This window comes from Streptomyces sp. NPDC007905 (genome assembly GCF_042959345.1).
Taxonomy (GTDB): domain Bacteria; phylum Actinomycetota; class Actinomycetes; order Streptomycetales; family Streptomycetaceae; genus Streptomyces.
On sequence record NZ_JBIBKS010000004.1, the window covers coordinates 86,429 to 143,374 of the forward strand.

Genomic DNA, 56,946 nt, shown 5'->3' on the forward strand with positions numbered 1-56,946 from the left:
CGACCGACGGGGCGTCGCTGAGACGTCTGGGCCGCAGGGCTTGGCCGACCGACGGGGCGTCGCTGAGACGTCTGGGCCGCAGGGCTTGGCCGACCGACGGGGCGTCGCTGAGACGTCTGGGCCGCAGGGCTTGGCCGACCGGCGGGGCGCCACCCGGGGCACCGGGAACCGTGGCCGTGGGCAGGCGCGTGCTCCGAGGGTGGCTCGGTGGGGTTTCGCCTCCGTCGAGCGGGCGAACCGAGGCAGTGCGAAACGGCGTTGGGCTTCTGACCAAGCTCCTATCAGGTCATGATCCGCCCGGCCGAAGCCTTGGGAACCAGCTCCGGCGGTCGGGCAGAACAACGCGAGGACAGCCCAGCAGGGCGTCGGTCAGTGGCTGGGCCACGACCGCCGGAAGCCGCCCTACGAGTATCAATGTCAGTGGTGGACGGCAAGCTGGATGTGTGCGCCGTACGACGTGGTGCACGGCGCCGCAGGGCGCGTGACCGTGACGCCGAACCGGGGAGAGCGACCAATGCCCACCGCCGTACTGACCGACCGTGAGCGCACCGCCGTACAGGCTTATCTGCGGCTGCTGCACACCGTGCGCGCCGCCTTCGACGGCCCGCCGGACGGCGGCCGGCCCGTGATGGTGCCGCCCGCCGTGCTCGCCGAGGCGGAGCGGGCGCTGGCGCGGGCGGGACTCGCGGGCAATGAGCAGGAGTTCTTCCGGCTGCTGCGCCACTGGTGTCCACAGGAGTGAGCCCGGCGGTCCGTGACCGTCCCGCTCAGTGGTGAGGGACGGTCACCGCCGTCAGGACCAGGCCGTCCGCGATCAGCCAGCGGCCCTCGAACGCGCTCAGGCGTACGCCGTCCAACAGCGGCCCGGGGACGAGGAGCCGGGCATGGAAACTGCCGCGCGTGCCGGACCCCGCCGCGGCGGCCAGTTCGATGTCGGCCTCGGAGAAGTCCAGCCAGGCGTGGGTGAGGGGAAACCACGCCTTGTACACGGACTCCTTGGCGCTGAACAACAGCCGGTCCCAGTGCACACCGGGCCGGGTGGCGCGCAGTGTGCGGTGCCGGTCCTGCTCGGCGGGCAGCGCGATGCTGTCGAACACTCCGCTCGGCAGTGGTCCGTGGGGTTCGGCGTCGATCCCGAGGGAGGCGAGGTCCCCGGCACGGACCAGTGCCGCGGCGCGGTAACCGTCGCAGTGGGTCATGCTGCCGGTCAGGCCCTGCGGCCAGGTCGGGGCGCCGCGCTCGCCGGTCGGCACGGCCTGTGGCGGCACACCGAGCTTCTCCATGGCGAGCCGGGCGCAGACCCGTACGGCCGTGAACTCCCGGCGGCGCTTGTCCACCGCCCGTGCCACGAGCCGCTCCTCCTCCGGGTACAGCGAGACGCCCTGGGACTGCTGGTCACCGAACGCTTCCACGGCCACCACCGACTCCGGGAGCAGCTCCTCGATCACCGGGCCCGACCTCCATCGGCAGAATGCGGCGCGGCTGTCCCGGGCCCCCGGGACGCTTGCGCCATTCGCGGGGGTATCCCACGGACACCTCTTCGAAGCGGACACCCTCGTGCCAGGTGGTCCGCGGGATGTGCAGATGACCGTAGACCATCGTCTCGACGCGGAACCGGCGGTGCCAGTCGGCAGTGAGGGCGGTGCCGCACCACATGGCGAACTCCGGGTGCCACAGCACGTCGGTCGGGTGCCGGTCGAGCGGGTAGTGGTTGGCGAGGACCACGGGCAGATCCGAAGGCAGCTCGGCGAGTCTGCGCTCGGTCTCGGCGACGCGGGCCCGGCACCAGTCCTCGCGGGCCGGGTACGGGTCGGAGTGGAGCAGGTACTCGTCGCTGCAGACGATGCCGGTGCTCTCCGCGTAGGCCAGGCCCTCCTCCTTGGTGGCACAGCCGGCCGGCAGGAAGGAGTAGTCGTAGAGCAGGAACAGCGGGGCGACGGCGACCGGTCCACCGGGGCCGTGCCACACCGGGTACGGGTCCTGCGGTGTGCTCACGCCCAGTTCCCGGCACAGGGCGACGAGGTGCTCGTACCGGGCGACGCCGCGCAGGGTGACCGTGTCCCTCGGGTGGGTCCACAGGTCGTGGTTGCCGGGCGCCCACAGGACCTTGCGGAAGCGGTCCGCGAGCGTGGCGAGCGTCCAGCGGATGTCCTCCACGGTCTCCGCGATGTCCCCGGCCACGATCAGCCAGTCGTCGTCCGTGTGGGGGCGCATCTCCTCGACGAGCGCGCGGTTCTCCGGATAGGAGACGTGCAGGTCGCTGATGGCCAGCAGCTGTCCGGCCCCGGCCGTCGACTCCACCCCGCACCCCTTTCCGATCATCCGTCAGCACCACGAGAACACATTCACCGGCCGGGGACAAGGGCGACCCGGCGGCGGCGGCCTGGAGAGCCGGGGTGAATCCGTAACATGCGCGTTGCACGCGCGGTCTCTTGAAAGCCGTATGATCGCCCCAACATCAACGCCCTCCATCTCCCTTCGCGCAGGGCCGTTTGGTGTCCCTTCCTCTCTCCTGCCCGGGCACGGGCCGCGGCGCCCTGCCCGAAAACCCTGAAAGGCGGCCTGCATGCTCTCTCGCGTACGCGTCTGGCTCAACCGCACGTACGCGGAGAACGTGTTCTTCATGGATCAGCTGAGGAGAAATCCCAGCGACCGGGCGGTCGAGATCCATGCGACGCACGGTGACGCCGACTCCCCCGTGCTGGCCGCCGCCGACACCGCCGACCTGGAGCCGGAGGGGCTGTCCCCGGCCGGGTACGTCGAGTACGCCCTGGACCAGTGCGCGCGGCGCGGCATCGACGTGTTCGTGCCCCGGCTGCACCAGGCGGCGATCGTGGCGCACCGAGCCGAGTTCGAGGCCGTGGGTACGGCGCTGCTGGCGCCGACGCCCCAGGCGGTGGCCGTGTTCGAGGACAAGGCGACCGCGTACGGCGCGGTCCGCTCGGTCGACGTGCCGGTGCCGCCGTGGTGGCGGGTGCGTACGGCCGACGAACTGGTTTCCGCTGTCGAGGAGTTGGAGACGGCCGGGCACAGGGCGTGCTTCAAGCCGGCCTCCGGCGCGGGCGGGGTCGGCTTCCGGATGATCACGCGCGCCCCCTTCTCGCTGACGCACCTCAGCGGTTTCCCCGGCCCGTACGTGCAGCTGGATCTGGTGGTCGAGGCGCTGGAGCGGGCCGAGGAGCCCGTGGACTGGCTGGTGATGCCGCGCCTGGAGCAGCCGGAGGTGTCCGTCGACTGCCTGACCGGCCCGGACAACCGCGTCCGGCTGGCCGTGGGCCGTACCAAGAACGGCCGCAGACGGGGCTTCACGCTGCACGAGCAGTGGCTGGAGCCGGCCCGGCTGATCGCGGAGGGCTTCGGGCTGCACTACCTGTCCAACATCCAGTTCCGGATGCTCGGCGACCGCCCGGTACTGCTCGACGTCAACACGAGGCCCGCCGGGGGCCTGCATCAGCTCTCGCTCTGCGGGGTGAACGCCCCCTGGGCCGCGGTGCAGTTGGCGCTCGGCGAGGACCCCGGCGTGGTCGAGCCGCCGTTCCTCGGGCAGGACTACACGGTGGTGTCGGGGCCGCGACCCCTGCGGCCGGTGTCGCTGCCGCAGCAGAGGGTGGAGGAGCCCGAGGTCCTGCTGCCGGCGGTGCCTGCGCAGGCGGCTTCAGCGGCGGAGGCGCTGCCGCTGTAGGCCGTGCTCCGCGGGTCGCCCATGGCTGCTCGCGCAGTTCCCGCGCCCCCGCCGGGGCGCTTCACCTCACCGGTATGGACCAATTCCGCCGTTCTCCTTGACAGTCACATTGGTCCATACCAACTTGGGTGGCGCACCTTCCGCACTCCCCTGCACTCCCGAACACCCTTATCCTCACTGGGAGATCGCGTGCGCCACATACTCGGGCGTCCCAGACGCCGGCTCCTCGCTCTGCTCGGCACCGCCGCTCTCGCGCTCGGCGGGGCCATCGCGCTGCCGGGCACCGCCCAGGCGGCCAACATCCTCACCAACCCCGGCTTCGAGTCGGGCGGCCTGTCCCCCTGGACCTGTACCGGAAACCTCGGCTCGGTCGTCTCCTCCCCCGTGCACGGCGGCTCCAAGGCCCTGCAGGGCGCGGTGTCCGACAGCGACAACGCGCAGTGCAGCCAGACGGTCGCCGTCCAGCCGAACACGACGTACACGCTGCAAGGCTGGGTCCGTGGCTCGTACGTCTACCTCGGCGTCAACGGCGGCGCCTCCACCTGGACGACGTCCCCGTCCGCGTACAGCCGGCTCAGCGTCTCCTTCACCACCGGCGCCTCGCAGACCAGCGCCACCATCTACGTGCACGGCTGGTACGCGCAGGGCACGTACTACGCCGACGACATCAGCCTGGACGGGCCGGGCGGCGGCGGGGACACCCAGGCCCCGACCGCGCCCAGCGGACTCGCCTCGACCGGGAAGACGTCGTCGAGCGTGTCGCTGCAGTGGAACGCCTCCTCGGACAACGCGGGCGTGACGGCGTACGACATCTACAGCGGATCCAGTCAGGTCCTCAGTGTCTCCGGTACGTCCGCCACGGTCAGCGGGCTGTCGCCCAGCACCTCGTACACCTTCAGCGTGAAGGCGCGGGACGCGGCCGGGAACACCTCGGCGGCCTCCAACTCCGTGAGCGTCACGACCAACGCGGGCAGCGGCGGCGGAACCTCCTTCAAGCAGGCGGCGCCCTACCTGTACGAGGGCTGGGGCGACCCGCCGAGCCCGTCCACGGTGATGAGCGCGACCGGCGTCAAGTGGTTCACGATGGCGTTCATGCTCGACTCGGGCGGCTGCACACCCGCCTGGGACGGCAGCCGGTCCCTGACCGGGGGTGTCGACCAGACCGCCATCAACCAGATCCGCTCCGCGGGCGGTGACGTCGTCCCGTCGTTCGGCGGCTGGCAGGGCAGCAAGCTGGGCGCCAACTGCTCCTCCGCGGGCGCCCTGTCCGGGGCGCTGCAGAAGGTGATCGACGCCTACTCGCTCAAGGCGATCGACATGGACATCGAGAACACGGACGAGTTCGAGAACGAGGCCGTGCAGGCGAAGATCCTGACCGCGCTGAAGACGGTCAAGGCCAACAACCCGGGCCTGAAGACGATCGTCACCTTCGGCACCTCTACCACCGGCCCGACCTACTACGGCAACCGGCTCATCGAGCAGGCGCAGTCGCTCGGCGCCAACCTCGACGTCTTCACGATCATGCCGTTCGACTTCGGCGGCGGCTCGGACATGTACGGGAACACGGTCAACGCGGCCGAGGGGCTGAAGGCCAAGCTGAAGTCGACGTTCGGCTGGGACGACGCGACCGCCTACTCCCACATCGGCATCTCCGGCATGAACGGCCTGTCCGACCAGCAGGAGAACACCACCCCGGGGGTCTGGACCCAGATCCGTGACTGGGCCAACTCGCACCACATCGCCCGGCTCGCCTTCTGGGCGGTCAACCGCGACCGGCCGTGCGCGGGTGGCGGCGTGGTGAGCAACTGCTCCGGCATCAGCCAGAACACCTGGCAGTTCACCTCGATCACGGCCGGCTTCACCGGCTGAGCACGGCACCGGCACGACCCGGATCCCCCCTGCTCCCGGGCCGGGGGGATTTTTTTTCCGCCCGGGGTGTATCAGGAGACGACCTGACCGCTCTCCATATCAGGAACGGGGGGACACGGGGGGAAGCCCCGAGGGGGGAACGGGGGAACGGGGGATCGGGTCGGCCGGCCGCGGTCACGGGGAGCGACCGGCCGACCCGAAGCACAACCCCCGTGCCCGGAGCGGGCGCAGGTGCCGTCAGAAGTGGCTCGCCCCGCGGTACAGCCGCAGCTCTCGGCCTGGTTGCCGGGCCAGTCGCCCACGAGGCCGAGGTCGATGACGGCCTCGACGCGTCTGCCCGCGAACTCGGCCGGCACCTGTCCACGCATCCGGAACCAGGTCGTACCCCAGGGCGGTCCCCAGGGGGTGCCCATCGCGAAGGGCTCGTACGGCGCGGCCGCGGCCTCCGCGAAGGGGACCGGCTCCCCCGGAGCCTGCCAGGCCGCCACCTCCAAGGGAACGGCGGCCGCGTACATCGCCGGCTTGACGCGCTGGTGGTGGAGGCGCTCCTCGCGCTCCTCGATCCGGCTGCGTTCGTCGTGCACGAGAGGTCTCCCGAGGGGGCGGGACGAGGTGCGGCAAGAGCGGCGAGAAAGCGCTTTTGGCCGGGAGCCTACTTCAGGTACCCGAGACCAGGATGGACGGCCGTGTATCCCTCGACCAGGCGGCGGGCCACATTGACGGAGTCCACCAGCGGGTGCAGGGCGAAGGCCTTCACCGCTGTCGCCCGCGAACCGGACTCGGCGGCGGCCAGCACCTCGCGTTCGACGGCCTTGACCGCGCACACCAGCCCGGTGGCGTGCCCGGGCAGCGGGGCCACCGCGACGGGGTGGGCTCCGTTGGCGTCGACCAGGCAGGGGACCTCGATGACGGCGTCCGCGTCGAGGACCGACAGGGTGCCCTGGTTGCGCACGTCGAGGATCAGGGTCGCGCGCTCGTCCCAGGCGATGGCCCGCATCAGGGCGAGGGCCACCTTCTCGTACCCGCCGGAGAGGTCGTCGGCGTCGCGTTCGCCGGCACCGGCCGTCTCCCGGTTCTCGGCCATGTAGGTCGCCTCGCGCTCGGCGCGGGTGCGGTCCCAGACGTCGAGGGCGGAGACGTCCGCGCGCCGCGCCTCCTCGTAGAACCGCGCCTGCTGGTCGCGCAGGAAGGCACCTCGGGTCTTCTCGGCCTCCTGATAGGCGCGTACGGCCTCACGGTTGAAGTAGTAGTAGTGCAGGTACTCGTTGGGAATCGCGCCCAGCGACCGCAGCCAGTCCACGCCGAAGAGCTTTCCCTCCTCGAAGGAGCCGAGCAGGCCGGGCTCCGCGAGCAGGCGTGGCAGCTCGTCCCGGCCCGCGACACGCAGCCCGCGCACCCAGCCGAGGTGGTTGAGACCGACGTAGTCGATCCACGCCTCCTTCGGGTTCGCGCCGAGCACCCGGGCGATACGGCGGCCGAGGCCGACCGGCGAGTCGCAGATGCCGATGACGCGGTCGCCGAGGTGGCGGGACATGGCCTCGGTGACCAGCCCGGCCGGGTTGGTGAAGTTGATGACCCAGGCTTCGGGGGCGAGCCGGGCCACCCGCCGCGCGATCTCGACGGCGACCGGAACCGTCCGCAGCCCGTAGGCGATACCGCCCGCACCGACCGTCTCCTGGCCGAGGACCCCCTCCGCGAGGGCCACCCGCTCGTCGTTCGCCCGGCCCTCCAGGCCGCCGACACGGATCGCGGAGAAGACGAAGTCGGCGCCGCGCAGGGCCTCGTCGAGGTCGGTCGTGGCGGTCACCCGGGGAGCGTCGACCGCGGTCGACGCCTGTTCGGCCAGTACCCGGGCGACCGCATGGAGTCGGCTGTCGTCCAGATCGTGCAGCACGACCTCCGTGACCCGCCCCTCGCCGCGGTCCGCCAGGAGCGCCCCGTACACGAGCGGCACCCGGAACCCGCCGCCGCCCAGCATCGTCAGCTTCACGCCTGCACCTTTCCCGCCAGGACCACCTCGGCGCCCGCCTCCTGCGGCGCGGAGCGGGTCGCCGGGTCGACCGGCGCGTTCGTCACCACCACGTCCAGGTCCTGGGGACCGCAGACCTTCGCCATCCCCGTACCCGGGAACTTCGCCGCGTCGGCGAGCAGCACGACCTTACGACCTCACCGTGCGTCCGCACCGCGCCAACGGCACGACGGCGGACACCTCCCACCGCCGCGTCGGCTTCCGGGACGTCGAGCTCACGGCCGGCGCCTCCTCGTCAACGCTGAACGCGTGTTCATCCGGGGCGTGAACCGGCACGACTTCCACCCGCTGACCGGGGGACGGTGTCGTACGAGGAGACGCGCGCGGACCTCGTGGTGCCGCGCCGGGCGTGTGCGCGATCGCCACGACCGTGTACGTCTGCCGGCTGCGGTACCGGTGTTGATACCGGCGGTGCGCGTGGCCGCCCGGGGAATCTCCCGGGCACTGGGCTGGCACCCGGAGCCGTGACGTCCCCCGCGCCGTGGGGCTCCGGCGCGGGGACGTGTGCGCTGCGGCGAGGGCGGGCGGGGGTCAGCAGTCAAGAGACGACGAACCGGCGGACGGAGTCCTGTGGGCCGGTGACCAGCGCGCCCCGGCAACCGGAAGGGGACCTCACACCGTCCTCCTCGTCACCATGCTCACTACAAGCCCGGCCGGCCCCCCGGCCTCCCCAGTCGGTCAGCTGCTCGACTTCACCTGGACACAGACCCGGGCCTGCGCCTTCGCCATCGCCCTGCTGTCCGGGGTGGCGGCATCGACCCTGCTGCCGCCGCTGCCGGTGGCCCGCTACGACCTGCTCGTCGGCTACGGCGTGCTGCTCACCGTGCTGTTCTGGCGGCGCGGCTGGGAGAGCGGACGGGACGTCGCCGTCATCAGCGCCTGCCATGTCATCGGACTCGCCTTCGAGCTGGTGAAGGTCGCGCAGGGCTCATGGAGCTACCCGGAGCCGGCCGTGCTGAAGTTCGCGGGGGTCCCCCTGTACGGGGGCTTCCTCTACGCGGCCGTCGGCAGCTACGTCTGCCGGGCCTGGCACTTGTTCGACCTGGAGCCGACCGGCTACCGGCCACGGGCGACCGCACTGGTGGCCGCCGCCGTCTACGTCAACTTCTTCAGTCACCACTGGCTCCCCGACGCCCGCTGGCCGCTCAGCGCCCTCCTCCTGGCCGTCACCACGGGCACCTCCGTGCGCTACACGGTCCGCGGGGTACGGCGGCGCATGCCGCTCGCCCTGTCGTTCGGCCTGATCGGGTTCTTCCTGTGGCTCGCGGAGAACCTCGCCACCTACGTGGGCGCGTGGCGCTACCCGTACCAGCTCCACGGCTGGCAGCCCGTCGACGTCGGCAAGTTCGGCGCATGGTCCCTGCTCATCAGCGTCACCTTCGTGCTCGCGGCACTCGGCAGGGGGAATCCCGGCACCCCGCGCAGACCGCCGGCCGCCTCCTGACCGGCGGTCCTTCCTCACCGGAACCTCGGCTCCCCCCGGATTCAAGGAACGACCCGGACCACCGGCGCGGGATGCCCACGCACCGACGGACCACTCAGGACCGAGCGGCCGGCCGGCAACGCGATCCGAGCCGGTACGGGAGGCTTCATGGGGTGAACTCGCTTGCCGTAGAAGGACTTTCCTTGCTTTAAGTCTTGACGACCGCAGGGACGGGGAGCACATTGGCGGCACCGTGAGAGCGCTCTCAGCGCGCAATGGGAGCGCTCTCACCCGGCTCCCGCACACCCCTCCGTACCCGAGAGGTCCTTCCCCCATGAGTGAATCCTCCGGCATACCCAGACCCCGTGCCGTCCGCCGCGCACTCGTCGCCGCCCTCGCCACGCTCGGGCTGGCCGCGGCGGTCGCGACCGCCGCCACCCTCCCCGCCAACGCCTCCGCCCCCACGCCCCCGTCCGGCTGGACGCAGGTCTTCCTGGACGACTTCAACGGCTCGGCCGGCTCCGGCGTCAACACCACCAACTGGCAGTACGACACCGGGACGTCGTACCCGAGCGGCGCCGCCAACTGGGGCACCGGCGAGGTCGAGACGATGACCTCGAGCACCAGCAACGTCTCGCTGGACGGCAACGGCAACCTGCTCATCACCCCGCGACGCGACGCGTCCGGCCACTGGACATCGGGCCGCATCGAGACCACCCGGACCGACTTCCAGCCGCCGGCCGGCGGCAAGCTACGGGTCGAGTCCCGTGTCCAGATGCCGAACGTCACGGGAGCCGCCGCCAAGGGCTACTGGCCGGCCTTCTGGATGCTGGGCGCCCCCTACCGCGGCAACTACCAGAACTGGCCGAGCGTCGGCGAGCTCGACATCATGGAGAACGTCCAGGGCCTGAACACCGACTGGGCCACGATGCACTGCGGCACCAACCCGGGCGGCCCCTGCAACGAGACGTCCGGCATCGGCAACTCCACCTCGTGCACCGGCACGACCTGCCAGGCCGGCTTCCACACCTACGCCATGGAATGGGACCGCTCGACCAGCCCCGAAGAGATCCGCTTCTACCTCGACGGCGTCAACTTCCACACGGTCAAGGCCAACCAGGTCGACGCCACGACGTGGGCGAACGCCACCAACCACGGTTTCTTCGTCATCCTGAACGTGGCCATGGGCGGCGGCTTCCCGTCGGCCTTCGGCGGCGGCCCGGACAGCGGCACCGAGCCGAACCACCCGATGGTCGTGGACTATGTGCAGGTGCTCCAGTCCTCGGGCGGCGGGGGCGGTACCACTCCCCCGCCCCCCGGCAACCGGGACGCCTACAGCGCCATCCAGGCCGAGTCCTACGACAGCCAGTCCGGCGTGAGCACCGAGACCACCACGGACACCGGCGGCGGGCAGGACATCGGCTACCTCGCGAACGGTGACTGGGCCCTCTACAAGGGCGTCAACTTCGGCTCCACGGCGGCCACCCAGTTCTACGCGCGGGTGGCGAGCGGGGCCGCGTCCGGGGTGAGCGGACTGGTCGAGGTACGCCTGGACAGTCGCAGCAACGCACCCGTCGGCAGCTTCGCGCTGGCCAACACCGGTGGCTGGCAGTCGTGGCGGACGGTCCCGGCGAACATCGGCTCGGTGACCGGCACGCACGACGTCTACCTGACCTTCACCAGCGGCCAGCCGGCCGACTTCGTGAACGTGAACTGGTTCGACTTCGGTCACTGACCAAGGAGTGAGGGGTGCCCCGTGAGCAGGACCCGCGGGGCACCCACGCACCCATGTGGTCATCCGCTGGACGGCACCCTCCAGCCGGCGGAGGCCGCGACGGTGGGGGTTCGCCCTTCCGTCCAATCGCTGCATATCGGTGGTGCACAACCCACCACGGCCGCGCGGACGTGGTTGTGGCCCGTGAATGAGCGCAGCCGGTGGCGGACCGGCAACCGGGCAACGCCTACCGCAGCTCCGCCCGGAACGCCGCCGGCGTCCGACCGGTGTGCAATTGGAAGAACTTGGAGAAGTTCGCCGCGTCGGGGAAGCCCACGGCCGCCCCGACGCGGCCGATCGGCGTGTCCGTGTGGGCGAGGAGGCGTTTGGCCTCCAGGGTCACCCGCCTGTCGATGAAGCCCTTCGGCGTCCCGCCGGTGGCCGCGCGCACCGCGCGCACGAGGGTGCGGCGGGAGTAACCCAGCGCGTCGGCATAGGCGCTGACGCTGTGGTTGGCGGCGAAGCCCTGCTCGACCGCGTCCCGGAAGAGGGTGAAGGTGGTGTCCGTCTGCTGCCGGGAGGCCTCCGCCGGACTGGCTGCGAGGTGGGCGAGGCGCAGCAGCAACGCGGTCAGCGTGTGCCGGAGCACGGCCGTGTGCAGGCTCAGCGGCAGCGTCGCGGTGTCCTGGTACTCGCGGCGCAGCTGTTCGAGGGCGGCCCGGAGCGCGGCCAGTTGCGCCGGAGCGGGGTGCAAGAGGGGCGGCAGGTCGTAGCGGTACAGGCCGGTGGACTCGACGGTGGCGCGGGGCAGGAAGCCGGGCTGCATGGTCAGGACGGTTCCGCGGTACTCGCTCGTGCGGGAGAACCGGTGGACCTGTCCGGGGCGGATCCACAGCAGGTCGTCGGCCGTGGCCTCGTACTCGGCGAAGTCGATCATGTGCCGTACCGGGCCCGCGGTGAAGAGCATGACCACGTGGAAGTCGATGCGATGGACACGGTGCACCGGGGCGCCGGCGTGCCAGGGGCGGTCCTCTCCCATGGGGCCGACCTGCATGCCGACCCCACCGACGGCCAGTTCGACAGGGAAGGGGAAGGTTCTGATCCCGCCGCCGTCCACACCGTCGTCACCGGCTTTGGGTCTTCTGTACGTCATGTCTTTTTCGTGCCACCCCTGTCCCATGATCACTGTCCCAGATTCACCACAGGCTGACACACCCCGCCCTTCCTTCGAAAAGGTCAGACTTTTACGTTTGAACGCGTCCAGCCAGCCATCACGCACTGAACGAGGACTTCTTGAAGATGAGCACGCAGACATCCGATGGCTGCGAGTGGACCGACCTCGACCGGCGTGCCGCGGACACCGCCCGGCTTCTCGCGGCGGATGCCGTGCAGAAGGTCGGCAATGGCCACCCGGGTACCGCGATGAGCCTGGCCCCCGCCGCGTACACGATCTTTCAGAAGGTGATGCGGCACGACCCGGCCGACCCGGAGTGGACCGGCCGTGACCGCTTCGTGCTGTCCCCCGGCCACTCCTCGCTGACGCTCTACACCCAGCTCTTCCTCTCCGGATACGAACTGGAGCTGGATGATCTGAAGGCGTTCCGCGCGCACGGCTCGAAGACGCCCGGTCACCCGGAGTTCGGGCACACCGCCGGCGTCGAGACCACCACCGGCCCGCTGGGCCAGGGTGTCGCCAACGCCGTCGGCATGGCGATGGCCGCCCGCTACGAGCGTGGCCTGTTCGACCCGGAGGCCCCCGAGGGCACCTCCCCCTTCGACCACACCATCTGGGCGATCGTCTCCGACGGCGACCTGGAGGAGGGCGTCTCCGCCGAGGCCTCCTCCCTCGCGGGCCACCAGAGGCTCGGCAACCTGGTCTTCCTCTACGACGACAACCACATCTCCATCGAGGGCGACACCGCCACCGCCTTCTCCGAGGACGTGCTGGGGCGGTACGAGGCCTACGGCTGGCACACCCAGCGCATCGCGCCCACCGCCGACGGCGACGTCGACGTGCCCGCGCTGTACGCGGCGCTGAAGGCCGCGCAGGCCGAGACCGGGCGGCCCTCGATCATCGCGATGCGCACGATCATCGCCTGGCCCGCCCCCAACGCGCGGAACACCGAGGCCTCCCACGGCTCGGCGCTCGGCGAGGACGAGATCGCGGCGACCAAGCGTGTCCTCGGGTTCGACCCCGAGCAGACCTTCGAGGTGAGCGACGAGGTCCTCGGGCACACGCGCCGGGCCCTTGACCGGGGCGCCGAGGCGCACGCGGCCTGGGACAAGCGGATCGCCGAGTGGCGTGCGGCCCAGCCCGAGCGTGCGGAGCTGTTCGACCGGATCAGCAGGGGCGAGCTGCCCGAGGGCTGGCAGGACGCCCTGCCGGTGTTCGAGGAGGGCAGGTCCGTCGCCACCCGTGCCGCCTCCGGCAAGGTGCTGCAGGCGCTCGGCCCGGTGATCCCGGAGCTGTGGGGCGGCTCCGCCGACCTGGCCGGCTCCAACAACACGACCATCGACAAGGGCAGCTCCTTCCTGCCGGAGGGCAACCCGCTGCCCGAGGCGAACCCGTACGGCCGTACCGTCCACTTCGGCATCCGCGAGTTCTCCATGGCCGCGGAGATGAACGGCATCGCCCTGCACGGCAACACCCGCATCTACGGCGGCACCTTCCTGGTCTTCTCCGACTACATGCGCAACGCCGTCCGTATGTCGGCGCTGATGCAGCTGCCGGTGACGTACGTGTGGACGCACGACTCCGTCGGTCTCGGCGAGGACGGCCCGACGCACCAGCCGGTCGAGCACCTGGCCTCGCTGCGCGCGATTCCGGGCCTGAACGTCGTCCGCCCGGCGGACGCCAACGAGACCGCGATCGCCTGGGCCGAGATCCTGAAGAGGCACGCCACCGACCCGGCCCCGCACGGACTCGCGCTGACCCGCCAGGGCGTGCCGACGTACGCGCCCCACGAGGACGCTGCCAAGGGCGGCTATGTGCTGCGCGAGTCGTCGACCGAGACCCCGGAGGTGATCATCGTCGCGACCGGTTCCGAGGTGCAGCCGGCCGTCGCCGCGCGGGAGCAGCTGGAGGCCGAGGGGATCGGCACGCGGGTGGTGTCGATGCCGTCCGTGGAGTGGTTCGAGGAGCAGTCGCGCGCCTACCGCGAGAGGGTGCTGCCGCCGGCCGTGAAGGCGCGCGTCGCCGTCGAGGCCGGGATCGGTCTGACGTGGCACCGGTTCGTGGGTGACGCAGGTCGGATTGTCTCCCTCGAACACTTCGGTGCCTCCGCCGATGCGACCACCCTGTTCGCCGAGTTCGGCCTCACCCCCGAGAACGTCGCCGCCGCTGCCCGCGAGTCGCTGGCCGCCGCGCGCGCCTGATACCGACGCGATAGGAAAGATGATCACTGTGACCGAAGCAATCGGGACCCCGGGAGCCCTCAAGCGCCTTGCCGACGAGGGGGTGTCGGTCTGGCTGGACGACCTGTCGCGCAAGCGGATCACCTCGGGCAGCCTGGCCGAGCTGGTGGCGAGCGGCGGCGTCGTCGGCGTGACCACCAACCCGTCGATCTTCCAGGCGGCCATCGGCTCCGGCGAGGGCTACGAGGAGCAGCTGACCGACCTCGCCGCACGGGGTGTCACGGTCGACGAGGCCGTACGGATGATGACGACCGCCGATGTGCGGGCCGCCGCCGATATCCTGGATGCGGTGTACACCACTTCGGACGGCCGGGACGGCCGGGTCTCCATCGAGGTCGACCCCCGCCTCGCCCACCGCACCGAGGCGACGGTCGCCGAGGCCAAGCAGCTGGCCTGGCTGGTCGACCGTCCCAACGTGATGATCAAGATCCCGGCCACCCGGGCGGGCCTGCCGGCGATCACCGAGGTCATCGGCCTCGGCATCAGTGTCAATGTGACGCTGATCTTCTCCCTGGAGCGCTACCGCGAGGTCATGGCCGCCTACCTGGCGGGTCTGGAGAAGGCCCGCGAGCGCGGCCTGGACCTGTCGCGGATCCACTCGGTGGCGTCCTTCTTCGTCTCGCGCGTGGACTCCGAGATCGACAAGCGGCTGACCGCCCTCGGCACGGACGAGGCCCGGGCGCTCAAGGGGCGGGCGGCCCTCGCCAACGCACGGCTCGCCTACGAGGCGTACGAGGAGGTCTTCTCGTCCGACCGGTGGCCGGCGCTCGCCGGTGAGCGGGCGAACAAGCAGCGCCCGCTGTGGGCCTCCACCGGTGTGAAGGATCCCGCGTACAAGGACACCCTGTACGTGGACGAGCTGGTCGCGCCCGGCACCGTGAACACGATGCCGGAGGCCACCCTGAAGGCCACCGCCGACCACGGTGGGATCACCGGTGACACGGTGACCGGCGGCTATGCGCGGGCCCGCGCGGACCTCGCCGCCGTGGAGCGGCTCGGCATCTCCTACGACGAGGTCGTCCAGCAGCTGGAGGACGAGGGCGTCGCCAAGTTCGAGACGGCCTGGCAGGAGCTGCTGGACGCCGTCACCAAGTCCCTCAACAGCAAGGGAGTTGACGCGTAATGACGACCAAGGCTCCTGAACCCGAGACACCCCCCGTCGAGGAGGTGCGCGTCCCGGTCGCCCCGGCCGGCGACTGGGTGAACCCGCTGCGCGACCCCCGCGACCGCCGGCTGCCCCGCATCGCGGGCCCCTCCGGCCTGGTCATCTTCGGCGTGACCGGCGACCTGTCCCGCAAGAAGCTGATGCCGGCCGTGTACGACCTGGCCAACCGCGGTCTGCTGCCGCCCGGCTTCTCCCTGGTGGGCTTCGCCCGCCGGGACTGGGAGGACCAGGACTTCGCGCAGGTCGTGCATGACGCGGTCCGCGAGCACGCGCGTACCGAGTTCCGCGAGGAGGTCTGGCAGCAGCTCGCCGAGGGCATGCGGTTCATCCCCGGCGACTTCGACGACGACACCGCGTTCAAGCAGCTGAAGGACGCCGTCGACGAGCTGGACGCCTCCCGCGGCACCGGTGGCAATTTCGCGTTCTACCTCTCGGTGCCGCCGAAGTTCTTCCCCAAGGTCGTGCAGCAGCTGAAGAAGCACGGGCTGGCGAACCCGCCACGGGGCTCCTGGCGGCGCGCGGTCATCGAGAAGCCGTTCGGCCGCGACCTGGCCAGCGCCCGCGAACTGAACGCGATCGTGCACGACGTGTTCGAGCCGGACCAGGTGTTCCGCATCGACCACTACCTCGGCAAGGAGACCGTCCAGAACATCCTGGCGCTGCGCTTCGCCAACCAGATGTACGAGCCGATCTGGAACCGGTCGTACGTCGACCATGTGCAGATCACCATGGCCGAGGACATCGGCATCGGCGGCCGGGCCGGCTACTACGACGGCATCGGCGCCGCCCGTGACGTCATCCAGAACCACCTGCTGCAGCTGATGGCGCTGACCGCCATGGAGGAGCCCATCGCGTTCGACGCGGAGGCGCTGCTCACCGAGAAGCTGAAGGTGCTGAAGTCGGTGCGGCTGCCCGAGGACCTGGGCCGGTACAGCGTGCGCGCCCAGTACGCGGCCGGCTGGCAGGGCGGCGAGAAGGTCGTCGGCTACCTCGACGAAGAGGGCATCGACCCCAAGTCGAAGACCGACACGTTCGCCGCGATCAAGCTGGGCATCGACAACCGCCGCTGGGCGGGCGTCCCCTTCTACCTGCGCGCCGGCAAGCGGCTCGGCCGCCGCGTGACCGAGATCGCGGTGATCTTCCAGCGGGCCCCGCACTCCCCGTTCGACTCCACCGCCACCGAGGAACTGGGCCAGAACGCCATCGTCATCCGCGTTCAGCCCGACGAGGGCATGACCGTCCGGTTCGGCTCCAAGGTGCCGGGCACCTCGATGGAGATCCGGGACGTGTCCATGGACTTCGCCTACGGCGAGTCGTTCACCGAGTCGAGCCCGGAGGCGTACGAGCGGCTCATCCTGGACGTGCTGCTCGGCGACGCCAATTTGTTCCCCCGTCACCAGGAAGTGGAAGAGTCCTGGAAGATCCTCGACCCGATCGAGGAGTACTGGGCGGCGCAGGGCAGGCCGGCGCAGTACCCGGCAGGCACCTGGGGACCGAAGGAAGCGGACGAGATGCTCGCACGAGACGGACGGAGCTGGCGCAGGCCATGAAGATCGACCTGACCGACACCACGGCAAGCAAGATCAACAAGGCGCTGGTGCAGGGCCGCCGCGCCATCGGCACCCCGGCCGTGGGCATGGTCCTGACGATGGTCATCGTCACGGACGAGGAGAACGCCTACGACTCGATCAAGGCGGCCGAGGAGGCCTCGCACGAGCACCCCTCGCGGACCCTGGTGGTCATCAAGCGGCACGCCCGCACCCTGCGCGACCGCACCACCTCGCGCCTGGACGCCGAGGTCCGGGTGGGCTCGGAGGCCGGCACCGGCGAGACCGTCGTGCTGCGGACCTACGGCGAGGTGTCCGACCACGCCGACTCCGTGGTCCTGCCGCTGCTGCTGCCGGACGCCCCGGTGGTCGTGTGGTGGCCGGTGGACGCGCTCGAGGCCCCGTCGAAGGACCCCCTGGGTGCGCTGGCCCAGCGGCGGATCACCGACCTGTACGCGGTCGAGCGGCCGCTGGAGGTCCTGGAGACCCGCGCCCGCAACTACGCTCCCGGCGACACCGACCTCGCCTGGACCCGGCTCACGCTGTGGCGGTCCATGCTGGCCGCCGCCCTGGACCAGGCCCGGACCAAGGTGACCTCGGCGGCCGTCGAGGCCGAGCAGGACAACCCCAGCGCCGAGCTCCTGTCGCGCTGGCTCGAGGCCCGCCTGCACGTCCCCGTGGACCGTGTGATCACTGCCGGGCCGGTCGTCACGGCGGTGCGCCTCGGCACCGACATCGGCGAGATCGTCATCGACCGGCCGGAAGGGCCCCTCGCCACGCTGACCCTGCCGGGCCAGCCGCCGCGCACCCTCGCCCTGAAGGTCCGCGCCACCTCCGAACTCATCGCCGAGGAGCTGCGCCGCCTCGACGCCGACGAGATGTACGCCATCGCCCTCAGGGGCGAGGCCGTCAAGGAGAACGCCTGACATGTCCGACGCATCGTCAGACGCCCCCGAGCTCACCCGCAGGCCCGAGTGGACGGCCCTCGCCGACCACCGCGCCGAGGGTCGGCCGCACCTGCGCGAGCTGTTCGCGACGGACCCCGGCCGCGCCGAGCGGTACGTCGTCCGGGTCGGCGATCTGCGCATCGACTACAGCAAGCACCTGATCACCGACGAGACCCTGGCCCTGCTCCAGGAACTCGCCACCGCCACCGGCGTGTTCGCGCTTCGGGACGCCACGTTCCGCGGTGAGCGGATCAACATCACCGAGCGGCGGGCCGTGCTGCACACGGCGCTGCGCGCCCCGCGGGACGCGGTGGTCGAGGTCGACGGCGAGAACGTCGTACCGCGCGTGCACGCCGTTCTGGACAAGATGGCCGGCTTCGCCGAGCGGGTCCGCTCAGGTGAGTGGACCGGCCACACCGGCAAGCGGATCCGGAACGTCGTCAACATCGGCATCGGCGGCTCCGACCTCGGCCCGGCGATGGCCTACGAGGCGCTGCGCGCCTACACGGCACGGGAGTTGACGTTCCGCTTCGTGTCCAACGTGGACGGCGCCGACCTGCACGAGGCCACCCGCGATCTGGACCCCGCGGAGACCCTGTTCATCGTCGCGTCCAAGACGTTCACCACGATCGAGACGATCACCAACGCCACGTCGGCCCGCTCCTGGCTCCTCCAGGCGTTCGACGGTGACGACAAGGCCGTGGCGAAGCACTTCGTGGCCCTGTCCACGAACGCGGAGAAGGTCGCCGGGTTCGGCATCGACCCGGACAACATGTTCGAGTTCTGGGACTGGGTCGGCGGCCGCTACTCGTACGACTCCGCGATCGGCCTGTCCCTCATGATCGCCATCGGCCCGGACCGCTTCCGCGAGATGCTGGACGGCTTCCGGATCGTCGACGACCACTTCCGCACCGCGCCCGCCGAGGCCAACGCGCCCCTGCTTCTGGGCCTGCTGGGGATCTGGTACGACAACTTCTTCGACGCCCAGTCGCACGCCGTACTGCCGTACTCGCACTATCTGTCCAAGTTCACCGCGTACCTGCAGCAGCTGGACATGGAGTCCAACGGCAAGTCTGTGCAGCGTGACGGCAGGCCGGTGGAGTGGCAGACCGGGCCGGTCGTGTGGGGCACGCCCGGCACCAACGGGCAGCACGCCTACTACCAGTTGATCCACCAGGGCACCAGGCTGATCCCGGCGGACTTCATCGGCTTCGCCCGCCCGATCCCGGAACTGAGCGACGAACTCCAGGGCCAGCACGACCTGTTGATGGCCAACTTCTTCGCCCAGACCCAAGCGCTCGCCTTCGGCAAGACCGCCGAGGAGGTCCGTGCGGAGGGCGTGCCCGAGGAGCAGGTGCCGCACCGCACCTTCCGCGGCGACCACCCCACGACGACGATCCTCGCCGCCGAGCTGACCCCGTCCGTGCTCGGCCAGCTGGTCGCGCTCTACGAGCACAAGGTGTTCGTGCAGGGCGCGGTCTGGAACATCGACTCCTTCGACCAGTGGGGCGTGGAGCTGGGCAAGGTCCTCGCCAAGCGCGTCGAACCCGCCCTGACCGTGGGCGCCGACGTGCCGGGTCTCGACCCGTCCACCACGGCCCTCGTCGCCGCCTACCGCAATCTCAGGAAGTGAAGCTGACATGACAGCGATGCAATTGGGCCTGATCGGTCTCGGCAAGATGGGCGGCAACATGCGCGAGCGGATCCGCCGCGCCGGCCACACCGTCATCGGCTACGACCGCAACCCCGAAGTCTCCGACGTCAAGAGCCTCGAAGAACTGGTCGAGAAGCTGGACGCGCCCCGCACGGTCTGGGTGATGGTCCCGGCCGGAACCGCCACCCAGGGCGTCATCGACGAGCTCAAGGACCTGCTGTCCGCGGGCGACACGGTGGTCGACGGCGGCAACTCCCGCTGGACGGACGACGAGAAGCACGCCGCTGAGCTGGGCGTGAAGGGCATCGGCTTCGTCGACGCGGGCGTCTCCGGCGGTGTGTGGGGCCTGCAGAACGGCTACGCGCTGATGGTCGGCGGCGACAAGGAACACGTCGAGCGGCTGCGCCCGATCTTCGAGGCGCTCAAGCCGGAGGGCCCGTACGGCTACGTCCACGCGGGCCGGGTCGGCGCCGGGCACTTCTCGAAGATGGTCCACAACGGCATCGAGTACGCGATGATGCAGGCCTACGCCGAGGGCTGGGAGCTGCTGGAGAAGGTCAAGTCGGTGGACAACGTCCGCGAGGTCTTCCGCTCCTGGCAGGAGGGCACCGTCATCCGCTCCTGGCTGCTGGACCTGGCGGTCAGCGCCCTGGACGACGACGAGCACCTGGAGAAGCTGCGCGGGTACGCGGAGGACTCCGGCGAGGGCCGCTGGACCGTCGAGGCGGCCATCCACCACGCCGTACCGCTGCCCGCGATCACCGCCTCGCTCTTCGCCCGGTTCGCCTCCCGGCAGGACGACTCGCCGCAGATGAAGATGGTCGCGGCGCTGCGCAACCAGTTCGGCGGGCACGCCGTCGAGAAGAAGGACTGACCGGCCGTGGGGGACCTCCTGCTGGTCCGCCACGGCGAGACGCAGTGGAGCCTGTCGGGGCGGCACACCAGCTTCACCGACCTGCCCCTGACCACGCACGGCGAGGTACAGGCCAAGTCCCTCGCGCGGCTCCTCGCCGGACGGACCTACGCGCTCGCGCTGACCAGCCCGCTGGACCGCGCGATACGCACCGCCGAGCTGGCGGGCCTGACCGGGGCCATACCCGACCCCGATCTGCACGAGTGGGACTACGGCGGCTACGAAGGTGTCACCACCGTCGACATCCATCGTGGCCGCCCCGGCTGGGACCTGTGGACGGACGGCGTACCGCACGGCCCCGAGGGTCACCCCGGCGAGTCGCCGGAAGAGGTCGGGGCCCGGGCAGACCGGGTGCTGGCCCGGGTGGACGCGGCGCTCGCCGCCGACACCGGTGACGTGGTCCTGGTCGCGCACGCCCACTTCCTGCGGGTGCTCACCGCCCGCCGGCTGGGTCTGCCGCCCGCCGAGGGCCGCCTGTTCCAGCTGGCGACCGGCACGGTCAGCCGGCTCTCCACGGAGCACGGGCGGCCTGTGATCGCCGAGTGGAACAGACGCGCCTGACAGCACTGTCCGCGGCCCGGGTCCCCCGCGTGACCCGGGCCGCACTGGTAACGGCGACCGGGTGTCGGAGGAGGGTTGAGGAAGACCACGTCCACTGCGCCGGACCTGCTTCTACAATCACCGGCACGCGACTGAGCGATCCGCCCGCCCCATGGCCCGAAGGACCCCGATGACCAGCGTCGAAGAGCCGGTACGCCCCGGCGGGCGGGTGCGTGACGCCGTCCGCACCAAGGCCGAGATCCTCGACGTGGCCACGCAGGAGTTCGCCCGGGCCGGCTACGACGGCGCGAGAGTGGACGAGATCGCGGCCCGCACCCGCACCACCAAGCGGATGATCTACTACTACTTCGGCGGCAAGGAGCAGCTGTTCACGGCCACCCTGGAGCGGGCGTACGGCGTGATCCGCGAAGCCGAGCAGCAGCTGGACGTGGAGCACCTGGACCCGGTCGCGGCGATCCGGCGCCTGGCCGAGCTGACGTTCGACCACCATGAGCAGCACCCCGACTTCATCCGCCTGGTCAGCATCGAGAACATCCACGGCGCCGAGCACATCGCGGCGTCCGGGAAGCTCGGGCGGATCGGCTCGCCGGCGCTCGACGTGATCCGCCGGATCCTGGCCGCCGGGCAGGAGTCCGGGCTGTTCACGGCCGATGTCGACGCCGTCGACCTGCACGCGATGATCACCGCGTTCTGCTTCTTCCGGGTGGCCAACCGGCACACCTTCGGCGCCCTGTTCGGCCGCGACCTCGCGGACCCCGCGCAGCGCGAGCACTACCGGATCATGCTCGGCGACATGGTGATCGCCTACCTCACGGCGGAGCGGGCCGCGGGCTGAGCGCCCTCGCGCACCATCGCGGCACCGCTCCACGGCGGCAGGTGGCGCGGCTCCACGGCCAGGAGGGGCGCGGTTTCGGTTGGGAGGGGGCGCGGTTTCGGTTGGGAGGGGGCGCGGTTTCGGTTGGGAGGGGGCGCACGAACTCGACCGGGAGAGAGCGCACAGACTCGACCGGGAGAGAGCGCGGACTCGGCCAGGAGTGGGCGCACGACTCGGCCGGGAGAGGGCGCACGGTCCCGGCCGGGAAAGAGCGCACGAACTCGGCCGGGAGAGGGCGCACGGTCCCGACCGGGAAAGAGCGCACGGTCCCGACCGGGAAAGAGCGCAATGTCCCGGCCGCGAGAGAGCGCGATCCCGGCCGGCATGGCGCGGGCGCTCTATGGCCGTAGGTGGCGCGGGCGCTCTACGGCCGTGGGTGGCGCGGGCTCTACGGCCGTGGGTGGCGCGGTTCGTACAGACCTAGCCGACCGCCTCCCGGCAGCCGCAGTTCCGTCACCCGGCCCCAGCGGGCCTCCTCGACCGGCCGCGCGAACTCCACGCCTTTCGCGGCGAGTTGCCGCCGCGTCGCCTCGAGGTCGTCGCACATCAGCATCAGTTCGTGCGAGGGCTCGCCGTCCGTGGGATGGCAGGCCACCTCGGTGGGCGGCGCCTGGAAGATCAGCCATCCGTGGCCCGCGTCGACGTGCGCCCACCCGAGGACGTCCCGCAGGAACGCCCGGTCGGCCTCCGCGTCCCGGGTGTGGATCACCACATGTGCCCCATTGATCACGGGCGGAGGCTAGTCCCGGACGCTTCGCGTCACAAGCACCCGCCCGGGTGTCACGCGGAGGACACCGCCGCGGCGTCGAGCAGCGGCCCCAGTTCGCGTACCGCGGTCGTCAGCGGGCGTACGTCCTGTTCGGCCCGGGCCATGAGGATCGCTCCCTCCAGGGCGCTGATCATCAAGGTGGCGAGGGAGTCGGCGCGCCCGGCGGGCACGCCCATGCCGGTCAGGGCCTCGGCGACCGGACCGCGCCAGGTCGCGAACGCGGCGGCCACCGCCTCGCGGGTGGAGGCGCCCACCGCGGCGCGGTCCACCGTCGCGGCGGCGACCGGGCAGCCTGCGGTGAAGCCGTCCCTCTCGTACTCGTCCGTCCACTGCGCGGCCATGGCCGCGAACAGACCGCTCGGCGTGGGCTCGTCCAGGCCTGCCAGGAAGCGGGCGACGCGCCCGCCGGCGTACCGCCCGGCCCAGCCCACGGCCTCGTTGACCAGCTGTTCCTTGCCCCCGGGGAAGTAGTGCTGGAGCGAGCCGCGCGGCGCCCCGGCGTGGGCGGCCACGTCCCGCATGCCGGTCGCGCCGACCCCGTCGCGCCGGATCAGCTGGGCCGCGCTGAACACCATCCGCTCACGCGGTCCGTGCCGCGACTCCGCCATGCCCGACCTCCGATCACCCACACCCACTCTATGACCGGGGTCATAACGCCCGCTACTATGACGACGGTCATATTCGGCCCGTCGAGTGAAGGGCGGCCCCCGTGAACATCGGCTTCATCGGTCTCGGAGTGATGGGTCAGTCCATGGCGCTGCGCTTGGCGGCCTCCGGCACACCCCTGCTGGTGTGGAACCGGACGCCGGAGCGGGCCGAGCCGCTGCGTGCGGCCGGCGCCGAGGTCGCGGCGGACGCCGACGAGGTGTTCGCGCGGGCGGAGGTGGTGCTGCTGATGCTCGCCGACGAGGCGGCGGTCGACACCGTCCTCGGCCGCGACACCCCCGCCCTGGCCGCGAGGGTCGCCGGTCGGGTCGTCGTCCACATGGGCACGACCTCCCCGGAGTACTCCCAGGCCCTGGAGACCGGCGTGCGCGCGGCCGGCGGCCGGTATGTCGAGGCGCCCGTCTCCGGGTCCCGGGTCCCGGCGGAGCGGGGACAGCTGGTGGCCATGCTCGCCGGCGAGAAGTCCGCCGTCGACCTCGTGCGACCACTGCTCGCACCCCTGTGCCGGGAGACGTTCGTGTGCGGGGCGGCGCCGGGCGCGCTGCTGATGAAGCTGTCCGTGAACCTCTTCCTGATCACCCTGGTGACCGGGCTGACGGAGGCCTTCCACTTCGCCGAACGGCAGGGTTTGGACCGGCGGCTCTTCCTTGACGTGCTGGACGCGGGCCCCATGGCCAGCGGGGTCTCGCGGATGAAGGCGCCCAAGCTGCGTGAGCGGGACTTCGCCGTGCAGGCCGCGGCGGTGGACGTGCTCAAGAACAACCGGCTCATCGCCGAGGCGGCCCGCAAGGCGCGGCTGGCCTCACCGCTGCTGGACGTCTGCCACGCGCTGTTCGAGGAGACGGTGGCGCAGGGTCACGGCGGCGAGGACATGGTGGCGGTGCTGCGGGCGATCGAGGCGCGCACCGTCGAGGCGCCGTAGGTCAGCTCCGGAGGTGGCTCATAACCTTCGAGGCGCCGCAGCTCGGCTCCTCGACGCGCCGTAGCTCGGCTCTTCGAAGCACCGCAGCTCAGCCCTTCGAGGCGCCCCGGCTCAGCCCTTCGGGATGCCGTAGGCGCGCTCGACGGGCAGCCGCACCACCAGCCGGCGGTCGCGCACCATGGCGGCCCGGTAGTCGTCCCAGTCCGGGTGCTCGCCGAGGACGTCTCGGTAGAGCCGGATCAGCTCCTCGACGGTGTCGTCGTGCGGGTCCGCGGCGACCGGGGACAGCTCGGCCGCGCCCTCGGCGACCGTGTACGCCCAGCGGTCCTCGCTGGTGACGTGGTAGGAGGCGCGCGGGTCGCGGCGGAGGTTGCGGGTCTTGGCCCGGCCGTCGGTGACCGAGATCCGGATGACCCGCTCGTCCGGATAGTAGGCGTGGCTGACGTTGGACAGCTGGGGGCGGCCGTCGCTCTTCAGGGTGACCAGCACCCCGCCTCGTGTGTCGGAGAGCAGCTTGAGCAGTGCGTCCTGCGTCGAGTCCTGAGTCATACGAGGGTCAACTGGCCCGCGAGCCCGCACATTCCCGTCCCGAGCCCACTGGAACAGCCGAGTAGACACTGTCTACGGGCGACTGGTAGACAGTGTCTATGACGGAGTCAGACACGGGACTGCGGGCCCGCCTGGTCGACGTCGGCGTGCAACTGGTCGCCGCAGAGGGCGTCCAGGCGCTGACACTGCGGGAGATCGCCCGCCGCGCCGGGGTCTCGCACGGGGCACCGCGCCGCTACTTCCCCACTCACCGGGAGCTGTTGTCCGCCATCGCCCGGCGGGGCTTCACCGAACTGAACGAGCGGGTCCGGCCCGCGCTCGTCGTCGACGCCGATCCGCGCCCGCGGCTGAGGGAGCTTGCCCGCGCCTACCTGGAGTTCGCGCTGGACAACCCGGGCATGTACGAGCTGATGTTCCGTCACGATCTTCTGGAGAGCGGCAATTCGGGACTCAGGGAGACGAGTCTGCCGCTCTTCGCGCTGATGGCGGACCTCGTCGGGGAGGCCCGTCCCGAGGCGGACGCCCGGCTCGTGACCGGGGCCCTGTGGGCGAACCTGCATGGCATCGCCCAGCTGTGGCGCTGGAACAGCCTCCAACTCGCCAGCGGTGACGAGGACTTCAGCCTCCTGCTGGACGCCGCCCTGCTCGCCCATCTGGGCCCGGAGGGCGGGCGGTGAACCGCCGGCTGACGCTGGTGAGCAGTGTGGCGGGCGCCGTGCTCGTCGCCCTGGACGGTACGGTCCTCACGGTCGCCCAGCCCTCCCTGCAACGCGCGCTGCACGCGTCGTTCGTACAGGTGCAGTGGACGAGTACGGCGTATCTCGTGGCGGTGGCAAGCCTGTTGGTGTTCGCGGGGCGGCTCGGTGACCGGTACGGGCACCGGCGGGTGTTCGGGCTCGGCATGCTGGGGTTCGGTGCCGCGTCGGCGGGCGTCGGCCTGGCGCCCGGGATCGGCTGGGTGATCGGGCTGCGGGTGGCGCAGGGCGTGTTCGGGGCGCTGCTGCAGCCGGCCACGCTCGGGATGCTGCGGGCCGCGTTCCCGCCGGAGCGGCTGGCGATGCCCCTGGCGGTGCGCACCAGCGCGATCGGCCTGGCGGCGGCAGCGGGACCGCTGCTGGGCGGGGCGCTGGTGAGCGGGCCGGGCTGGCGGGCGGTGTTCTTCCTCGGTGTGCTGCCCGCCGTGGGCTTCGGCCTCGTGGCACTGGCCCCGCCCGGACCGGACCGTCCGCCGGCGGCCCGTGCCCCGCTGGATCTCCCCGGGGCCCTGTTCCTCGCAGTCGCCCTGGCCTGTCTCGTGCACACGCTGGTCGCGCTGCCCGCCTCCGGTGCGGCCGTCGCGGCAGGGCTCGGGGGAGCCCTGCTCGCCGGTGCCACCTTCGTGCGGCACGAGCGGCGGACCGCGCGTCCGCTGCTGCCGCCCGAGGTGATCGGCTCGCCGGCGGTCGCAGCGGCGCTCGGCATGCTCGTCGCCGCGTCGGCCTCCCTGTTCGGCACCCTGTTCGTCGAGACGTACGTACTGCAGCGCCGGCTCGCCCTCGACCCGTTCCAGAGCGCTCTGCGCAGCCTGCCACTCGCGGTGCTGATGGTGCTCTCCGCTCCCCTGTGCCCTGTGCTGCTGCGCCGGGTGGGCGCGCGGTGGACGGCGGCAGCGGCGACGGCGGTGCTCGCGCTCGGCGTCCTGGTCCTGGCCGCGGCCACCGGCGCGCTCGCCCTCGGCGGTGCCTTCGCGCTGCTGGGCGCCGGGTTCGGCACGGTGATGGTGGCGGCCACCCATGTCGTCGTACGGCATGCGGAAGTGGCGGTCGCCGGCGTGGCGGGCGGCCTGCAGCAGACCGCGCTCAACGTGGGGCCCGTGATCGGCGTGGCCGCGGGCACCGCGCTGATGGGCGCCGGGCCGCGGACGGCGCTCCTCGTGCTCGCCGCCGTGGCCGCGATCGCCGTGCCGGCGGCCCGCGTACTGCCGGCACCGGGCGTCGCATCGATCACAAACACCGCTGATAAGCGGGTCCGTCGCGGTATTCCTGCGGGACGATGAGGGTGTGCGTCCCGGTGGGCACGCGGGGACGCACCTGTACGAAGCGACCGGAGGAGAGCGATGGCACAGCTGCGACAGGAAGTCGACCCCGGCGAGGCCGGGCTGGACGTGAAGGCCCTCGACCGGCTGGACCAGCACTTCGCCCGCTACGTCGACGAAGGGCGCCTGCCCGGCTACCTGGTGGCCGTGGCCCGCGGCGGCCGCGTCGCCCACCTCACCACGCACGGCCACCGGGACCTGGCCGCCGGGCTGCCGGTCGAGACGGACACCCTGTGGCGGATCTACTCCATGACCAAGCCCGTCACCGCGGTCGCCGTGCTGCGGCTGGTCGAGGACGGCCGCCTGTCCCTGGACGACCAGCTCGATAGGTACCTGCCCGCCTTCACCAACCCCCTGGTGTACGAGAGTGGTTCAGGCACCGGCGTCCGCACCCGTCCGGCAGCCGGCCCGATCCGGATCCGGCATCTGCTCACCCACACGGCCGGCCTGACCTTCGGCTTCTACTACAAGCACCCCGTCGACGCGCTCTACCGGGAGGCGGGCCTGGAGTACTCGGTGCCGCCGGGCAAGGACCTCGCGGAGACAATCGAGGTGTACGCGCGGATGCCGCTGCAGTTCGAGCCGGGCACGCAGTGGAACTACTCGGTGGCGTCCAACGTACTGGGCCGGGTGGTAGAGGTGGTCTCCGGGCAGCCCCTGGACGAGTACTTCGCCGAGCGCATCTTCCGCCCGCTCGGCATGACCGACACCGGTTTCCACATCATCCCCGAACAGGCCGAGCGGCTGGCCGAGTTGTACGGGGAGACGGACGACGGCGGCATCGCGTCGACCCCGGGACTCCCGGTGCGGGACCGGCCGCGTTTCCTGTCCGGCAGCGGCGGCCTGGTCGCCTCCGCCCACGACTTCCACCGGTTCATGGAGATGCTGCGCCGGGGCGGCGAGCTGGACGGCACCCGCCTGCTGTCGTCCGACACGGTCGCCCTGATGACCCGCAACCAGCTGCCCGGCGACGCCGAGCTGAGCACCTTCGGCGCCCCCGTCCACCAGGAACGCGGCAACGACGGCCTCGGCTTCGGCTTCAACGTCTCCGTGGTGACCGACCCCACCCGCACCCTGGCCCCGTCGAGCCCCGGCACCTACGGCTGGACGGGCGTGGCCACCACCGCCTTCTGGATCGACCCGGCCCGCGACCTCACCGTCCAGTTCATGACCCAGGTACGTCCGAAGACCCTGAAGGTCTTTCCGGAGCTACGGCGCCTGGTCCACGAGGCCGTGATTGTCTGACCCCTCGACTACGGTCCCGTCTCATGGGAATCACCAGCGCCTGGAGCATCAGCGCCCATGACGACACCTTCATCGGGGAACTGGCACCGCGGCTGCTGCCGCTGATCGAGGCCGAGCGGAACGAACCGCTCGCGCGGGAACGGTGGAAGAGCTGGACTACGGTACCGTCGGGGTCGGAACCCTCCGTGGAGTTCCTGGATTTGACCTGTGGCGGGCAGCACGTCCAGAAGATGTACGACGGGCTGACGCCGGACGACCCCTTCTGCATGCTCCACGGCATCTGGGGCCAGGAGGACATCGGAGACCGCATATTCCTCTCCGTGCAGAGCAAGGACTGGGCGCTCTCCTCCCTCTTCCACGCCCTCGGTCCGGCCCGGGCCGCGCTGCTGCCCGGCTGGTGCGGAAACTTCCTGCTCACCTCGGCCGAGGTGCGCGCCACCCTGCCCCGGGTCGAACAGGCGCTGACATTCGACCCGGGCGAGCGCGCCACGATCGAGCGGCGGGACTGGCTCTACTACCAGGACGAGGAGGAGTCGGTCCTGGATGGCCCGTTGCGCATGTGGCGCTTCGCCGCCGAGTCGGGCATGGGCCTCTGCGGTGTCTCCTGTGTCATCCACTGACCGACGTCACCTAAGCGTCTGTTGGGGGCTCGCTGGGGGCGCCCCTGGGACAGCGTCCCGACGATCGGAGGCCTGCCGGGCGGCTGGCGGCCTGGTGCGGAGACTCGTACGGTCAACGGTGCAGGCCACCCCGCTTGGAGGACTTGGGGCGGGTGCCACGCTCTTCTGGGGCTGAGGGCGGTCGCCGCCGATCGTTCGCGGCAGCTGTCGCCGCTGTTCGTGCGCGGTCCGGCCCGGTCGCCGCGATGCTTTCGGAGCCGACGACAGTGGCAGAGGCGGATCACCAGATGGGTGCCGACGGCGGCCGGGACGAGGACAGCGGCGATCCATGTGGTGCCGCAGCCGGACGTCGGCCCCGGACAATGCTGTTTCCGCGCCGTGCGGCAGGCCCATGAGAACGACCGAGGTCAGGAGCGAGAGGCCAGCCGACCACCCCACGGTGGCGGCCAGGTGGACGATCCATCCGGGAACCCGACGGTCGCGGCTCGACAGCCACCGTTGGGCGAGAGCACGCGCAGACACGACACCGGCGATGCTCACGATGCACGCCGGCATCGCCACTGACAGAAAGTCACCGTCGTATCCGGCTGTCGGTCGCAGTAAACCGAGGACCAGAGCGGACAGATCGAGCCCCACCATCAGGCCCTCGTGACATCTTGGTCCATGCTGCCCCCATCACTCCCTGGGAGCATCGTCGTTCATGGCGGACGACGGGCAATACCAATGACCGAGGCGAAGACTGAAGTACAGTCCCTCCTCCGCGAGTTCGGCGAGCCAGCGGTCCGACCGTTCCGTCGTCTCCGCCGCCCGGTTCAGGCCCGCCGGCAGGCTGCCGTCGAGGACGTGGTGGACGCCGAGGGCGAGGGGGCGGGAGACGCAGCGGGCCATCGCCGACTCCTCCGCGTCGCCCAGCTGGTCGAGCCGGTAACCGCCCGTCCAGGTGCGGCCCGGGCCGGTCTCGACCTCCAGGGTCACCGACAGCACCACGCGGTCGCGGTCCGTGTCCGTCGTCGGGTACGCGGCCGCCAGCTCCCTGGCCAGGGCGGCGATGCGCTCGTCGTCGCCCGTCCTCAGCTCCTCGAAGACCGGCTCCCACGCCTTCAGCCAGCCGTCCAGGCGCAGGGTGCCGCGCACGAAGGTGCGCGGGGTCCAGGCGGCCGGGAGCCCGTACTGCTCGATGAAGGGAACGCTGTCCCGGTTGGGGTAGGCCTCGAAGGTCTCCCCGTCGAGGACGTGCGGCCGGGTCGCCTCCCAGGGGTGGTCGGCGATCGTCTCGGTGCCGTTCTCCAGGTAACGGGCGGGCGAGCGCAGGGCGTTGAGGACGCCGAGGGGTGCCCAGCTGAAGCGGTAGCGGAAGTCGTTCGGGACCGCCGGGACACCGCCGCAGTACGAGGTGAGGCGGTAGGCCGCCGGGGTGTCCGCGCCGATCTCCGTGCGCGCCCTGCCGATGAGGCTGTGCGCGAAGAGGTGGTCGATGCCCGGGTCGAGGCCCGCCTCGGTGAGCACGACCAGCCCGGCCTCCTCCGCGGCCGGCACCTGGTCCAGCACTTCGGGGGACGCGTAGCTGGAGCAGGCGAAGTGCGCCCGCGCCCGCACGCAGGCGGCCAGCAGACCGGCGTGTTCGGGCGCGGGCAGCATCGACACGACGACGTCTCCGGGCGCCAGCTCGGTGGCGAGCGCGGGAAGCGTGAACGCACGTGGCTCGGCCCGCCCGGTCAGGCCCAGGTGGGCGAGGGCGCCCGCCGCGCGTTCCTCCGTACGGTGCCATAGCCGTACCCGCGCGGCCCGCTCGCACAGCACGGCCAGCCCGCTGCCGGTGGAGAGTCCGGCACCCACCCAGTGGACCGTGCCACTCGCCGGAAGGCGCTCAGTCATGGCGGAACTCCCCTTCAGCGATGCCGAGTTCACGGCAGGCCTGGTGGAACCGGTCGAGGCAGCGCCCCCACGGGCCCGCGGTGCCGAAGTCGAGCAACTGGGGCAGCAGCGCCGCGGAGAAGTCGGTGCTGGACTCGCGGGGCAGCAGCGAGGGCAGGTTGTCGATGGCGATGAGGTCCAGCGGCGGCTCCTTGCGCAGGCGGCGCGCCGGGTCCGTCCAGTCGGTGGTGCGGTCGTAGACGGGCAGGACGTTCAGCGGGGAGCCGACGTCGCAGGTGACGTCGCACAGGGTGCGCAGCCGGCGGGCGGGATCGTCCAGGTCCGACTCGCGCAGGAAGGGCGGGACGGGGGTGAGGGCGAGTACGCAGTTGACCATCACGTCGTGGCCGAGCAGGGCCGGGCGGTCCAGGTCGCGGGTCTCGGCGAGGTCCCAGCGGGTCTGGGCCACCCCGGCGGTGTCGAAGGCGGCCGAGGCGCCCCGGCCGCTGCGGCCGAGCGCGCCGATCACCAGGGCCGTGAACGCGGGGTCGTCGGCGACCGGTTCGAGGGTGGCGTCCAGCTCCTCCTTGGTGGTGGGCCGCAGCGGGGCCCTCAGCCGGCCCCGGTGCTGGAGCACGGCGAGGGCGGCGCCCAGGTAGCCCGCCCAGAAGCCGAAGGCGGCCAGCCTGCGGCCGTGCTCGTCCACCAGGTACTCCAGGTCCAGCAGTGCTCCTCCCCCGGCCGCGAACCGGCGCAGCAGGGCCGCCGCGCCCGGTTGCTGCTTGTAGGCGTGCCCGAAGGAGATGTGGCGGTGAGCCAAGACCGGTGGCTCGTCCGGGAGTTCCTTCAGGCCGAGGATCACGGCGTCCGGCGGCGCCGTCACCCAGGAGCCCGCGGGGGCGGTACGACAGCCGGCCGCCTCGTACTCCTCGAGGGGGAAGACCCGCTGTGGGGACTCCTCCACGGTCAGGCGTACCCCGTTCTCGATCAGGCGGCGGGCGTCGGCCGGGACGACCGGCGTGCGCCGCTCAGTCGTACGGGCCTCGTGGCGCAGCCACAGGTGGAGCTCGCTCATACCAGGTTGGCCTCCGGGCGCGGGGCGTCGGCCGCGAACCGGCCGGCGCTCAGGGGGCGGACGTCCAGGAAGGGTACGCGGCCCAGGTACAGGTCGCGGACGATCTCGCCCACGGCGGGTCCCTGCAGGAAGCCGTGGCCCGAGAAGCCGGTCGCATACAGGAAGCGGGACACCGACGGCGCCTCACCGATCAGGGCGTTGTGGTCGGGCGTGTTCTCGTACAGCCCGGCCCAGCCGCCGGTGCGTCGCAACTCCAGCAGGGCGGGGGCGCGCCGCTGCATCGCCTCGCACAGCCGGGGGATCCAGCGGTCGTGGGTGTCAGTGGCGAACCCCGGCCGCTCGTCCGGGTCGGACATGCCGAGCAGCAGGCCGGGGCCCTCGGCGTGGAAGTAGAGACTGGTGGTGAAGTCGATGGTCATGGGCAGCCTGGGCGGCAGGTCCGGCACCGGTTCGGTGACGGCGACCTGGCGACGCAGCGGTCGTACCGGCAGATCCACGTCGACCATGGCGCCGACCGCCCGCGACCAGGCACCGGCCGCGCAGATCACCGTGTCGGTGGCGATGCTGCCGAGGGTGGTGGTGACGGCCGTGATGGTGTTGCCGCGCAGTTCTATGCCGGTGACCTCGGTGTGGCGCAGGATGCGGGCGCCGTGGGCCCGGGCGGCGGCCGCGTAGCCGTGGACGACCGCCTCGGGCGTGCAGTGGCCGTCGTCCGGGGAGTGGGCGGCAGCCAGCAGTCCGTCGGTGGTGATCAGCGGGGACAGCCGGCGGGCCTCCTTCGGAGTGAGCATCCGGCTGGGCACACCGAGGGAGTTCTGCAGTCGTACGCCCGCCTCGAAGGAGGCCACCTGCTCGGGCGTGGACAGCAGGAACAGATAGCCGACCCGGTGCAGCCCGATGTCCCGGCCGATCTCCTCCTCGAACCGGCCGAAGGCCTCCAGGCTGCGGGCGCCGAGCTGGATGTTCAGCTCGTCGGAGAACTGGGCCCGCACCCCGCCCGCGGCCTTGGAGGTGGAACCGGCGGCGAGTTCGTCGCGTTCGACCAGGACGACGTCACGCACTCCGGCACGCGCCAGGTGGTAGGCGATGCTCGTGCCCATCACCCCGCCACCGACGATGACGACCCGGGCCCGAAGAGTCACGCGACCGCCTCCTTCGCCGCGCGGACCACGGCCCGGGCCGCCGCCGCGTCCTGGATGCCGAGTCCGGCGCTGTTGCGGTAAACGATGTCATCCGGGCGCTGCGGGCGCCACGGCGCCCAGTGAGCACCTCCTCCAGCGGGATCAGGCGGCACTGCTGAGCAGCCCGTCGCACTCGCTGAGCCGCTCGCCCCGACACGGACCACCGCGTGCTCGCCGGGCGCCGATGCCGGTAGCGCTGTCGGGTCGCCGTCGCCGAAGCGGTGAGGCGGGGTGACCGACCGCCGGCCGCACCAGTAGCGTCACCTTGTGGATCAGGATGAACGGCTCCTTCACGCCTCGTCGTTCGGCACGGCGGCCGTCGCATACGCCGAACACCGTCCGGACTACCCGCAGGCCCGCGGTGGGCTGGGCGCTTGAACCAGCGCCAGGACCGCGCGTGCTCGACCTCGGCGCCGGAACCGGCAAGCTGACCGCCACGCTGGTCGCAGTGGGTGCCGAAGTCGTCGCAGTCGAGCCCGCCGAGGGGATGCTGACCGAGCTGCGCCGCTCACTGCCAGAGGTCCGTGCCCTGCCGGGTAGTGCCGAGTCGATACCGCTGCCGGACGCTTCCGTCGATGCCGTGCTGGCCGGCAATGCCATGCACTGGTTCGACATGGCCGTCGCGGGACCCGAGATCGCCAGGGTCCTCGCGCCCGGCGGCATCCTGGCCGGCCTGTGGAACCTCATGGACGACCAGGTCGAGTGGGTGGCCGGGCTCGCGCGGATCAGCGGGAGCGCGGCTGTCGGCCCACGTGACACGCCCGCCGGCTGGCGCGCCGAGACGGCCGGCATGCACCTTCCCCGGACCGGCGGGGCCGCCCGGTTCGGCTCCCCGGAGCAGGCCGAGTTCCCGCACGGGCAGCGCCGCACCGCCGACTCTCTCGCCGCGACCATCGCGACGCGCGCGGGGGTGCTGGTCATGCCGGAACAGGAACAAGAAGTCACGCTGAGCCGGATCCGCGCTTTCCTCGCGAGCAGACCGGAGACCGCCCGCGGCGAGTTCACTCTCCCGATGCTGACCGGCGTGCTGCGCGTCCGGCGGCTGTGAAGCATCAGGTCGGTCGGAGTCCGGCCGACGGGGGACGCATTTCGGCCAGGTGCACAGACTGCACGAGCCCTGGCCTCGCGCATACCACGCCTCAACGCAAGGCCAACGCCCATGCACGAGCCCGCTCAACCCAGGCCCGGGGCACCTCAGCGCGTCCTGATCACTCCGACCTGCACCGATCCTGTCCGTAGGGCCGTCCCGCCGATCAAGAGCCGTGCGCCACCGCGTCCAGATGGGGCAGGACGTGGTCCATCCGCTCGCGCTTGGTTCGCAGATACGTGATGTTGCTCTCGCAGGGCTCGATCAGCAGCGGCACCTGCTCGGCGACCTGGATGCCGTGCCGCACCAGCGCCTCACGCTTGCGCGGGTTGTTGGACATCAGCCGGACCGAGCGCACCCCGAGGTCGTGCAGGATCTCGGCGGCCACACCGTAGTCGCGGGCGTCTACCGGCAGCCCGAGCGCCAGGTTCGCCTCGACCGTGTCCAGGCCCTCCGCCTGCAGGGCCATCGCGCGCAGCTTGGCCAGCAGTCCGATGCCCCGGCCCTCGTGGCCCCTCAAGTAGACGACGATTCCGCTGCCTTCGGCGACCACCGCGCGCAGCGCCGAGGCCAGCTGGTCGCCGCACTCGCAGTGCTGCGAACCGAACGCGTCCCCGGTCAGGCATTCCGAGTGCAGCCGGACCAGAACGTTCTCGGTGCCGATCTCGCCGTGCACGAGGGCGACTTGCTCGTCACCGCGGTCGTGGTCCAGGTAGCCGATCGCCTGGAATTTCCCGTACACGGTGGGCAACGGGGTATTCACGACGCGTTCCGCGCCCGAACGCCGCGGGGACTTCTTGCCGAGGACGCCGAGGTTTTCTGTCATGATCTGATTCCTAAGCAGAGACGAAAGGCCGGGAAAAGATGAGTGGTTCGGGCGCGCGTACGGCGGCATACGGGGTGATGCCGGCGGACACTACGGAAGACGTACGGATGCGGGGGGCGGGCGTTTCAACACAGGTCGCCGTCCTTCCCGTCGGCAGCTTCGAACAGCACGGTCCCTTCCTTCCGCTGACCACCGACACGCTCGTCGCCTGTGCCGTGGCGCGGGAGATCGCCGTCGCGTACCCGGTGCACCTCCTTCCTCCGGTGACGGTCTCCTGCTCGCACGAGCACGCGGCCTGGCCGGGGACCGTCAGCATCTCCGCGGTGACCCTCCATGCGGTGGTCCGGGACATCGCGGCGTCGCTGCGCCGCTCCGGTGTCGACGCGCTGGTCGTGGTCAACGGACATGGCGGCAATTATGTGTTGGGCAACGTCGTCCAGGAGGCCTCCGCGCGCGGCGAGAGGATGGGGCTCTTCCCGGCCGCCGAGGACTGGGAGACGGCACGACAGCGGGCGGGGGTGTCCACCACGCTGCTGACCGACATGCACGCGGGAGAAATCGAGACCTCGATTCTGCTGCACTCTCACCCCGAATTCGTCCGCCCTGGATACGAGTCCGCCGATTTCACCGCGGACGACCGTCGTCATCTGCTCACCGTGGGAATGTCCGCCTATACCGAATCGGGCGTCATCGGCCGTCCCTCCCTGGGCTCGGCGGAAAAGGGGAAGGAACTGCTGTCCAGCCTGGTGGAATCCTTCGGCGCGCTTTTCGCGCTGCTCACGTCCGCGGACGGCGCCGGAGAGGTACCGGAGTAGCCGCGCAGCCCGCTGTACCAGCGGGCAACGAGGACGACGGCGCCGGGCAGGCTCGCCACGAAGCTGAGTACGCCGTACACGACGGCGACGGCCACTCCGCTGCTCGCGCCGAGCCCGGCGGCGCCGAACGCCCAGGCGGTCACGCCCTCGCGGGGGCCGAAGCCGCCTACGTTCAGCGGCAGGCCCATGGCGACCAGGGCGAGGACCGCGAGCGGGAGCAGCACCGCGACGGAGACGGCGGAGCCCGCCACCCGGGCCGCCACCACGAACATCGCGACATGACCGGCCAGGACGACGGCCGAGGACAGCGCGACCCCGGGCCCGGCCTGACGGGACAGCAGCCCCTGGCGCGCCTCGCCGAGGACCGACCGCAGCCTCCCGCCAGGGCGTGCGGCCGCGCGGTTCATCCGGACGGCGAGGGCAACGACGAGCGCGCCCGCGGCGGCGAGGGCCACCGGCACCGCGAAGGTGCGGACGTCGTCCCGGACGGGGGACGGCAGGCTCAGCAGCACCGCCGCGCCGAACACCGTCAGCGCGATCTGCCCGGCGACCCGCTCCAGGACGACGGCCTTCACCCCGCGCCGGAGGTCGCCGGCGCTCTGCCCGTGCCGGACCGCCCGGTGCACATCGCCCAACACCCCGCCGGGCAAGACCGCGTTCAGGAACAGCGCCCGGTAGTAGTCGGCCACCGCCGAGCCCAGCGGCAGCCGGATGCGCAGGCCACGGGCCACCAACTGCCAGCGCCACGCGCTGAACACGGTGGTGACGACTCCGATGCCCAGGGCCGCCACCAGGGTCACGGTGTCGATCCGCCGCAGCCCGTCGAGCAGCACGCCGGTGCCGAGCCGCCACAGCAGGGCGGCGAGGATGGCCGCTCCGGCGACGGTGCCCAAGTGGGTGTGCAGGGCACGGGAGTTGAGGCGGCCCTTGAGGGAGCGGGGGGCGTTGCGCTCGGCCGGCTCCGGGGCGAAGGGCTCATTGACGTGCTCCGTCGCCACGGGGGCGAAGGGCTCCTCGACGAGCTCCGTCGCCGCGGGGGCGACGCGCTCCGAAATGCGCTCCCCCTGCGCGGGGACGCCCGCCCGCACGGCCTCGCCGACGGGCGGTTCCAGCAACGCCGTCACGGCGTCCTGGGCGGCAACCGCGTCCGCTCCTCCCCCCGCCCTTCCGCTCATGACGCCCCGCCCGTCGGCCGGGGCAGCGCCAGCAGGTCACTGTGGTGGACCACGGCCCGCAACTCACCTGCCTCGCAGGCGGCCAGGCGCTCGCGCAGATAGCCCTCGGCGCGCTCGCGCAACTCGGGCCGCTCCTCCACGGCCGCGCCCACCCAGCCGCGCAGCCACTGCGCGGTCAGCGCGGACTGCTCCGGGCCGAGCCGCCACGGGCTCGGGTGCACCCGTACCGTCGCGCCGCGCTCGGCGAACGCCTCGCAGGCCACGGTGACCGCCTCCGGCCCGAGCAGACCGGAACGGCGCTGATGGGCGTTGAACGCCTCGGCGATCTCGGCGTCCAGCGGGTCGGACGGGGTGAGTTCGACGCGTCCGGCGACGGACAGCGTGAGCAGGGCCGGGCAGCCGGCGCCGACGCAGGCGGCGGCGAGGGCGTCGATCTCCTCGCGGGTGAGGACGTCCAGCAGTGCCGAGGCCGTCACCAGAGAGGCTCCGGTCAGCGCGTCCGGGGTGAGCCGGGCGACGTCGCCGCGGCGCGTCTCGACCGAGACCCCGCTGCCGTCGGCGGCGAAGCGCGGGGAGGCGACGGCGGCGAAGTGCAGCAGGTACGGGTCGCGGTCGTGCAGTACCCAGTGCTGGGCGCCGTCCAGGCGTGGCGCGAGCCAGCGGCCCATCGAGCCGGTGCCGCAGCCCAGGTCGTGAATGACGATGCTGCCCGTCCGGCCCGGCAGATCGGCCGACCGTATCCGCAGCGGGTCCAGCAGTTCCTCCGCGCGGGCGACCGCATCGGCCGGTTCCCGCAACTGCAGCCACTCGGGCGCGTACCGGGGCGGCTCCTCCTGCCCGCCGTCGCGCAGCCGCACGGTGGCCCGCTCGCCGGGGCGGGCGACGGGGCCGGCACCGGCGATCACAGCGGACGGCTCGCCCGGCCCGGCATCGGCATCGGCATCCACAGGGACGTCCTGCGGCACGGCGGCCGCACCGGACTGCTCACCCGTCCGCCTTCCGGCATCCACCCGCAGCCCCTCACTCCCGGTCCCCCGCGTGTGCTCCGCCTCGCGCGGCCCCGGCTGCGCGGGAATCCCACCGGTCACCGTCGTCGTCTCCGTCATGCCACCCTCCCAGGCGCTTCGGGCAGCCGGCCGAGGACCCCGGCCAGGCTGCGGGCGGTCGTCGCCCAGCCGTCGAGGGCCGCGCGGCGACCGCGGGCGGCGGCCTTCAGGCGACGCCGTACGTCGGGTTCGCTGAACCAGCCGCGCAGTTCGGCGGCGAGCGCCGCGGGGTCCTCCGGCGGGACGAGGATGCCGGGGACGCCGCCGTCGGGGGCGCGGCCGACCGCCTCGGGCACACCGCCGACGTCGGTGGCCAGCACCGGGACACCGCGGGCGAGCGCCTCGGTGATCGCCATGCCGTACGTCTCCGCGTACGAGGTGAGGACCATCAGGTCGGCAGCGGCGTAGCTGGCGTCGAGTTCGGCGCCGGCCTGCGGGCCCACGAGTCGCAGGCGGTCCTCGAGACCGTGCTCGCGGATCAGGTCGCGCAGGTGGGCGACGTATTCCGGGTCGTTGGTGAGCCCGCCGACGCACACACAGCTCCACGGCAGGTCGGTCACCGTGGCGAGCGCCTCCACCAGCCGGTGCTGGCCCTTGCGCGGGGTGACCGCGGCGACGCACAGCAGGCGGGAGACGCCGTCGGTGCCGGGGGCGAGAGGTGCGATGTCGGCGCCGGGGGCGGCGACGCGCACCCGCTCCGGGGCCAGGCCGTGGTGGGAGACGAGGCGGCGCACCGCCCAGTCGCTGGTGGCGATCACGGCAGGCACCGCGCGCAGCACCGCCCGCTCGCGGGCGTCGAGGTCGGCGGCCACCATCGCGTCCAGGCCCGTCTCGTCGCCGAGGGGCAGGTGCACCAGCACCGCGAGCCGCAGCCGTTCGGCCTCGGGGACGACGACCTCGGGGACACCGCAGGCGACCAGCCCGTCCAGCAGCACGACGCTGTCGTCCGGCAACTCGCGCAGGGTGCGGGCGAGCACGTCACGGTCGGCCCGGGCGGGGCGCGGCCAGCTGCCGGGCACGGAGTGCCGCACGGCCTGCCAGCCGAAGCCCGGCAGGTCCAGGCAGACCCGGCGGTCGTAGGCGTTGCCGCCGCTCGGCGCGGCCGGGTCGTCGACTCCGCCCGGCATGACGAAGTGCACGGTGCGCAGGGACATGGGGATGATCCCGGGCTTCTCGGAAGGAGTGGCCTGCTCGGGCACGTACGCGAGCCGCGTCTTGGTCACGGGCGTCACGGGCGTCGCGGGCGTCACGGTCGTCTCGGTCACAGGCCACGCTCATAACTCGCCCAGGCGATGTGCGACTCGTGCAGAGTGACCGAGATGGTCTTCAGGCCCTTGGCGCCCTCGCCCAGGGCGCCCTTGTGGACGCGTTCGGCGAGCCGGTCGGCGATGACCTTGGCGAGGAACTCGGTGGAGGTGTTGATGCCGGCGAACTCGGGCTCGTCGTCGAGGTTGCGGTAGTTCAGCTCGGCGACGACTGCGCCGAGTTCCTGGGTGGCCAGGCCGATGTCCACGACGATGTTGTCCTCGTCCAGCTGCTCGCGGCGGAAGGTGGCGTCCACGAGGAACGTGGCGCCGTGCAGTCGCTGCGCGGGCCCGAAGACCTCGCCGCGGAAGCTGTGGGCGATCATGATGTGATCGCGGACGGTGATGCTGAACAACGGACGACCCTCCAGGTGCGGCGCGTCTGGTGTCCCCCGCGGTTCCCTGCCGGGGGATGCCGAGTAGTACGGCTCTTCGCTTCCCCTTGTTCAGCCTCCTCTCACCCTTTTCTCAGGTCAGACCGTCTGCCTTCGCTCAGGTCAGGCCGTCCGCGCCGTAGGTGATGCGATGGCACAGGGCGGGGATCTCGCCGGAGGCGAGCCTCGGCATCAGTTCGGGCAGTTCCTCGAAGGCGTTTTCCCCGGTCACGAGGGTGTCGAGCGCCGGGTCGGCGAGCAGGTCGAGGGCGAGCGCCATCCGCTCGGCGTAGCCGCGGCCGGCGCGGGCGGCCGGGGAGACGGTGCCGACCTGGCTGCTGCGCACGGTGAGCCGGCGCGAGTGGAAGGCCTCGCCGAGCGGCAGGGCGACGCGCCGGTCGCCGTACCAGCTCAGTTCGACGACCGTGCCCTCGGCGGCGAGGAGTTCCAGGGAGCGGGTCAGGCCCTGCTCGGTGGCGCTGGCGTGGACGACGAGGTCGCAGTCGCCGAGGGCGTCCCCGGGCGCGGCGAAGTCCACGCCGAGGGCCTCGGCGGTCTTCGCGCGGGCCGGGTCGGCGTCGACCAGCTGCAGCCGTACGCCGGGGAAGCGGGAGAGCAGCGCGGCCACCGAGCAGCCGACCATGCCGCCGCCGACCACCGCGATCCGGTCGCCGATCAGGGGCGCCGCGTCCCACAGGGCGTTCACGGCGGTCTCCACGGTCCCGGCGAGCACGGCCCGCTCGGCAGGAACCCGCTCGGGCACGACGGTCACGGCGCTCACCGGAACGACGTAACGGCTCTGATGCGGATAAAGACAGAACACCGTACGGCCGACCAGCTCTCCCGGCCCCTCCTCGACGACGCCGACGTTCAGATAGCCGTACTTCACCGGCCCGGGGAAGTCGCCCTCCTGGAACGGCGCCCGCATCACGGCGTGTTGGGACTCGGGCACCCCGCCGCGGAAGACCAGGGTCTCCGTGCCGCGGCTCACTCCGGAGTACAGCGCGCGGACCAGTACCTCACCCTCGGCCGGCGCCGCGAGAGTGACGTCGCGGATCTCGCCGTGCCCCGGCGAGCGGAGCCAGAACGCGCGGGCCGAGTGGTTCATCGGCATCCTCCTGAACGATCGGGAAGTTGTTCACGTACCGAGATGTGCACTGGCCGCGCACAGTACGCGGCGTTGATCGACTCTGTCACTCGGCCGGAGGAATGTGCGGTGGCCCTGAACAACACGTTTGACGCAAGGCTTCAGCAGGAGACCGCTGTGGGAGCGGGCGTGCAGATCCTGCTGCTGGCCCTGCTCGGCACGGCGATCGGCATGGGGCCGGCCGGCTGGCTGACAGGACTGGTCTTCGCGTTCGCCACCTGGGCGGTTCTCTCCCGTGCCCTGCACCGCTCCCGGCTCAGCTCCTTCGGTCCCGCCAACCGGGTCACCCTCGGCCGGGCCACCCTGGTCGGCGGGGTGACCGCGCTGGTCGCGGACTCCTTCGAGAGTTCCCCGCCGGTCACGCTGCTGATCGGCCTGACCGCCGTCGCCCTCATCCTGGACGGCGTGGACGGCAAGGTGGCCCGCCGCACCGGAACCTCCAGCGCACTCGGCGCCCGCTTCGACATGGAGGTCGACGCGTTCCTGATCCTGGTGCTGAGCGTGTACGTGGCCATGCAGCAAGGCCCGTGGGTCCTCCTGATCGGCGGCATGCGTTACGCGTTCGTCGCGGCGGCCCGCGTCGCCCCCTGGCTGAACGCCCCGCTGCCCCCGTCGTTCGCCCGCAAGACGGTCGCCGCGCTCCAGGGCATCTGCCTGCTGCTGGCAGGCGCGGAACTGCTGCCGCAGCCGGCCAACCTGGGCGTCGTCCTGCTGTCCCTCGGCTCACTGGTGTGGTCCTTCGGCCGGGACGTGCTGTGGCTGTGGGGGAACTCGCGCATAGGCGCTGTGGCCGCTTCCGAGGAGGCGGTCGGGGAGCCGATGGTGCTGGAGTTGGCGGCACGCTGAGGGCAGTACAGGCGACAGGAAGGGCCCGGACCGACTGCCGGTACGGGCCCTTCGCCGTCGTGTGGTGCCCTGGGCTACGACCGTGCGGACCGGCTTCGTACGATCGCGAACGCGGCGGCGGCGAGGCCGAGCACGCCGACCACCAGACCCGCGACGCCGAGACCGCGAGCGGTCGAGTCGCTTGAGCCGGCGGCCTTCGACGTGCCGGCCGAGCCGCTCTTCGAGGCCGCCGGGGCGGTGCTCTCCCCGCCCGCGGTGAGCTTCAGCACCGGCGCCGGGTTCTCGGGCTCCTCCCCTCCCGTCGGCTCCTCGATCCAGCGGACGAGCGTGCCGTCGGAGTAGGTCTGCAGCGTCTTGAACGTCAACTGGCCGGTGTCCTCGGGCAGCTGGCCGAAGGCGACGTCGAAGTCCTCGTACTGTCCGGCGCCGATCTTCCCGCCGGTCCAGGTGATCGCGGAGACCGCGTCCGTGATGGTGCCGTCGTCGGTCTTGACCGGCGTCTTCAGCTTGGTGGTGGTCACCTTGGCGGTCCAGCCGTCCTGCGGGTGGACCAGCACGCCGAGCACGGGGTGGTCGGTGGGCAGGAAGACCTGCACCTTGGTGGTGGAGGCGCTGTCCTCCTCGTTGGGGACGCGGAAGGTCAGCACGCCGTCCGTGGCGCCCTTGGCGTAGCTCTCCGGGTGGACGGTGACGTGCGCGGAGGCGACGCCGGCCGCCGCGAGGAGTCCGGCGGCGGTCAGGGCGGTGACGGTCGCGGCGCGGCGCAGGGTGGTGCGGCTACGTGTCGTGGACATGAGTGAGTAGATCTCCGTACGAGTGGCGAGTGTCGGATGGTCAGACCGAGTACGGGATCGGAAGCGGGGGCCCGCGACGGCTCACCGCGTGCCACAGCAGGGGGTGGCGGGACGGCTCGGGGTCGGACGGAGCGCTTGAGGTCTGGCCTGCCGGGGCGGGCAGCGGGGCGTCCCGCCACCAGGCGACGAGCCCCGGCACGAGCGCGACCGCACGGCGCAGCAACGACCACAGCGCGGCCTCGCCCCGCCTGAGCCACCAGGATGCGACCAGGGCGGCGAGGAGGTGGGCGAGGGTCGCTTGCGCGGCGGTGGCGTGGGGCATCGCGTGGGCGTGCATCGTCGCCATGGCGTGTCCCGGCATGGTGTGCCCCGGCATGGAAGCCATGTGCATCGCCTGCGCACGGCCCGGTCCGGCCGCCCGGTGGGCCGCGCCGAAGGCGAGGTGCAGCCCCGCCTGGGTGACGAGCATGGCCGCACCGATGCCGGGCAGCGCCCGCTCGCGTCCACCGAGCGCCCAGCCGAGCGCGAAGACCGCCCCGAATCCGGCGCCGTCGGCCCACAGCGGCGGCATGTCCCCCATGGCGAGCCCGTGCCCGGCGGCAGCGAGCAGCACGCACACCGCGGCGAACACCGCGGCACGCAGGCTCCTCACTGCCGGGGATGCGCTCATGGTGAGGATCTTCCCACGGTGGGGGGATACGTGGGGTGGCGATGGCTTGTTCAGTCAAACGCCAGGGAGGAGCAGTATGGCGGTGGCCAGCGCCAGCCAGGCATCGCCGGCCCCCTATCGAGGAGTACCCCGTCGGCGGCGCTGCCGAGCAATGTGATCACGCCGGAGACGATGGACCGGGACGGCACCGCTGCTCTCGGCGCTCCATCTCCGCGCGTCGCAGATCCTCCACATTGCCCACCTGTCTGCCCTGGTCACCGCCTCCGGACGGTGACGACAGGCCGCCTTCCGTGCCCGGAACGTTCAGCCGCCGGACGGGCGCCCGCTGCCCCTTCCGCTGTATCCCCCCTCGGTGAGGATCGATCAACCGACAGCGTCCGCACCCTGAACGGCCGGAACCCCGATCAGGACCGTCGGACCAGTGCCGGGGACGGTAGGGCGGTCGAAGGTTCACGCGCGCTGGAAGACGTCGAGTGGGCCGTAAGCAGTCGGCTTGCTGTCGGCCAGCTCAGGGTGGTCGCCCACGCGCTCCCGGAGGATGCCGACGGTGTCGGGCCACACGGTGAAGTGCCCTCCGTCGCCGACGAGGATGCGGTCCCAGTCCTGGGAAGCCGAAACGCCGGCTCGGTCGATGACGAACCCGCGGCAGTCGGCCGCATCCTGATCGAGCGTGCGCACCAGTGCCGCGACCGCCTCCTCGCGGTCGGACACGGGGACGTCGGTGAGGCGCAGCGTGATGCTCTGCGTCGTCTCGTCCGTGCGTCGCACGATGCCGGTCAGGGACTGGTCGTAGCCCTTCCAGCAGGTGAACTCAGCCTTCGAGTATCGATCGTCGGCCAAGGCGGCGGCCAGGGCTGCGCCATCACCCATCAGCGGCTCACGGTTTCCGACCGGCGTCTCGCGGAATCCGAAGAGGGCATTGGTCAGCGGGTGCACGGCGGAGAGCCCGGCGGTCTCCAGATGCGTGAGGAGCTGATGGGCGCGCGCGCTGTCCAGCTTCGGCACGTACCAGGTGAAGAAGCCCGCGGCCTTGGGCGGGGTCGTAGCGGGGGCGTGGTCCGGGAACTCCTCCTGGAAAATGTGCCTGGCCCGTTCGTCGGGCACGACAGGCACCGTGTAGTTGTTGGCCCGGATGTGGTCCAGGAATTCCTGCGGCAGGGCAGCGTGGTGACGCCGTACGTAGTGCGTGAGATCGACGGGCCAGAGCCAGGTGCCATCCGTCATCAGGGATCCGGAGCCCACGATCCACTCTTCGCCGGTGAGGACGTCGCGCTCGGCGCCCATCGTGGAGTAGATCTCCAGGGCCGATTCCAGGTAGGCGAGGATACGGTCCTCGTCCCAGGGCCCACCGTCCCGTACGGCATCTCGCAGCGACGGCGCATCGTCTGCCGTAGTGGCCTGGCCGCCGATCTCTCGATAGAAGCCCGCTCGCTTGATCATTTTCACTCCTGTGAGCCTGCCCTAGTGGGCCATGGGCAGGTAGGTGCGCCAGTAGCCATTGTTGCCGATGGTGGGGGTCTGGTTGAGGCCGAGCTGGGGGGGACGTTCCCACTTTGCTCGTGGGCGCTGTCACGGGCACGCCGAGCTCGTTGGCGACGGACTGCGCGAGGGGCAGCTCGGGCGGTCTCGCGTCCGCGCCGGAGTAGCAGGAGATGAGGCGCACCGGTTCACCGTGGTAGTTGGGATTGCTGCGGATCGCGTCCGCGATGTGGTTGGGATGCACTTCGAAGTCCGTAAGGGTCTTCCCCGCGGCGTTGACGCGGCCGGGGACGAAAACCCCCTCGTCCGTGCCGTGGACGACCACGTCGTGTACGCCGGGGACACGGGCGACCCGTTGCAGGTTGTTCAGGGTGCGTTCGTCGTAACCCACCGTGGTGGTGTTCTTGCCGAAGTAGACCGGATCGCCCGAGACCAGCTCGTAATCGCCGGCCCGCGCCGGTGCGACGGGAATCTTAGAGTCGGGAGACTGGATCAGCTTCCACGTACGGGACTTGCCCATCTCATCGAGGGCCGCGCTGTTCAGCCGGAAGCCGTTGAACAGGCCCTCCATTCCGCCGTTCTCGGCGACGATTCGGGCTGTGCTTCCGCCCGCTCCGAATGCGCCGCCGAACGCCATGCCGTAGCGGGCGGAGTCGCTCACCTCGACAGTCAGCCTGCGGTCCAGTCCGTGGTCAGTACGCCTGCGAGGGCCACGAGTTCACCGTGGTCCAAAGGGGTCCGGTGGGAGAGGGTGTTGCGGGCTGTGTGCAAGGCGCGCAGGCGATGACGTTGTGCGGTGGTCAGGGCGAGCATGTAGGCGGCGTAGGAAAGGCCGCCGATCTCGACTTCCTCTAGAGGGGGCACTGTGGCTTCGTCGGTGCTCCTCCAATACTGAGAGCGGGCTTTCTCGCAGAAATCCCGAAGGGTGAAGTGCTGTTTACGCAGCACCTCGGGGACGAGGTGGATCAAGGTGGTGCGGGCTTCCTCGATGAGGGGGAGGAGGACTCGGTTCTGGGCATGGCAGACGAGGACCCTCAGTTCCGGGGAGTTGGCGTCCAGGAGGGAGTGGCCGTGAGCGGAATGGATGCGCCCGTCCCAGCTGTCAACGGCACCGCGCGCCCAGGCACCGTGGATCTCCGTGTCGGGAGCGGAGGCGTGGGCGGTGGACAGGCGTCTGGGCGGTACGGGCTCCGCTGAGCCGGCGGCAGGCTCGGGCAGGAGGCGGCTCAGCGCGCGTCGGAGCGAGCCGAGGTCACCACCGTCCCAGGTCTCGCGAAGAGCGAGGGCGCGGTCGATGTCGGGGCCGCAGACTTCGGCGACGACGGCGTCAGTGACGCGGCGGAGAAGCGCGTCGGCGGCGTCGGTTACTCCTGAGCGGGAGTGCCAGGCCATGAGGACCTCCGTGTCGAGACGGGTCCAGACCTTCCACCACCAGTGGACGGCGGCGCGGCCCTGGCTGCCGAGGGTGGTGCGGGGCAGGTCGGCGGCGCGTGCGGTAAGGAGGAAGCGTGGCCGTGCATGACCGGGCAGACCGGCTTCGTGGAAGGTGGCCTGGGCGACGCGCAGGAGCTGGGCGGCCTCTTCGGGTGAAGTCTCGTTCCAGCAGCGCACGACGATCACATGAGGTGTTCGACCGGCTGCGGCTTGTTCGGCGAGGGTTTCCACGGGGTCGCCCGTGACGCCGAGTTCCTTGACGAGGCGTTCCTCCAGCGTTGCCGCCGGCACGGCGGCGGCCGGAGTCGGGCCGGGGCGGATGCTACCACCGGGAACGGCGAGCCGGTTCAGGAGGCTGGTGTAGGGGTCGTCGGGCAAGTCCGTGTCCTGCCCGTGGTCCGTGTCCACCCAGGACCGGTCCGGCTCGTCCATCGGTGCGCGTTGCGCGGGCAGGGACACCGGACCTGCATGGCGGTCGTCGCGGGAGACGACGCCGGGAACGGGGACCACCGCCTCAAGGCGGTGGGTGAGCTCGCGCACGAAGAAGTCAGCGCGGCCCGATTCCACGACGGGGTCGGGGAAGTACCAGACGCAACTCCGGCCGGCCCGCAGGTCCGCCTCGAGCATGTCAAGGTGCCGACGTGGGCCCGGGAGCCGTGCGAGGTCATCGTTGATGATGTGTCGGCCGGCCCCCGCAACGACCGGATCGGGTACGGAGGACTCCGGTGCCGCGAAGTCCGCGGCACCGGAGTTCGCGGCGTTCACTGCGCGGGCCCGATCGTCTTCAGCGCACGGAAGGTGATCGGGTCGAGACGGACGCCTCCGGGCTTGTTGGGGTCGAGGACAGCCAGACCGTCGAGGCGCTTCAAGAGCTGCTCGGCGGCATCGAGGGGGTCGTCGTCGCTCTGGCCGAAGAACGCGGCGGCGATGTCTCCAGGAGTCATGGCCGCCTTGCCGGCCGCGTATTCCTCGTCGCTGTAGAACTGGGCCCAGGCTGTGAGGCGGGAAACGTCGGCGGGTGTGAGACCGGCCGCTTCCAGGTGGGCTGTCGCAGCCTCGGGGGTTCCCCACAGCTCACGCAGGCTCTGGAGGACCTCCTTCTGCCGCATGCCGGAGCGGACGTTGTGCATGGCGGTCTCGACCAGACCGGGCCACCCTCCGGTGGATTCGATGAGGCCACGTCGTTCCTGCGGGGAACCGAACGGCGACTCCGGCCAGGCGCGCACACTGTCGACGGTCCACCGCTGCGGCAGGACGAGGCCGGCTCCCGTCTTCTCCGCTTCCAACGTGGTGTCCGGCGAGCAGAGGACCACGGCGTACCGGCGGGGCGCGCCGGGAGTCGCGTCAGCGTCGTGTGTCGTACCACCGGTGTGCTTGACGAGTCGCCCGGCGGCCTCCCCGACCTGGTCGGCGTTCTGGCCGCGCAGATCCACGAAGAGGATCCGGGAACCCTTCCGGCGTGAGTTGGCGGTGATCGCTTCGGTGAGGTTCTCGCCGGGGCCGACGCTGATGACGTCGAGGCCGTACCCGCCGCCGTACAGGCGCAGTCCGCGTTCGACGTGGTCGTCGCCGAGCGCCCGGCTGCAGGGTACGAGTGTGGTGCGGGTGGGATGGCTGAGCATGTCGCCGAACTGGCCTTCGGTGAGCGGGCTCATCCGCTGGACGCCGCCGGAGGTGCCGATGGACCGACGGGCGGCGCGCGGGTTGTAGTCGTAGGGCAGGTCGAACTCGGTGTCGTTCAGCTCGCTCTGAAGCTCGGGTTGGGTGCCCAGCATGTTGACGACGTTGGGGCTGCGCATCGCGTAGGCGCGCTCCTCGCCGGGAACCCGGATGAGCAGGCCCAGGCCGACCATCTCGTCCAGGAAGATGGTCAGCTGTCGTTCGCTGTTGAGGGGGAAGCCCTCTTCCCAGATTTCGTGGGCGGCTTCCAGCAGTTCGCTGGGCCGGGACGCGTGCGTGTAGCCGTGTTTGAGGTTGCGCAGGGCGACAAGGAGGGTGAGCACACGGTAGCGGTCCTCCAGGTTGATGGTGTAACGCAGGCGTTCCGCGATGAGTTCGCGGACCCGCTCCAGATTTGCGACCGCTTGGACGTCGTCCCAGGTGATGGGGGCGTGACGGCCGTCGGCGGGCATGGCGCGCTGCTGCATGTAGGCGACGAGGTGGTCGCAGAAGATCTGCACCAGGTTGGCCTGGTAGTTGGTGACGCCGAGGATGTGCCAGACCAGATCGGGGGTCTCGAAGGTGAGTCCGACGGCGGCCAGTGGCTCCTCGACGAGCCCAACGGCGGCCTGCGGCTTGAGCGGACCGACGAGGATGCCGGGCCCCCCGTGCGCGGTGACCACGTTGGTGAGGTGGTTGAAACGCTGGACCTGGTGCAGACCGGCGAAGACGACCTTGAACGACCGGCTGGTGGTCTCCATCAAGCGCTGGAGCCGCTTGACGGTGCGGAAGGTCGACTGACCGCCGCCGGTGTAAACGGCCTGAGCGTCGGCGGTGAGGAAGGCGTCGGCCTCGTCCGCGAGCAGGAGGACACGGCGGCCGGGTTCGGCCTCGATCCACTGCTGGACCGCGTCGGCGATCACGTCGACGTCGACGGCACGGTCGGAGACGTTCGTGCCGATGACGCCGCGGCGCTTCAGCTCGGCCAGCAGGACCCGCCAGATGCCCTCAGGGGGTTCGGCATGTCCGATGTCGGCCTTGAGGAGGTCCATGTAGACGGCGATGTGACGGTCCGGGTCGGCTTTCTGGAACACCTCGACGGCTTGCCGCAGAAGGGACGACTTGCCGAGCTGGCGACCGCCGAAGAGGAAGATGGACCCGTCCGGGCGGAGGACCTCCTGCATCTCCTCGGCACGGCCCTTGAAGACCTCAGGCGGAACGAGCCCCGCGACGTGTGGGGTGTACGGGGTGTAGCCGGTCCAGGGCAGAGTGACGCGCTGCGTCACCCGGAAGGAGCGCGGGGCGCGGGCGGCGACCCAGCCGACGACGGCCGGGTCGACCACCAGGGCTTGCTGGCCGCGGTTGCGGGAGGCGAGCGCGAGCTGGCGACGTCCTTCCGTGCCGAGGGGCTGCAGGTAGAGGATCAGGTTGGCGCCGATGGCCGACTCGGGAAGGTGACGCAGTGGGCCTTCGCCGCGCAGTTCGTCGGCGATGACGACGACCTTGTACATGCGGCGCGCCTGGGAGCCGAGGGCGGCGACGTAGCCGGGGGTGCTCTCGGTGATGTCGGCGCGCACGCTGAGCCGGGTGACGCCGTATCGGGCCTCCTCGACGTTGGACTCGATCACGGTCAGACCGAGCAAGCGCAGGACGCTCTTGACCAAGCCGCGGATCTTCCGTTGGTCCCGCTCGCCGATCAGTTCCTCCCAGGCACCGAGCCCGGAGAGCGCGTTCTGCACCAGCGGCTCGTCCTCCGCGTAGTGCTGTGACCACCAGCGGGCCCCGACGCCGCGACGGGTGGACTGGGGAGCCTGCGGATGGGCGACGCCCTTCAGAAAGCGGGTCAGCTCCTCAGCGGCGGGCTCGGCGGGGACAGGCAGGGCCTCACCACGGCGGGCGAACGACAGGAGTTCTTCGGCGGCCACTGTCTTGCCGTGGTCCAGCAGCCTGTGGATGCGCTCGTACTCGGCCTCGGAGAGGTGAGCCGCGTCGAGCTGGCGGTAGAGCTTGGCGGTCTGCTTCTGCTCCAGGTCGCGCAGGTCGTGGCCGATGGCGGCGATGGCTCGGAAGCGCTCCCCGAAGCGGTCGCCGTGGTCGTCGCCCTCCAGGTCGAGGAGGCGGGCGGTGAAGTCGTGTTCTTCCTCGGGCTTCAGCAGGTTCTGCACCCGGATCCGGGCGAGGAGCAACTGGGCGCTTCGGTGTTCCTCAGCGCATTTGCGTCTCCAGGTGGCGGACGCGTCGGCGATACGCTGCCGCCACTCGGCGAGCTCTGCGGCCGGCATCGCGGCGCCGACGACCTGCTCCTGTTCGAGCCGCTCGAGCAGACGGTCGGCGAGGTGGAGGTCGCCCGCGTCCCGGTGGCATTGCAGCGCAGCGACGGGGGCGGCCGGGCCGAGCAGACCCAGCAGTGCCCCGAGCACGTCCGGATGCTCGAGGTCGGGTTCGTCTTGTTGGTCGTGGACGTGCCAGCGCAGCCCGGGCAGGTGCAGCAGGCCTTCGGCGGGCGGCCGGAACCCCGTGTCGCGCGGCTCGGGGGCGTAGGAGCCGTCGAGCCAGCGCAGCAGGAGCCCGAGGAGGGCTCCGCCCACCCCGGGCAGCGGTTCGGCCTGGCGTGCGTCCGCGATCGCGCGCATCAGGTCCCGGCCGATGTCACGACCGCCGGACGGGCGGGGAGACGAGGCGACGCGCAGCGCTGTCGTCAGCAGGTCCCGCACGGTCTTGATGTGGGTGCGGAGCTGTTCACGGGCCGCCGAGTGGATGTCGTTCTTGGACTGCTTGGGCGTTCGCTTGGCCCGGTCGGTGATGTCGATGATCCGGTCGGCGGCATCGGAGCGCTTGTAGTGTTCCTCCATCTCCTTGGCGAGTTCCTCCGCCTCGACCCGCCCTTCGGCCCAGCCCTGGATCAGCTTCAGGGTCTGTCCGAGCCGGCCGTCGGGCGCGGCGAGGGTCTGCAGGACGATCGTGCCGCGCTGGAGCTTGATGGTTCGCAGTGGCAGGTCCAGCGCGAGCTGCCGTGCCCGGTCGCCGATCTCCTCGCGCCGGTCCGGGAACGGAGTCGCCGCCGGCTTGCCCAGGTCACCCGGCTGTATCTCCGTGGACTGCCTTACCGCGTGTACCAGCTCGTCCATCACCGACACCCACGGCTCGGGAACGCCCGGCATCGAGGTGAAGGCGGTGAGGAAGCTGCTCGCCCAGCGTGCCGCCAGGCCGCTGCGGATGGCCGCGGTCAGCAGGACCAGGTAGGCGTCGCGGTCGTCGTCCCAGGGGTGCCCCTCGTCCAGGGCCCCGACGAGCTCCTCGGCCCGCACCTGGAGGTCGGATGCCTCGGCCGGGGACGTGTGGAAGGCGGCGTCCGCGAACGCGAGCGCGAGGGTGCGGTGGTCGGGGGCGCCAGCGGCGCGGGACAGCCAGTAGGCCTCGGCCAGCCGGCCCTCGGCGACGAGGAACTCCACCGGGGAGGGAACGCCCGCCCAGACGTCCGATGCGGCGGGGACGCCGGCGACGGACGGTTCGTCCGCCGTCGTCCCCTGAGAACCGGTGGAGCGTCGCAAAACCGGCACGGCGGCCGGGGTGTGAGCTGCCGTCAGCGTCCTTTCCGCCGAAGGTCCGGCGGACGGATCGGCGGGCTGGGCTGCCTCGGGCCGCGCCACCTCACGGACCGGCCCGGGTTCGCCGGTCCCGACCGCCGTAATGGCGTCGCCGCCGGAGACGAGCCCCTCGGCACCTGTCGCTTCCCGCTCCTGGAGCCCGTCCTGTGCCTCCTCCGACTCCGTTCCCGTGACAGAACCGGACACCTCCTTCTGAAGGGAGGGTTCGGCCTCTTCCGCCGTCACGGACGGCGACTCGGCGCCGTACCCGTGAGCGGCCTCGGGACGGAGCGTTTCAGGCGCCCCTTCGAGGCGGATGCCGACCGGTTGCGGTACGGGCTCGGATTCCGGCTCGCTGTGGGGCTCCGTCTCCGTCCCTGCGACGCGGGCACCGTCCTTCACGTCGGCGGGACGCAGGGCCCCGGTGGTCGGTGTGTTCCCGCGAAGATCCCGGAGATGCTGCTCGAACTCGGTGATCTGACCACGGAGGCTTTCCCGCACCAGATCGTTCGTGGCCATGTCGAACATGGTCCGAACCTCGTCCAGTGCCTGTTCGGTCTCCCTGATCTGCCGGTCGGTCTCCTGCTGACGGCGCTGCTCCTCCCGCAGCCGCTCGACGAGACCCCGAGCTGCGGACCAGTCCTGGCCGTCACCCCACCCTTCTCGCGCTCCCGCGGCGGCCAAGGCCCGCGCCAGAGCCCGGCGTTCCCGGACCCAGGACACCGTGTCGTGCAGAAGTTCCCCATCGTCGGCCAGCCACCCGTCGCGAACAGCCGCGGCGAAGGCTTCCAGCCGTCCGGCCAGCGCCGTTCCGGCTTCGTTCAGCCGTACGATCTCCAGCTCGACCTCGTCGGCGTCCGGTTCCGCCACGACCTCGCCTCCGTCCTCTTTTTCGGCAACCGCCGTGTTGCCGTCGGGTTCCGAACGTGTCGCCTCGTCGCGGTCCTCCTGCACCCGGTTCACACAACACAGCCGCCTGTAGTCGGCTTCCGTGAGAGCCGCGGTTTCACTCAGCGCGGCCTCCAGAAGCTCATCCGCGTGACTGTGCGTGAATCGGTGGGCGGGTGCGTCGGAGAAGAGCGAGAGGCCGTGGAGCATGAGCTGGGCCAGGTCCGGCGGCAGGTCCTTCAGCATGCGGGTGAGCTGTTCGAGGTCGGGGTCTCGAATCTGGTCCTCGTACCCCAGCTCGCACAAACGGGAGTTGGCAAGCGCTACGCCGCACGCACAGATGTTGAGCAGCAGTTGTTCCGGTGCTCGAGTGACCCACATGCGGACACCGGCCGTCTTGCGCAGCTTCGCGGCCGCTGGGCCGCCCCCATACTGCAAGACAGCCGGACCGTGTGCCTTCTCGACGTGCCGGAGCAACGAGAGCACCAGATCGGGCGTCTCCTGCAAACAATGCCGGAGCGACGAAACCGAGAACACCGTGCAGCCCCCCTTGCCATGCGCTTTGCGCGCACCTTTCAGCCCGGATATCCGCCGGGTGACGCCCGACCGCGCTCCCCACGCGGCCTGGGAAGAGCCCTGCGCCGTGCGACCTGCGGTGACGGCAAGTCATGGCACTACTGGACATCAAGGCACTTTCGAGACGGATCTTCCCATGTCCAGGCCGCCACTTCACAGCCCTCGGTTCACTGAAATACTTGATCGTTACTAAGGGTTGGCCCTAACCGCCGTTGCGAACCGATCACCCACTGCGCGCGAGTCGCTGGCCTTCGTCGAGAAGTTGCTTGGAGAGATGAACGTCGAACAGCCTGTACCTGAGTCGGCGTGGTTCAAGAGCAGCTACAGCAGCGGGGCTGGTTGCGAATGCGTAGAGGTCGCCGTCACCCCCGGCACGGTCCACGTCCGCGACTCGAAGGACAGGACCCGTGCCGCACTCGCCGTGGGACCCACGGCCTGGGCCGCCTTCGTAGAGTTCGCGGCACGCTGACAGAGGTGGCGCCGACCGCAGGGCCCTTCGGCGGACATGTGCTTGCTGAGGGCCCCGCGCAAGGCACCTTGGTCGCCGGATGCCCACGCCGGCGTAGGCCGCCACGGCAGTCACGTCCGCACGCAGCCCGACAATCAAGGGAATGAACGGGTGCGGACCGGTGGGCGCGAGCTCCCGCACCCGCGCCCACCGGTCGTCCGGGCCGGACTCAGACCGCCCGGCCGGAGTCGCCGGACTCAGACCGCCCGACGTCCGTCGCCGCACTCAGACCGCCCGACGCGAGTCGCCGGACTCAGGCGGCCCGGCGTGCCTGGCCGCGGTGGACGCGGACGATGTCCGCGTACCGGTGTCCGCTGCCCTTGATCGTGCGCACCTGGGTGCGGTAGTCGACGTGGACGAGGCCGAAGCGCTTGGCGTAGCCGTAGGCCCACTCGAAGTTGTCCAGCAGGGACCAGGCGAAGTAGCCGGCCAGGGGGGCGCCCTTGCGGGCCGCGGAGGCGCAGGCGGCCAGGTGGCGCTCCAGGTACTCCTGGCGCTCCGGGTCGTCGACGGTGCCGTCGGGGCGGACCACGTCCGGGAAGGCCGAGCCGTTCTCGGTGACGTAGATCTTCCGTGCACCGTACTCCTCGGTGAGGCGCAGCAGCAGCGTCTCGATGCCGCCCGCGTCGATCTCCCAGTCCATGCCGGTGCGCGGGGCGTCCGGGCGGCGTACGGCGCGGACGCGGGGGGCGGGGCCGTCGGGGTCGTCGGCCACGTACGCCGGGAAGTAGTAGTTCAGGCCGAGCCAGTCCAGGGGCGTTGCGATCGGCTCCAAGTCGCCTGGCTGCTCAGGGAGTTCTACGCCGTACGTTTCGACCATGTCCGCCGGGAAGCCGCGGCCATGCACCGGGTGGAGCCACCAGCGGTTGACGTGGCCGTCGTGGCGGCGGGCGGCCGCCAAATCCTCGGGACGGTCGGTGGCGGGGTGGACGGTGGAGAGGTTGTTGACGATGCCGACCTGCGCGCCCGGGGCGGCCGCGCGGACCGCCTGCGTGGCCAGGCCATGGCCGAGGAGCAGGTGGTAGGAGGCGCGTACGGCGGCGGTGAGGTCGGTCCAGCCGGGGGCCATCTTGCCCTCCAGGTGACCGATCCAGGCCGAGCAGGAGGGCTCGTTGAGGGTGGCCCAGAGCTTGACCCGGTCGCCGAGGCGTTCGGCGACGGCCGAGGCGTACTCGGCGAACGCGAAGGCCGTGTCCCGCTCCGGCCAGCCGCCGCGGTCCTGCAGCACCTGGGGCAGGTCCCAGTGGTAGAGCGTGACGCACGGGGTGATGCCCGCCTCCAGCAGCGCGTCCACCAAGTGGTCGTAGAACGCCAGGCCCTTGGGGTTCACCGGACCGGTCCCGCCGGGGATCACGCGTGGCCAGGCGACGGACAACCGGTAGGCGTTGACGCCGAGTCGCCGCATCAGACCGATGTCCTCGCGCCAGCGGTGGTAGTGGTCGCAGGCGACGTCGCCGTTGTCGCCGTTCGCGATCTTCCCCGGGGTGTGCGAGAAGGTGTCCCAGATCGACGGTGAACGGCCGTCCTCGGCGACGGCCCCTTCGATCTGGTACGCCGCTGTGGCCGTGCCCCACAGGAAGTCGTGCGGGAGTGCGGCGAGGTCGATGCGTTCGGACACGGAAGTCCCTTCGGAATGCGGGGTGTCGGTCACTTGACGGCGCCCGCCGTCAGGCCGGCGACGAGATAGCGCTGGAGGAGAAGGAAACCGGCCACCACGGGCACGCTGACGACCAGCGAGGCGGCCATGATCTGGTTCCAGTAGACGTTGTTGAGGGTGGAGTAGCCCTGGAGGCCGACGGCGAGGGTGCGGGTGGCGTCGTTGGTCATGACGGACGCGAAGAGCACCTCTCCCCACGCGGTCATGAAGGCGTAGACGGCGACGGCGACGATGCCGGGGATGGCGGCCGGTACGACGATCCGCAGCAGCGCCCCGAGCGGGCCGCAGCCGTCCACCAGTGCCGCCTCGTCCAGGTCGCGCGGCACCGAGTCGAAGTAACCGATCAGCATCCAGATCGAGAACGGGAGGGAGAAGGTCAGGTACGTCAGGATCAGGCCGCCGCGGGAGCCGAACAGGGCGATTCCGGTGGCGTTGCCGATGTTGACGTAGATCAGGAACAGCGGGAGGAGGAAGAGGATGCCCGGGAACATCTGCGTGGACAGGACGGTGACCGTGAAGACCCGCTTGCCGCGGAACTCGTAACGGCTGACGGCGTAGGCGGCGAACACGGCGATGACGACCGAGCAGAGGGTCGCCGCGCCGGCCACGATCAGCGAGTTCACGAAGTATTTGGCGAGCGGGACCGTCGACCAGATGTCGATGTACGGCCGGATCGTCAGCCCGCTCGGCAGCCAGCGGAACTTGCCCGTGACGTCCGCCAGCGGCTTCAGCGAGCTGGAGACCATCACGTACACCGGCACCAGGACGAAGCCGGTGAGCAGGGTGAGGAAGATCCGCCGGGACCACAGGAACGAACGGGGCGGCGCCATCGGGGAGCTGGTGTCAGACATCGGCGGCCCTCCGTCCGCGCGAGGTGAGCAGGAGGTACCCGCCCGTCACGACCAGCAGGAAGAGCAGCAGCAGGACGGACATGGCGGAGCCGGTGCCGAAGTTCCAGGTGACGAAGGACGCCTGGTAGATGTGCACGGAGATGAGGTCGGCGGCCTCGGGGGCGGACTTGCCGAACAGCACGTACGGCGTGTTGAAGTCGTTGAACGTCCACAGGAACAGCACCAGGACCAGGACCTGGTTGACGGGGCGCAGCGAGGGCAGGGTGATGCGGCGGATCTGCTGCCGGATCCCGGCGCCGTCCAGCGCGGCGGCCTCGTAGAGCTCCTTGGGGATGTTCTGCAGTCCGGCCATCACGATGAGGAAGGCGAACGGCCAGCCCTTCCACACCGACACGGTCAGCAGGGTGTAGAAGCTGTTGTCGCCGATGAGCCAGAAGGTGGGCTTGTCGGTGAGGTGCAGCTGGTCGTGCAGGACGTGGTTCACCAGGCCGTTGTCGTGCTGGAACATGAATACCCAGGTGATGACGGCCGCGTAGACGGGCAGCGCGTACGGCACCAGGAACAGGGCGCGCAGCAGGCCGCGGCCGCGGAAGGTGTCCTGCATGAAGATCGCGGCGGCTGTGCCGATGAGCCAGCACAGGCCGACCGAGAGCAGGGTGAAGCCGATGGTGACGAGGAACGAGTGCAGCAGCGCCTCGCCCACCGGCGCATCGAAGTCCACCGACACCTGGTAGTTGCCGAGGCCGGACCAGGGGGCACTGCCCCAGTCACGGATGTAGAACTGGGTGAGTTCCTTGCAGCTCATCACGATGCCGATGACCATCGGCACCAGGTGGACGAGGAGTTCGAGGAGCAGGGCGGGCAGGAGCAGCAGGTACGGGAGTCCGATGCGGCGGATCCGCCCGGTGCGGCGGCGGGGTTCGCGCGCCGCACCGGGGGAGGTCTCGCGGACCGGCTCCTGCAGAGCGGTCGGGGTCATCGCGCTCACGCCGCCGGCATCTGCTGCTGGGCCTTCTCCAGCTTCGCCTTGACGGAGTCGGTGGTCACCGCGCGTCCGGCGGCGGCGTCGGCGAACAGCTCCTTGACGGCCGTGCCGACCGCCGTCTCGAACTGCGACTCGGACGCGACCTGGGGCAGCGCGGCGGCGCTGGTGGCGAGGGTCTGCTTCAGCACGGCGTTCGCCGGGGCGTTGAAGGCCGCGTCCTCCTGGGCGGTCCTGACCGGCGGGATGGAGGTGTAGGCCTTGTTGAGGATCTTCTGCTCGTCGTCGCTGGTCATGAACTTCACGAACTTCGTGGCGCCGTCGAGGTTGTGGCTGTTCCTGAAGACGGCGATGTTGATGCCCGCGACCATCGAGTTGGTCTGGGCGCCGGTGCCGGGGGTGCCGGACCGCACGGGCACGGGCGCGATGCCGTAGGCGTCCTCGCTCATGCCCTGCGAGTTGAGGTTGGCCGCGGCGGACTGCCACAGCAGCAT

The 56,946-nt window shown here is 71.1% G+C and carries 46 protein-coding genes and 4 pseudogenes (1 of these 50 running past the window's edge); 23 read left to right on the forward strand and 27 right to left on the reverse strand.

The features are described from left to right. The first annotated feature begins 514 nt into the window (after positions 1-514). Positions 515-742, forward strand: coding sequence for a hypothetical protein (locus ACFZDC_RS09105; RefSeq protein WP_391321726.1), 228 nt, complete (start codon positions 515-517; stop codon positions 740-742). A 25-nt stretch (positions 743-767) separates the two neighbouring features. Here the strand turns inward: ACFZDC_RS09105 and ACFZDC_RS09110 are convergent, their stop codons facing one another. Both ACFZDC_RS09110 and ACFZDC_RS09115 read right to left on the reverse strand, forming a co-directional pair. Further along, the gene (locus tag ACFZDC_RS09110) at positions 768-1,448 is read right to left on the reverse strand and encodes a 4'-phosphopantetheinyl transferase superfamily protein (RefSeq protein WP_391321728.1); all 681 of its coding nucleotides are present in this window, start codon (positions 1,446-1,448) and stop codon (positions 768-770) included. Next, positions 1,396-2,301: a metallophosphoesterase gene (locus ACFZDC_RS09115; RefSeq protein WP_391322184.1), complete on the reverse strand. Its 906-nt coding sequence runs from the start codon at positions 2,299-2,301 to the stop codon at positions 1,396-1,398. Before ACFZDC_RS09115 ends, ACFZDC_RS09110 begins: the two co-directional genes overlap by 53 nt. Positions 2,302-2,566: 265 nt before the next feature. Here ACFZDC_RS09115 and ACFZDC_RS09120 point away from each other — a divergent pair, with 265 nt between their 5' ends. Together ACFZDC_RS09120 and ACFZDC_RS09125 are read left to right on the forward strand one after the other, a co-directional pair. Then, positions 2,567-3,682, forward strand: coding sequence for an ATP-grasp domain-containing protein (locus tag ACFZDC_RS09120; RefSeq protein WP_391321730.1), 1,116 nt, complete (start codon positions 2,567-2,569; stop codon positions 3,680-3,682). 189 nt (positions 3,683-3,871) lie between these two features. Further along, on the forward strand, positions 3,872-5,551 hold the full coding sequence (locus tag ACFZDC_RS09125; RefSeq protein ID WP_391321732.1) for a carbohydrate binding domain-containing protein: 1,680 nt from the start codon (positions 3,872-3,874) through the stop codon (positions 5,549-5,551). Positions 5,552-5,820: 269 nt separating this feature from the next. Here the strand turns inward: ACFZDC_RS09125 and ACFZDC_RS09130 are convergent. The 3 genes and pseudogenes from ACFZDC_RS09130 to ACFZDC_RS09140 all read right to left on the reverse strand — a co-directional run. Next, positions 5,821-6,243 (reverse strand): annotated as a pseudogene (locus tag ACFZDC_RS09130) (alpha-mannosidase 2C1); the annotation flags it as partial. Continuing rightward, positions 6,204-7,541 (reverse strand): 6-phospho-beta-glucosidase, encoded by a 1,338-nt coding sequence (locus ACFZDC_RS09135; protein ID WP_391321734.1) that lies wholly within the window; start codon positions 7,539-7,541, stop codon positions 6,204-6,206. The pseudogene ACFZDC_RS09130 and the gene ACFZDC_RS09135, both read right to left, overlap by 40 nt. Further along, positions 7,538-7,717, reverse strand: a pseudogene (locus ACFZDC_RS09140) (ArsR family transcriptional regulator); the annotation flags it as partial. The pseudogene ACFZDC_RS09140 and the gene ACFZDC_RS09135, both read right to left, overlap by 4 nt. Between ACFZDC_RS09140 and ACFZDC_RS09145 the strand changes: the two are divergent. From ACFZDC_RS09145 to ACFZDC_RS09155, 3 genes and pseudogenes are all read left to right on the forward strand, one after another. Continuing rightward, positions 7,711-7,927 (forward strand): annotated as a pseudogene (locus ACFZDC_RS09145) (glycoside hydrolase family 2 TIM barrel-domain containing protein); the annotation flags it as partial. The pseudogenes ACFZDC_RS09140 and ACFZDC_RS09145 sit on opposite strands and share 7 nt — an antisense overlap. A gap of 287 nt (positions 7,928-8,214) precedes the next feature. Then, a complete protein-coding gene (locus ACFZDC_RS09150; RefSeq protein ID WP_391321736.1) occupies positions 8,215-9,024 on the forward strand; it encodes a DUF817 family protein in 810 nt (269 codons plus the stop codon). Positions 9,025-9,337: 313 nt separating this feature from the next. Then, positions 9,338-10,738 carry a carbohydrate-binding protein gene (locus ACFZDC_RS09155; protein ID WP_391321738.1) on the forward strand — a complete coding sequence of 467 codons (1,401 nt, stop codon included), beginning with the start codon at positions 9,338-9,340 and terminating at the stop codon, positions 10,736-10,738. 226 nt (positions 10,739-10,964) lie between these two features. Here the strand turns inward: ACFZDC_RS09155 and ACFZDC_RS09160 are convergent, their stop codons facing one another. Next, positions 10,965-11,870 (reverse strand): helix-turn-helix domain-containing protein, encoded by a 906-nt coding sequence (locus ACFZDC_RS09160; protein WP_391321740.1) that lies wholly within the window; start codon positions 11,868-11,870, stop codon positions 10,965-10,967. 146 nt (positions 11,871-12,016) lie between these two features. On the opposite strand from ACFZDC_RS09160, the gene tkt reads away from it, so the two are divergent. The 8 genes from tkt (at position 12,017) to ACFZDC_RS09200 (ending at position 21,753) form a co-directional block, all read left to right on the forward strand. Further along, positions 12,017-14,092, forward strand: a complete 2,076-nt coding sequence (tkt, locus tag ACFZDC_RS09165) for a transketolase (RefSeq protein WP_391321742.1) — start codon at positions 12,017-12,019, stop codon at positions 14,090-14,092. Positions 14,093-14,111: 19 nt separating this feature from the next. Continuing rightward, positions 14,112-15,254, forward strand: coding sequence for a transaldolase (gene tal, locus ACFZDC_RS09170; RefSeq protein ID WP_391321743.1), 1,143 nt, complete (start codon positions 14,112-14,114; stop codon positions 15,252-15,254). After that, positions 15,254-16,846, forward strand: a complete 1,593-nt coding sequence (gene zwf / locus ACFZDC_RS09175; protein WP_391321745.1) for a glucose-6-phosphate dehydrogenase — start codon at positions 15,254-15,256, stop codon at positions 16,844-16,846. Before tal ends, zwf begins: the two co-directional genes overlap by 1 nt. Further along, a complete protein-coding gene (opcA, locus tag ACFZDC_RS09180) occupies positions 16,843-17,769 on the forward strand; it encodes a glucose-6-phosphate dehydrogenase assembly protein OpcA (protein WP_391321747.1) in 927 nt (308 codons plus the stop codon). The genes zwf and opcA overlap by 4 nt, the downstream gene beginning before the upstream one ends. A 1-nt stretch (position 17,770) precedes the next feature. Beyond that, positions 17,771-19,423: a glucose-6-phosphate isomerase gene (pgi, locus tag ACFZDC_RS09185; protein ID WP_391321749.1), complete on the forward strand. Its 1,653-nt coding sequence runs from the start codon at positions 17,771-17,773 to the stop codon at positions 19,421-19,423. 16 nt (positions 19,424-19,439) lie between these two features. Beyond that, positions 19,440-20,318: a phosphogluconate dehydrogenase (NAD(+)-dependent, decarboxylating) gene (gene gnd, locus ACFZDC_RS09190; RefSeq protein WP_391322186.1), complete on the forward strand. Its 879-nt coding sequence runs from the start codon at positions 19,440-19,442 to the stop codon at positions 20,316-20,318. Positions 20,319-20,324: 6 nt separating this feature from the next. Next, a complete protein-coding gene (locus ACFZDC_RS09195) occupies positions 20,325-20,918 on the forward strand; it encodes a histidine phosphatase family protein (protein ID WP_391321751.1) in 594 nt (197 codons plus the stop codon). 169 nt (positions 20,919-21,087) lie between these two features. After that, complete coding sequence (locus ACFZDC_RS09200) at positions 21,088-21,753, forward strand: TetR family transcriptional regulator (protein ID WP_391321753.1); 666 nt, start codon at positions 21,088-21,090, stop codon at positions 21,751-21,753. Between the two features lie 427 nt (positions 21,754-22,180). Here the strand turns inward: ACFZDC_RS09200 and ACFZDC_RS09205 are convergent, their stop codons facing one another. Together ACFZDC_RS09205 and ACFZDC_RS09210 are read right to left on the reverse strand one after the other, a co-directional pair. Continuing rightward, positions 22,181-22,522 (reverse strand): VOC family protein, encoded by a 342-nt coding sequence (locus ACFZDC_RS09205; protein WP_391321755.1) that lies wholly within the window; start codon positions 22,520-22,522, stop codon positions 22,181-22,183. 50 nt (positions 22,523-22,572) lie between these two features. Next, positions 22,573-23,169: a TetR family transcriptional regulator C-terminal domain-containing protein gene (locus ACFZDC_RS09210; RefSeq protein ID WP_391321757.1), complete on the reverse strand. Its 597-nt coding sequence runs from the start codon at positions 23,167-23,169 to the stop codon at positions 22,573-22,575. Positions 23,170-23,270: 101 nt separating this feature from the next. Between ACFZDC_RS09210 and ACFZDC_RS09215 the strand changes: the two genes are divergently transcribed. After that, entirely contained in the window at positions 23,271-24,149 is an 879-nt protein-coding gene (locus ACFZDC_RS09215) for an NAD(P)-binding domain-containing protein (protein ID WP_391321759.1), read from the forward strand. A 111-nt stretch (positions 24,150-24,260) separates the two neighbouring features. Here ACFZDC_RS09215 and ACFZDC_RS09220 read toward each other — a convergent pair whose 3' ends face one another. Continuing rightward, positions 24,261-24,698 carry a TIGR03618 family F420-dependent PPOX class oxidoreductase gene (locus ACFZDC_RS09220; RefSeq protein WP_391321761.1) on the reverse strand — a complete coding sequence of 146 codons (438 nt, stop codon included), beginning with the start codon at positions 24,696-24,698 and terminating at the stop codon, positions 24,261-24,263. Between the two features lie 98 nt (positions 24,699-24,796). On the opposite strand from ACFZDC_RS09220, the gene ACFZDC_RS09225 reads away from it, so the two are divergent. Genes ACFZDC_RS09225 through ACFZDC_RS09240 form a run of 4 tightly spaced genes read left to right on the forward strand, consistent with a single transcriptional unit; the run spans position 24,797 to position 28,637 of the window. Beyond that, the gene (locus ACFZDC_RS09225; RefSeq protein ID WP_391321763.1) at positions 24,797-25,375 is read left to right on the forward strand and encodes a WHG domain-containing protein; all 579 of its coding nucleotides are present in this window, start codon (positions 24,797-24,799) and stop codon (positions 25,373-25,375) included. Continuing rightward, positions 25,372-26,733, forward strand: coding sequence for an MFS transporter (locus tag ACFZDC_RS09230; RefSeq protein ID WP_391321765.1), 1,362 nt, complete (start codon positions 25,372-25,374; stop codon positions 26,731-26,733). The genes ACFZDC_RS09225 and ACFZDC_RS09230 overlap by 4 nt, the downstream gene beginning before the upstream one ends. 60 nt (positions 26,734-26,793) lie before the next feature. Next, complete coding sequence (locus tag ACFZDC_RS09235; protein WP_391321767.1) at positions 26,794-28,017, forward strand: serine hydrolase; 1,224 nt, start codon at positions 26,794-26,796, stop codon at positions 28,015-28,017. Between the two features lie 23 nt (positions 28,018-28,040). After that, complete coding sequence (locus tag ACFZDC_RS09240; RefSeq protein WP_391321769.1) at positions 28,041-28,637, forward strand: hypothetical protein; 597 nt, start codon at positions 28,041-28,043, stop codon at positions 28,635-28,637. Positions 28,638-29,312: 675 nt separating this feature from the next. Here ACFZDC_RS09240 and ACFZDC_RS09245 read toward each other — a convergent pair. The 3 genes from ACFZDC_RS09245 to ACFZDC_RS09255 are packed head-to-tail and all read right to left on the reverse strand — an operon-like array spanning position 29,313 to position 32,708. Beyond that, on the reverse strand, positions 29,313-30,512 hold the full coding sequence (locus ACFZDC_RS09245; RefSeq protein ID WP_391321770.1) for a saccharopine dehydrogenase C-terminal domain-containing protein: 1,200 nt from the start codon (positions 30,510-30,512) through the stop codon (positions 29,313-29,315). Then, a complete protein-coding gene (locus ACFZDC_RS09250) occupies positions 30,505-31,566 on the reverse strand; it encodes a saccharopine dehydrogenase (protein WP_391321772.1) in 1,062 nt (353 codons plus the stop codon). Before ACFZDC_RS09250 ends, ACFZDC_RS09245 begins: the two co-directional genes overlap by 8 nt. Then, positions 31,563-32,708, reverse strand: coding sequence for an FAD-dependent oxidoreductase (locus tag ACFZDC_RS09255; RefSeq protein ID WP_391321774.1), 1,146 nt, complete (start codon positions 32,706-32,708; stop codon positions 31,563-31,565). The genes ACFZDC_RS09250 and ACFZDC_RS09255 overlap by 4 nt, the downstream gene beginning before the upstream one ends. A gap of 436 nt (positions 32,709-33,144) precedes the next feature. Between ACFZDC_RS09255 and ACFZDC_RS09260 the strand changes: the two genes are divergently transcribed. Next, on the forward strand, positions 33,145-33,795 hold the full coding sequence (locus ACFZDC_RS09260; RefSeq protein ID WP_391321776.1) for a methyltransferase domain-containing protein: 651 nt from the start codon (positions 33,145-33,147) through the stop codon (positions 33,793-33,795). 205 nt (positions 33,796-34,000) lie between these two features. Here ACFZDC_RS09260 and ribA read toward each other — a convergent pair whose 3' ends face one another. Next, entirely contained in the window at positions 34,001-34,660 is a 660-nt protein-coding gene (ribA, locus tag ACFZDC_RS09265) for a GTP cyclohydrolase II (RefSeq protein ID WP_391321778.1), read from the reverse strand. Between the two features lie 38 nt (positions 34,661-34,698). Here ribA and ACFZDC_RS09270 point away from each other — a divergent pair, with 38 nt between their 5' ends. Continuing rightward, complete coding sequence (locus ACFZDC_RS09270) at positions 34,699-35,475, forward strand: creatininase family protein (RefSeq protein WP_391321780.1); 777 nt, start codon at positions 34,699-34,701, stop codon at positions 35,473-35,475. Between the two features lie 101 nt (positions 35,476-35,576). On the opposite strand, the pseudogene ACFZDC_RS09275 reads toward ACFZDC_RS09270, so the two are convergent. The 5 genes and pseudogenes from ACFZDC_RS09275 to ACFZDC_RS09295 all read right to left on the reverse strand — a co-directional run. Beyond that, positions 35,577-36,650: pseudogene (locus ACFZDC_RS09275) on the reverse strand (YbhN family protein); the annotation flags it as partial. Next, complete coding sequence (locus ACFZDC_RS09280) at positions 36,647-37,756, reverse strand: methyltransferase domain-containing protein (RefSeq protein WP_391321782.1); 1,110 nt, start codon at positions 37,754-37,756, stop codon at positions 36,647-36,649. The gene ACFZDC_RS09280 and the pseudogene ACFZDC_RS09275, both read right to left, overlap by 4 nt. Then, positions 37,753-38,961 carry a glycosyltransferase gene (locus ACFZDC_RS09285; protein ID WP_391321784.1) on the reverse strand — a complete coding sequence of 403 codons (1,209 nt, stop codon included), beginning with the start codon at positions 38,959-38,961 and terminating at the stop codon, positions 37,753-37,755. Before ACFZDC_RS09285 ends, ACFZDC_RS09280 begins: the two co-directional genes overlap by 4 nt. After that, on the reverse strand, positions 38,958-39,356 hold the full coding sequence (locus tag ACFZDC_RS09290; protein WP_391321786.1) for a 6-carboxytetrahydropterin synthase: 399 nt from the start codon (positions 39,354-39,356) through the stop codon (positions 38,958-38,960). The genes ACFZDC_RS09285 and ACFZDC_RS09290 overlap by 4 nt, the downstream gene beginning before the upstream one ends. Before the next feature lie 136 nt (positions 39,357-39,492). After that, positions 39,493-40,482 carry a dehydrogenase gene (locus ACFZDC_RS09295; RefSeq protein ID WP_391321789.1) on the reverse strand — a complete coding sequence of 330 codons (990 nt, stop codon included), beginning with the start codon at positions 40,480-40,482 and terminating at the stop codon, positions 39,493-39,495. A 108-nt stretch (positions 40,483-40,590) separates the two neighbouring features. Here ACFZDC_RS09295 and ACFZDC_RS09300 point away from each other — a divergent pair, with 108 nt between their 5' ends. Then, positions 40,591-41,367, forward strand: coding sequence for a CDP-alcohol phosphatidyltransferase family protein (locus ACFZDC_RS09300; RefSeq protein WP_391321791.1), 777 nt, complete (start codon positions 40,591-40,593; stop codon positions 41,365-41,367). 74 nt (positions 41,368-41,441) lie between these two features. Here ACFZDC_RS09300 and ACFZDC_RS09305 read toward each other — a convergent pair whose 3' ends face one another. The 5 genes from ACFZDC_RS09305 to ACFZDC_RS09325 form a co-directional block, all read right to left on the reverse strand. Further along, positions 41,442-42,161, reverse strand: a complete 720-nt coding sequence (locus tag ACFZDC_RS09305) for a DUF1775 domain-containing protein (RefSeq protein ID WP_391321793.1) — start codon at positions 42,159-42,161, stop codon at positions 41,442-41,444. A gap of 40 nt (positions 42,162-42,201) precedes the next feature. Further along, a complete protein-coding gene (locus ACFZDC_RS09310) occupies positions 42,202-42,831 on the reverse strand; it encodes a hypothetical protein (protein WP_391321795.1) in 630 nt (209 codons plus the stop codon). 450 nt (positions 42,832-43,281) lie between these two features. Then, positions 43,282-44,271 carry a hypothetical protein gene (locus ACFZDC_RS09315; RefSeq protein ID WP_391321797.1) on the reverse strand — a complete coding sequence of 330 codons (990 nt, stop codon included), beginning with the start codon at positions 44,269-44,271 and terminating at the stop codon, positions 43,282-43,284. A gap of 708 nt (positions 44,272-44,979) precedes the next feature. Further along, positions 44,980-46,371 (reverse strand): hypothetical protein, encoded by a 1,392-nt coding sequence (locus tag ACFZDC_RS09320; protein ID WP_391321799.1) that lies wholly within the window; start codon positions 46,369-46,371, stop codon positions 44,980-44,982. Between the two features lie 134 nt (positions 46,372-46,505). Beyond that, positions 46,506-52,259 (reverse strand): hypothetical protein, encoded by a 5,754-nt coding sequence (locus ACFZDC_RS09325; RefSeq protein WP_391321801.1) that lies wholly within the window; start codon positions 52,257-52,259, stop codon positions 46,506-46,508. Between the two features lie 469 nt (positions 52,260-52,728). Between ACFZDC_RS09325 and ACFZDC_RS09330 the strand changes: the two genes are divergently transcribed. After that, entirely contained in the window at positions 52,729-52,923 is a 195-nt protein-coding gene (locus ACFZDC_RS09330; protein WP_391321803.1) for a DUF397 domain-containing protein, read from the forward strand. Positions 52,924-53,215: 292 nt separating this feature from the next. Here ACFZDC_RS09330 and ACFZDC_RS09335 read toward each other — a convergent pair whose 3' ends face one another. The 4 genes in view from ACFZDC_RS09335 to ACFZDC_RS09350 are tightly spaced (at most 29 nt apart) and all read right to left on the reverse strand, a layout consistent with a single transcriptional unit that may run on beyond the window. After that, positions 53,216-54,580 (reverse strand): GH1 family beta-glucosidase, encoded by a 1,365-nt coding sequence (locus ACFZDC_RS09335; RefSeq protein WP_391321805.1) that lies wholly within the window; start codon positions 54,578-54,580, stop codon positions 53,216-53,218. A 29-nt stretch (positions 54,581-54,609) separates the two neighbouring features. Next, the gene (locus ACFZDC_RS09340; protein ID WP_391322188.1) at positions 54,610-55,449 is read right to left on the reverse strand and encodes an ABC transporter permease subunit; all 840 of its coding nucleotides are present in this window, start codon (positions 55,447-55,449) and stop codon (positions 54,610-54,612) included. Between the two features lie 13 nt (positions 55,450-55,462). Next, complete coding sequence (locus ACFZDC_RS09345; RefSeq protein WP_391322190.1) at positions 55,463-56,449, reverse strand: ABC transporter permease subunit; 987 nt, start codon at positions 56,447-56,449, stop codon at positions 55,463-55,465. A 5-nt stretch (positions 56,450-56,454) separates the two neighbouring features. Beyond that, positions 56,455-56,946, reverse strand: the final stretch of a protein-coding gene (locus ACFZDC_RS09350; protein ID WP_391321807.1) for an extracellular solute-binding protein. Its footprint extends 825 nt past the window's final position; the window shows 492 of its 1,317 coding nt (coding positions 826-1,317); its start codon lies beyond the right edge, outside the window; the stop codon is at positions 56,455-56,457.

Excerpts from the sequence above, each read along its gene's own strand:
- ACFZDC_RS09120 (WP_391321730.1), top strand. The coding sequence starts at position 2,567 with ATGCTCTCTCGCGTACGCGTCTGGCTCAACCGCACGTACGCGGAGAAC.
- ACFZDC_RS09155 (WP_391321738.1), top strand. The coding sequence starts at position 9,338 with ATGAGTGAATCCTCCGGCATACCCAGACCCCGTGCCGTCCGCCGCGCA.
- ACFZDC_RS09270 (WP_391321780.1), top strand. The coding sequence starts at position 34,699 with ATGAGTGGTTCGGGCGCGCGTACGGCGGCATACGGGGTGATGCCGGCG.
- ACFZDC_RS09210 (WP_391321757.1), bottom strand. The coding sequence starts at position 23,169 with ATGGCGGAGTCGCGGCACGGACCGCGTGAGCGGATGGTGTTCAGCGCG.
- gnd (WP_391322186.1), top strand. The coding sequence starts at position 19,440 with ATGCAATTGGGCCTGATCGGTCTCGGCAAGATGGGCGGCAACATGCGC.
- ACFZDC_RS09250 (WP_391321772.1), bottom strand. The coding sequence starts at position 31,566 with ATGAGCGAGCTCCACCTGTGGCTGCGCCACGAGGCCCGTACGACTGAG.
- tal (WP_391321743.1), top strand. The coding sequence starts at position 14,112 with ATGATCACTGTGACCGAAGCAATCGGGACCCCGGGAGCCCTCAAGCGC.
- ACFZDC_RS09315 (WP_391321797.1), bottom strand. The coding sequence starts at position 44,271 with ATGATCAAGCGAGCGGGCTTCTATCGAGAGATCGGCGGCCAGGCCACT.
- ACFZDC_RS09245 (WP_391321770.1), bottom strand. The coding sequence starts at position 30,512 with ATGACTGAGCGCCTTCCGGCGAGTGGCACGGTCCACTGGGTGGGTGCC.
- ACFZDC_RS09200 (WP_391321753.1), top strand. The coding sequence starts at position 21,088 with ATGACCAGCGTCGAAGAGCCGGTACGCCCCGGCGGGCGGGTGCGTGAC.
- pgi (WP_391321749.1), top strand. The coding sequence starts at position 17,771 with ATGTCCGACGCATCGTCAGACGCCCCCGAGCTCACCCGCAGGCCCGAG.
- tkt (WP_391321742.1), top strand. The coding sequence starts at position 12,017 with ATGAGCACGCAGACATCCGATGGCTGCGAGTGGACCGACCTCGACCGG.
- ACFZDC_RS09280 (WP_391321782.1), bottom strand. The coding sequence starts at position 37,756 with ATGACGGAGACGACGACGGTGACCGGTGGGATTCCCGCGCAGCCGGGG.
- ACFZDC_RS09105 (WP_391321726.1), top strand. The coding sequence starts at position 515 with ATGCCCACCGCCGTACTGACCGACCGTGAGCGCACCGCCGTACAGGCT.
- ACFZDC_RS09305 (WP_391321793.1), bottom strand. The coding sequence starts at position 42,161 with ATGTCCACGACACGTAGCCGCACCACCCTGCGCCGCGCCGCGACCGTC.
- zwf (WP_391321745.1), top strand. The coding sequence starts at position 15,254 with ATGACGACCAAGGCTCCTGAACCCGAGACACCCCCCGTCGAGGAGGTG.
- ACFZDC_RS09150 (WP_391321736.1), top strand. The coding sequence starts at position 8,215 with ATGCTCACTACAAGCCCGGCCGGCCCCCCGGCCTCCCCAGTCGGTCAG.
- ACFZDC_RS09160 (WP_391321740.1), bottom strand. The coding sequence starts at position 11,870 with ATGACGTACAGAAGACCCAAAGCCGGTGACGACGGTGTGGACGGCGGC.
- ACFZDC_RS09325 (WP_391321801.1), bottom strand. The coding sequence starts at position 52,259 with ATGTGGGTCACTCGAGCACCGGAACAACTGCTGCTCAACATCTGTGCG.
- ACFZDC_RS09330 (WP_391321803.1), top strand. The coding sequence starts at position 52,729 with ATGAACGTCGAACAGCCTGTACCTGAGTCGGCGTGGTTCAAGAGCAGC.
- ACFZDC_RS09345 (WP_391322190.1), bottom strand. The coding sequence starts at position 56,449 with ATGACCCCGACCGCTCTGCAGGAGCCGGTCCGCGAGACCTCCCCCGGT.
- ACFZDC_RS09240 (WP_391321769.1), top strand. The coding sequence starts at position 28,041 with ATGGGAATCACCAGCGCCTGGAGCATCAGCGCCCATGACGACACCTTC.
- ACFZDC_RS09310 (WP_391321795.1), bottom strand. The coding sequence starts at position 42,831 with ATGAGCGCATCCCCGGCAGTGAGGAGCCTGCGTGCCGCGGTGTTCGCC.
- ACFZDC_RS09235 (WP_391321767.1), top strand. The coding sequence starts at position 26,794 with ATGGCACAGCTGCGACAGGAAGTCGACCCCGGCGAGGCCGGGCTGGAC.
- ACFZDC_RS09295 (WP_391321789.1), bottom strand. The coding sequence starts at position 40,482 with ATGAACCACTCGGCCCGCGCGTTCTGGCTCCGCTCGCCGGGGCACGGC.
- ribA (WP_391321778.1), bottom strand. The coding sequence starts at position 34,660 with ATGACAGAAAACCTCGGCGTCCTCGGCAAGAAGTCCCCGCGGCGTTCG.
- ACFZDC_RS09340 (WP_391322188.1), bottom strand. The coding sequence starts at position 55,449 with ATGGCGCCGCCCCGTTCGTTCCTGTGGTCCCGGCGGATCTTCCTCACC.
- ACFZDC_RS09220 (WP_391321761.1), bottom strand. The coding sequence starts at position 24,698 with ATGACTCAGGACTCGACGCAGGACGCACTGCTCAAGCTGCTCTCCGAC.
- ACFZDC_RS09225 (WP_391321763.1), top strand. The coding sequence starts at position 24,797 with ATGACGGAGTCAGACACGGGACTGCGGGCCCGCCTGGTCGACGTCGGC.
- opcA (WP_391321747.1), top strand. The coding sequence starts at position 16,843 with ATGAAGATCGACCTGACCGACACCACGGCAAGCAAGATCAACAAGGCG.
- ACFZDC_RS09320 (WP_391321799.1), bottom strand. The coding sequence starts at position 46,371 with ATGCTCGAGGCGGACCTGCGGGCCGGCCGGAGTTGCGTCTGGTACTTC.